The organism is Bittarella massiliensis (ex Durand et al. 2017) (assembly GCF_017566145.1).
In the GTDB taxonomy this organism is placed as follows: Bacteria; Bacillota; Clostridia; order Oscillospirales; family Ruminococcaceae; genus Bittarella; species Bittarella massiliensis_A.
The window spans coordinates 400432-456090 of record NZ_JABFCL010000001.1 but is presented as its reverse complement, the minus strand read 5'-3'; the positions used below and the strand labels follow the sequence as shown (position 1 = coordinate 456090).

Annotated in this window: 59 protein-coding genes and 1 riboswitch (2 of these 60 cut by a window edge); of the genes, 32 read left to right on the top strand and 27 right to left on the bottom strand. The window is 61.6% G+C overall.

Annotated features, from left to right (window positions below; translation table 11 throughout):
* From HJY11_RS02185 to HJY11_RS02160, 6 genes are all read left to right on the top strand, one after another.
* Nucleotides 1-510, top strand: partial view of an amino acid ABC transporter ATP-binding protein gene (locus HJY11_RS02185; RefSeq protein WP_208074427.1) — the 3' portion only. It extends 213 nt beyond the left edge of the window; only the last 510 of its 723 coding nucleotides appear in the window; its start codon lies beyond the left edge, outside the window; its stop codon occupies nt 508-510.
* 70 nt (nt 511-580) lie between these two features.
* Nucleotides 581-690, top strand: a riboswitch (TPP riboswitch).
* A 74-nt stretch (nt 691-764) separates the two neighbouring features.
* Entirely contained in the window at nt 765-1073 is a 309-nt protein-coding gene (locus HJY11_RS02180) for a thiamine-binding protein (RefSeq protein ID WP_208074426.1), read from the top strand.
* Nucleotides 1042-1812 (top strand): ABC transporter permease, encoded by a 771-nt coding sequence (locus tag HJY11_RS02175; RefSeq protein WP_208074425.1) that lies wholly within the window; start codon nt 1042-1044, stop codon nt 1810-1812. The genes HJY11_RS02180 and HJY11_RS02175 overlap by 32 nt, the downstream gene beginning before the upstream one ends.
* A gap of 21 nt (nt 1813-1833) precedes the next feature.
* Entirely contained in the window at nt 1834-2835 is a 1002-nt protein-coding gene (locus tag HJY11_RS02170; protein ID WP_208074424.1) for an ABC transporter substrate-binding protein, read from the top strand.
* A gap of 11 nt (nt 2836-2846) precedes the next feature.
* Nucleotides 2847-3602: an ABC transporter ATP-binding protein gene (locus HJY11_RS02165; protein ID WP_208074423.1), complete on the top strand. Its 756-nt coding sequence runs from the start codon at nt 2847-2849 to the stop codon at nt 3600-3602.
* 251 nt (nt 3603-3853) lie between these two features.
* Entirely contained in the window at nt 3854-5032 is a 1179-nt protein-coding gene (locus HJY11_RS02160) for a metal-dependent hydrolase family protein (protein ID WP_208074422.1), read from the top strand.
* An 82-nt stretch (nt 5033-5114) separates the two neighbouring features.
* On the opposite strand, the gene mgtA is transcribed toward HJY11_RS02160, so the two are convergent.
* A complete protein-coding gene (mgtA, locus tag HJY11_RS02155) occupies nt 5115-7763 on the bottom strand; it encodes a magnesium-translocating P-type ATPase (RefSeq protein WP_208074421.1) in 2649 nt (882 codons plus the stop codon).
* Between the two features lie 496 nt (nt 7764-8259).
* Here mgtA and HJY11_RS02150 point away from each other — a divergent pair, with 496 nt between their 5' ends.
* The gene (locus HJY11_RS02150) at nt 8260-9006 is read left to right on the top strand and encodes a YaaA family protein (RefSeq protein ID WP_208074420.1); all 747 of its coding nucleotides are present in this window, start codon (nt 8260-8262) and stop codon (nt 9004-9006) included.
* Between the two features lie 508 nt (nt 9007-9514).
* On the top strand, nt 9515-10108 hold the full coding sequence (locus HJY11_RS02145) for an RICIN domain-containing protein (RefSeq protein WP_208074419.1): 594 nt from the start codon (nt 9515-9517) through the stop codon (nt 10106-10108).
* Nucleotides 10109-10179: 71 nt separating this feature from the next.
* On the opposite strand, the gene HJY11_RS02140 is transcribed toward HJY11_RS02145, so the two are convergent.
* The gene (locus HJY11_RS02140; protein WP_208074418.1) at nt 10180-10326 is read right to left on the bottom strand and encodes a hypothetical protein; all 147 of its coding nucleotides are present in this window, start codon (nt 10324-10326) and stop codon (nt 10180-10182) included.
* 143 nt (nt 10327-10469) lie between these two features.
* Between HJY11_RS02140 and HJY11_RS02135 the strand changes: the two genes are divergently transcribed.
* Nucleotides 10470-11048 (top strand): rubrerythrin family protein, encoded by a 579-nt coding sequence (locus HJY11_RS02135; protein WP_208074417.1) that lies wholly within the window; start codon nt 10470-10472, stop codon nt 11046-11048.
* Between the two features lie 55 nt (nt 11049-11103).
* Here the strand turns inward: HJY11_RS02135 and HJY11_RS02130 are convergent, their stop codons facing one another.
* Nucleotides 11104-11526 (bottom strand): Hsp20/alpha crystallin family protein, encoded by a 423-nt coding sequence (locus HJY11_RS02130; RefSeq protein ID WP_208074416.1) that lies wholly within the window; start codon nt 11524-11526, stop codon nt 11104-11106.
* A 223-nt stretch (nt 11527-11749) separates the two neighbouring features.
* On the opposite strand from HJY11_RS02130, the gene HJY11_RS02125 reads away from it, so the two are divergent.
* Nucleotides 11750-12205, top strand: coding sequence for a 3D domain-containing protein (locus tag HJY11_RS02125; protein WP_208074415.1), 456 nt, complete (start codon nt 11750-11752; stop codon nt 12203-12205).
* A gap of 62 nt (nt 12206-12267) precedes the next feature.
* A complete protein-coding gene (locus HJY11_RS02120) occupies nt 12268-12615 on the top strand; it encodes an ASCH domain-containing protein (protein WP_208074414.1) in 348 nt (115 codons plus the stop codon).
* A 64-nt stretch (nt 12616-12679) separates the two neighbouring features.
* Here HJY11_RS02120 and HJY11_RS02115 read toward each other — a convergent pair whose 3' ends face one another.
* Together HJY11_RS02115 and HJY11_RS02110 are read right to left on the bottom strand one after the other, a co-directional pair.
* Entirely contained in the window at nt 12680-13072 is a 393-nt protein-coding gene (locus tag HJY11_RS02115) for a pyridoxamine 5'-phosphate oxidase family protein (protein ID WP_208074413.1), read from the bottom strand.
* An 81-nt stretch (nt 13073-13153) separates the two neighbouring features.
* Nucleotides 13154-13366 carry a hypothetical protein gene (locus HJY11_RS02110; protein ID WP_208074412.1) on the bottom strand — a complete coding sequence of 71 codons (213 nt, stop codon included), beginning with the start codon at nt 13364-13366 and terminating at the stop codon, nt 13154-13156.
* Nucleotides 13367-13699: 333 nt separating this feature from the next.
* Here HJY11_RS02110 and HJY11_RS02105 point away from each other — a divergent pair, with 333 nt between their 5' ends.
* On the top strand, nt 13700-14599 hold the full coding sequence (locus HJY11_RS02105; RefSeq protein WP_208074411.1) for an EamA family transporter: 900 nt from the start codon (nt 13700-13702) through the stop codon (nt 14597-14599).
* A gap of 113 nt (nt 14600-14712) precedes the next feature.
* On the opposite strand, the gene HJY11_RS02100 is transcribed toward HJY11_RS02105, so the two are convergent.
* The 4 genes from HJY11_RS02100 to HJY11_RS02085 all read right to left on the bottom strand — a co-directional run bounded on the left by HJY11_RS02100 (nt 14713) and on the right by HJY11_RS02085 (nt 18588).
* Nucleotides 14713-15903: a cation diffusion facilitator family transporter gene (locus tag HJY11_RS02100; protein ID WP_208074410.1), complete on the bottom strand. Its 1191-nt coding sequence runs from the start codon at nt 15901-15903 to the stop codon at nt 14713-14715.
* A 430-nt stretch (nt 15904-16333) separates the two neighbouring features.
* Complete coding sequence (locus HJY11_RS02095) at nt 16334-16585, bottom strand: hypothetical protein (RefSeq protein WP_208074409.1); 252 nt, start codon at nt 16583-16585, stop codon at nt 16334-16336.
* Nucleotides 16586-16817: 232 nt separating this feature from the next.
* Nucleotides 16818-17408: a recombinase family protein gene (locus tag HJY11_RS02090; RefSeq protein ID WP_208074408.1), complete on the bottom strand. Its 591-nt coding sequence runs from the start codon at nt 17406-17408 to the stop codon at nt 16818-16820.
* A 196-nt stretch (nt 17409-17604) separates the two neighbouring features.
* Nucleotides 17605-18588 (bottom strand): nucleoside hydrolase, encoded by a 984-nt coding sequence (locus tag HJY11_RS02085; RefSeq protein ID WP_208074407.1) that lies wholly within the window; start codon nt 18586-18588, stop codon nt 17605-17607.
* Between the two features lie 206 nt (nt 18589-18794).
* On the opposite strand from HJY11_RS02085, the gene HJY11_RS02080 reads away from it, so the two are divergent.
* Both HJY11_RS02080 and HJY11_RS02075 read left to right on the top strand, forming a co-directional pair.
* On the top strand, nt 18795-19499 hold the full coding sequence (locus HJY11_RS02080; protein ID WP_208074406.1) for a peptidoglycan recognition protein family protein: 705 nt from the start codon (nt 18795-18797) through the stop codon (nt 19497-19499).
* Between the two features lie 183 nt (nt 19500-19682).
* On the top strand, nt 19683-21140 hold the full coding sequence (locus HJY11_RS02075) for a nicotinate phosphoribosyltransferase (RefSeq protein ID WP_208074405.1): 1458 nt from the start codon (nt 19683-19685) through the stop codon (nt 21138-21140).
* Between the two features lie 59 nt (nt 21141-21199).
* Here the strand turns inward: HJY11_RS02075 and HJY11_RS15585 are convergent, their stop codons facing one another.
* Nucleotides 21200-23404: a bifunctional diguanylate cyclase/phosphodiesterase gene (locus tag HJY11_RS15585; RefSeq protein WP_208074404.1), complete on the bottom strand. Its 2205-nt coding sequence runs from the start codon at nt 23402-23404 to the stop codon at nt 21200-21202.
* A gap of 212 nt (nt 23405-23616) precedes the next feature.
* On the opposite strand from HJY11_RS15585, the gene HJY11_RS02065 reads away from it, so the two are divergent.
* Nucleotides 23617-25074 carry a GntR family transcriptional regulator gene (locus HJY11_RS02065; protein ID WP_208074403.1) on the top strand — a complete coding sequence of 486 codons (1458 nt, stop codon included), beginning with the start codon at nt 23617-23619 and terminating at the stop codon, nt 25072-25074.
* A 59-nt stretch (nt 25075-25133) separates the two neighbouring features.
* Here HJY11_RS02065 and HJY11_RS02060 read toward each other — a convergent pair whose 3' ends face one another.
* Nucleotides 25134-25682 carry a GNAT family N-acetyltransferase gene (locus tag HJY11_RS02060; protein ID WP_208074402.1) on the bottom strand — a complete coding sequence of 183 codons (549 nt, stop codon included), beginning with the start codon at nt 25680-25682 and terminating at the stop codon, nt 25134-25136.
* 186 nt (nt 25683-25868) lie between these two features.
* The gene (locus tag HJY11_RS02055; RefSeq protein WP_208074401.1) at nt 25869-26114 is read right to left on the bottom strand and encodes a hypothetical protein; all 246 of its coding nucleotides are present in this window, start codon (nt 26112-26114) and stop codon (nt 25869-25871) included.
* A 194-nt stretch (nt 26115-26308) separates the two neighbouring features.
* On the opposite strand from HJY11_RS02055, the gene HJY11_RS02050 reads away from it, so the two are divergent.
* On the top strand, nt 26309-26635 hold the full coding sequence (locus tag HJY11_RS02050) for a helix-turn-helix domain-containing protein (RefSeq protein WP_021659367.1): 327 nt from the start codon (nt 26309-26311) through the stop codon (nt 26633-26635).
* A 357-nt stretch (nt 26636-26992) separates the two neighbouring features.
* Here the strand turns inward: HJY11_RS02050 and upp are convergent, their stop codons facing one another.
* From upp to HJY11_RS02025, 5 genes are all read right to left on the bottom strand, one after another.
* A complete protein-coding gene (gene upp / locus HJY11_RS02045) occupies nt 26993-27625 on the bottom strand; it encodes a uracil phosphoribosyltransferase (RefSeq protein WP_208074400.1) in 633 nt (210 codons plus the stop codon).
* Between the two features lie 135 nt (nt 27626-27760).
* Nucleotides 27761-28201 (bottom strand): ribose 5-phosphate isomerase B, encoded by a 441-nt coding sequence (gene rpiB / locus HJY11_RS02040; RefSeq protein WP_208074399.1) that lies wholly within the window; start codon nt 28199-28201, stop codon nt 27761-27763.
* Nucleotides 28202-28203: 2 nt separating this feature from the next.
* On the bottom strand, nt 28204-28917 hold the full coding sequence (gene tsaB, locus HJY11_RS02035; protein WP_208074398.1) for a tRNA (adenosine(37)-N6)-threonylcarbamoyltransferase complex dimerization subunit type 1 TsaB: 714 nt from the start codon (nt 28915-28917) through the stop codon (nt 28204-28206).
* On the bottom strand, nt 28917-29360 hold the full coding sequence (tsaE, locus tag HJY11_RS02030; RefSeq protein WP_208074397.1) for a tRNA (adenosine(37)-N6)-threonylcarbamoyltransferase complex ATPase subunit type 1 TsaE: 444 nt from the start codon (nt 29358-29360) through the stop codon (nt 28917-28919). Before tsaE ends, tsaB begins: the two co-directional genes overlap by 1 nt.
* Before the next feature lie 15 nt (nt 29361-29375).
* Nucleotides 29376-31043, bottom strand: coding sequence for a formate--tetrahydrofolate ligase (locus HJY11_RS02025; RefSeq protein WP_208074396.1), 1668 nt, complete (start codon nt 31041-31043; stop codon nt 29376-29378).
* A 231-nt stretch (nt 31044-31274) separates the two neighbouring features.
* Between HJY11_RS02025 and HJY11_RS02020 the strand changes: the two genes are divergently transcribed.
* Entirely contained in the window at nt 31275-32387 is a 1113-nt protein-coding gene (locus tag HJY11_RS02020; protein WP_368041527.1) for an FtsW/RodA/SpoVE family cell cycle protein, read from the top strand.
* A gap of 324 nt (nt 32388-32711) precedes the next feature.
* Nucleotides 32712-34418 carry a DEAD/DEAH box helicase gene (locus tag HJY11_RS02015; protein WP_208074394.1) on the top strand — a complete coding sequence of 569 codons (1707 nt, stop codon included), beginning with the start codon at nt 32712-32714 and terminating at the stop codon, nt 34416-34418.
* A gap of 59 nt (nt 34419-34477) precedes the next feature.
* On the opposite strand, the gene HJY11_RS02010 is transcribed toward HJY11_RS02015, so the two are convergent.
* The 4 genes from HJY11_RS02010 to HJY11_RS01995 all read right to left on the bottom strand — a co-directional run bounded on the left by HJY11_RS02010 (nt 34478) and on the right by HJY11_RS01995 (nt 37963).
* Nucleotides 34478-34882 carry a GNAT family N-acetyltransferase gene (locus tag HJY11_RS02010; protein ID WP_208074393.1) on the bottom strand — a complete coding sequence of 135 codons (405 nt, stop codon included), beginning with the start codon at nt 34880-34882 and terminating at the stop codon, nt 34478-34480.
* Nucleotides 34883-34896: 14 nt separating this feature from the next.
* Nucleotides 34897-35448, bottom strand: a complete 552-nt coding sequence (locus tag HJY11_RS02005; protein WP_208074392.1) for a shikimate kinase — start codon at nt 35446-35448, stop codon at nt 34897-34899.
* A 192-nt stretch (nt 35449-35640) separates the two neighbouring features.
* Nucleotides 35641-36921, bottom strand: coding sequence for a metal-dependent hydrolase family protein (locus tag HJY11_RS02000; RefSeq protein WP_208074391.1), 1281 nt, complete (start codon nt 36919-36921; stop codon nt 35641-35643).
* A 46-nt stretch (nt 36922-36967) separates the two neighbouring features.
* Nucleotides 36968-37963, bottom strand: a complete 996-nt coding sequence (locus HJY11_RS01995) for an adenosine deaminase family protein (RefSeq protein WP_208074390.1) — start codon at nt 37961-37963, stop codon at nt 36968-36970.
* Nucleotides 37964-38221: 258 nt separating this feature from the next.
* On the opposite strand from HJY11_RS01995, the gene HJY11_RS01990 reads away from it, so the two are divergent.
* The 5 genes from HJY11_RS01990 to HJY11_RS01970 all read left to right on the top strand — a co-directional run bounded on the left by HJY11_RS01990 (nt 38222) and on the right by HJY11_RS01970 (nt 42441).
* Nucleotides 38222-38659, top strand: coding sequence for a response regulator transcription factor (locus HJY11_RS01990; RefSeq protein WP_208074389.1), 438 nt, complete (start codon nt 38222-38224; stop codon nt 38657-38659).
* Between the two features lie 51 nt (nt 38660-38710).
* A complete protein-coding gene (locus tag HJY11_RS01985) occupies nt 38711-39034 on the top strand; it encodes a sporulation initiation factor Spo0A C-terminal domain-containing protein (protein ID WP_208074388.1) in 324 nt (107 codons plus the stop codon).
* A gap of 399 nt (nt 39035-39433) precedes the next feature.
* Nucleotides 39434-40195: a sporulation initiation factor Spo0A C-terminal domain-containing protein gene (locus HJY11_RS01980; protein ID WP_208074387.1), complete on the top strand. Its 762-nt coding sequence runs from the start codon at nt 39434-39436 to the stop codon at nt 40193-40195.
* Between the two features lie 533 nt (nt 40196-40728).
* Nucleotides 40729-42099, top strand: a complete 1371-nt coding sequence (locus HJY11_RS01975; RefSeq protein WP_208074386.1) for an ATP-binding protein — start codon at nt 40729-40731, stop codon at nt 42097-42099.
* Nucleotides 42100-42231: 132 nt separating this feature from the next.
* Entirely contained in the window at nt 42232-42441 is a 210-nt protein-coding gene (locus tag HJY11_RS01970) for a DUF6514 family protein (RefSeq protein WP_208074385.1), read from the top strand.
* A gap of 209 nt (nt 42442-42650) precedes the next feature.
* On the opposite strand, the gene HJY11_RS01965 is transcribed toward HJY11_RS01970, so the two are convergent.
* Nucleotides 42651-42896: a hypothetical protein gene (locus HJY11_RS01965; RefSeq protein ID WP_044992476.1), complete on the bottom strand. Its 246-nt coding sequence runs from the start codon at nt 42894-42896 to the stop codon at nt 42651-42653.
* Nucleotides 42897-43099: 203 nt separating this feature from the next.
* On the opposite strand from HJY11_RS01965, the gene htpG reads away from it, so the two are divergent.
* Together htpG and HJY11_RS15395 are read left to right on the top strand one after the other, a co-directional pair.
* On the top strand, nt 43100-45007 hold the full coding sequence (gene htpG, locus HJY11_RS01960) for a molecular chaperone HtpG (RefSeq protein ID WP_208074465.1): 1908 nt from the start codon (nt 43100-43102) through the stop codon (nt 45005-45007).
* A gap of 224 nt (nt 45008-45231) precedes the next feature.
* Complete coding sequence (locus HJY11_RS15395; RefSeq protein WP_279570999.1) at nt 45232-45366, top strand: hypothetical protein; 135 nt, start codon at nt 45232-45234, stop codon at nt 45364-45366.
* A 500-nt stretch (nt 45367-45866) separates the two neighbouring features.
* On the opposite strand, the gene HJY11_RS01955 is transcribed toward HJY11_RS15395, so the two are convergent.
* Both HJY11_RS01955 and HJY11_RS01950 read right to left on the bottom strand, forming a co-directional pair.
* Nucleotides 45867-46559, bottom strand: a complete 693-nt coding sequence (locus HJY11_RS01955) for a hypothetical protein (RefSeq protein WP_208074384.1) — start codon at nt 46557-46559, stop codon at nt 45867-45869.
* Between the two features lie 184 nt (nt 46560-46743).
* Nucleotides 46744-47817 (bottom strand): 6-phosphofructokinase, encoded by a 1074-nt coding sequence (locus tag HJY11_RS01950; RefSeq protein ID WP_208074383.1) that lies wholly within the window; start codon nt 47815-47817, stop codon nt 46744-46746.
* Nucleotides 47818-48110: 293 nt separating this feature from the next.
* Here HJY11_RS01950 and HJY11_RS01945 point away from each other — a divergent pair, with 293 nt between their 5' ends.
* Genes HJY11_RS01945 through HJY11_RS01935 form a run of 3 tightly spaced genes read left to right on the top strand, consistent with a single transcriptional unit; the run spans nt 48111 to nt 49870 of the window.
* Nucleotides 48111-48896 (top strand): threonine/serine exporter family protein, encoded by a 786-nt coding sequence (locus HJY11_RS01945; RefSeq protein WP_208074382.1) that lies wholly within the window; start codon nt 48111-48113, stop codon nt 48894-48896.
* Nucleotides 48893-49366, top strand: coding sequence for a threonine/serine exporter family protein (locus HJY11_RS01940; RefSeq protein WP_208074381.1), 474 nt, complete (start codon nt 48893-48895; stop codon nt 49364-49366). The genes HJY11_RS01945 and HJY11_RS01940 overlap by 4 nt, the downstream gene beginning before the upstream one ends.
* Nucleotides 49367-49381: 15 nt before the next feature.
* Nucleotides 49382-49870 (top strand): hypothetical protein, encoded by a 489-nt coding sequence (locus HJY11_RS01935; RefSeq protein WP_208074380.1) that lies wholly within the window; start codon nt 49382-49384, stop codon nt 49868-49870.
* Nucleotides 49871-49967: 97 nt separating this feature from the next.
* Here the strand turns inward: HJY11_RS01935 and sigG are convergent, their stop codons facing one another.
* The 3 genes from sigG to sdaAB form a co-directional block, all read right to left on the bottom strand.
* Complete coding sequence (sigG, locus tag HJY11_RS01930) at nt 49968-50741, bottom strand: RNA polymerase sporulation sigma factor SigG (RefSeq protein ID WP_208074464.1); 774 nt, start codon at nt 50739-50741, stop codon at nt 49968-49970.
* A gap of 234 nt (nt 50742-50975) precedes the next feature.
* Nucleotides 50976-51848 (bottom strand): L-serine ammonia-lyase, iron-sulfur-dependent, subunit alpha, encoded by an 873-nt coding sequence (gene sdaAA / locus HJY11_RS01925; protein ID WP_208074379.1) that lies wholly within the window; start codon nt 51846-51848, stop codon nt 50976-50978.
* A 15-nt stretch (nt 51849-51863) separates the two neighbouring features.
* The gene (gene sdaAB, locus HJY11_RS01920) at nt 51864-52535 is read right to left on the bottom strand and encodes an L-serine ammonia-lyase, iron-sulfur-dependent subunit beta (RefSeq protein WP_208074378.1); all 672 of its coding nucleotides are present in this window, start codon (nt 52533-52535) and stop codon (nt 51864-51866) included.
* A gap of 293 nt (nt 52536-52828) precedes the next feature.
* On the opposite strand from sdaAB, the gene HJY11_RS01915 reads away from it, so the two are divergent.
* The 4 genes from HJY11_RS01915 to HJY11_RS01900 all read left to right on the top strand — a co-directional run.
* On the top strand, nt 52829-53119 hold the full coding sequence (locus HJY11_RS01915; protein WP_208074377.1) for a YlmC/YmxH family sporulation protein: 291 nt from the start codon (nt 52829-52831) through the stop codon (nt 53117-53119).
* A gap of 142 nt (nt 53120-53261) precedes the next feature.
* On the top strand, nt 53262-53987 hold the full coding sequence (gene rpsB / locus HJY11_RS01910; protein ID WP_208074376.1) for a 30S ribosomal protein S2: 726 nt from the start codon (nt 53262-53264) through the stop codon (nt 53985-53987).
* Nucleotides 53988-54098: 111 nt separating this feature from the next.
* A complete protein-coding gene (gene tsf / locus HJY11_RS01905) occupies nt 54099-55007 on the top strand; it encodes a translation elongation factor Ts (protein WP_208074375.1) in 909 nt (302 codons plus the stop codon).
* Between the two features lie 399 nt (nt 55008-55406).
* A protein-coding gene (locus HJY11_RS01900; protein ID WP_208074374.1) for a nucleoside 2-deoxyribosyltransferase crosses the window boundary here: on the top strand, nt 55407-55659 show its 5' end (the start). 860 nt of this gene lie beyond the right edge of the window; only the first 253 of its 1113 coding nucleotides appear in the window; it begins with the start codon at nt 55407-55409; the stop codon falls past the right edge of the window.

Below are 55659 nucleotides of genomic sequence, written 5' to 3'. Positions count from 1 at the left end.
GAGGACAAACTGCGGGAGAAGATGGGGATGGTCTTTCAGCAGTTCAACCTCTTTCCCCACAAGACGGTGCTGCAAAACGTGACCATGGCCCCCATCAAAGTCAAGGGCCAAAAGCCGGCAGCCGCCAGGAAGCGGGGGCTTGAACTGCTGGAGATGGTGGGCCTTTCAGACAAGGCCGACAGCTACCCGAACTCCCTTTCGGGCGGGCAGAAACAGCGGGTGGCCATCGCCCGCGCCCTGGCCATGGACCCGGATGTGATGCTCTTTGACGAGCCCACCTCGGCGCTTGACCCGGAAATGGTGGGGGAGGTGCTGGCGGTGATGAAACAGCTGGCCCAGGAGGGGATGACCATGGTGGTGGTCACCCACGAGATGGGCTTTGCTCGGGAGATGGGGGATCGCATCCTCTTTATGGACGACGGGGTCATTGTGGAACAGGGCAGCCCAGAGGAGCTTTTCGGCAACCCCCAAAACCCCCGCACCATCGACTTTCTCTCCAAGGTCCTTTGAGCGGGGGCAGGCAAAAAAGAAATTGACAAACCCCAAGCGCTGGGGTATGATGAAGTCGCTATCAAAAACAAATAGTCAAACGGGGGGCTGGCGTAAACCGGCTGAGATTGGGCAGTGACCTGCCCTGACCCGCGAACCTGTACGGATAATGCCGGCGTAGGGATTTGTCAGCAAGGGAACAGACTGCCAAGGCTGTACGGGTGCGCGCCCGTGCAGCCTTTTTTGCGCTGCGTCAAAAGAAGGAGGAAGAAAAGATGAGTGAAAAACAGCCGGAGTGCAGCATTGCCATCCAGGTCCTGCCCAAGGTGGAGGGAGAAGAGGTCATCCGCGTGGTGGACGAGGTCATCGCCTACCTGAAATCCAGCGGCCTGCCGGTCTTTGTGGGTCCCTTTGAGACCACGGTGGAGGGCCCCTTCGACCAGTTGATGGAGATGGTCAAGGAGTGCCAGAAAATCTGTATCCGCGCCGGCGCGCCGGGGGTCAGCTCCTACGTGAAGATCGCCTACAATCCGAATGTGGGGGTGTGGTCCATTGACAAAAAGGTCACGAAACATCACCAGTAAACTCTACCCCTTTGTGCTCATCGCCCTGCTGTTGGCCATCTGGAGCGGCATCTCCTACTTCGGCGTTTTACCGGGGTATATGCTGCCCTCCCCCTGGGCGGTGGCGCGGGCCTTTGTCAAGGACTTCGGGCTGTTGATGAACCACGCCCGCATCTCCCTTTGGGAGTCCTTTCTGGGGCTTTTTTGCAGCACCGCCCTGGCCTTTGTGCTGGCGGTGCTGATGGACCGCTTTCTCTTTTTGCACCGCTCGGTCTACCCGCTGCTGGTGCTCACCCAGACAGTCCCCTCCATCGCCATCGCCCCGCTGCTGGTGCTCTGGTTTGGCTACGGGCTCACCCCCAAGGTGCTGCTGATCGTCATCGTCTGCTTTTTTCCCACGGTCATCGGTCTGCTCTCGGGTTTTGCCGCGGTGGACCGGGACGTGATCCGCCTCTTCACCTCCATGGGCGCCTCCAAGTGGCAGATTTTGTGGCAGGTGAAAATCCCCTCGGCGCTGCCCCACTTCTTCTCGGGCTTTCGCATCGCCGCCTCCTACTCCATTGTGGGCGCGGTGGTGGCCGAGTGGCTGGGGGGCGAGGGGGGCCTGGGCGTCTACATGACCCGGGTGCGCAAGTCCTATGCCTTTGACAAGATGTTCGCCGTCATCTTTTTGGTGAGCATCATCAGCCTGCTGCTGCTCAAGCTGGTGGGCTGGGCGGAGAAGAAGGCAATGCCCTACAACCAAAAACAGAAGTCTTGAAAATAGAGGAGAAAAGAAGAGATGAAGATGAAAAAGTGCCTGGCCGTTCTGCTGGCCCTCACCCTGTGCGCCCTGCCCATGAGCGGGTGCAAAAAGGACGATTCCGGCGAGGAGAGCGGTCTGACCGACATCACCGTGGTGCTGGACTGGGTGCCCAACACCAACCACACCGGTATGTATGTGGCCCTGGAAAAGGGGTATTACGAGGAGGCGGGTCTCAAGGTGAGCATCCAGCAGCCCCCCGAGGACGGCGCCCTCTCCCTGCTGGCCGGCGGCAAGGCCCAGTTCGCCGTCAGCGTACAGGAGCAGATTGCCGCCGCCCTCGCTTCAGACAGCCCGCTGCCGGTGACCGCTGTGGCCTCCATCATCGACCACAATACCTCGGGCATCATCTCCCTGAAAGAGACCGGCATCCGCTCCCCCAAAGACCTGGAAGGAAAGCGCTATGCCGCCTGGGACAGCCCTTTTGAAAAGGCCACCCTCACCGACATCATGTCCGCCGACGGGGGGGACTACGACAAGGTGAAGATGATCCCCAACAGCGCCACCGACCTGATCACCGCCCTGAACACCGACATCGACGCCGCCTGGATCTTTTATGCCTGGGACGGGGTCGCCTGCAAGGTCAAGGGGATGGACTTTGACTACATGAACATGAGGGATTTAAACCCCGCCTTTGACGAGTACACCCCCCTCCTGGCCTCCAGCAACGCCTTTTTGCAGGAGCACCCCGACCAGGCCAGGGCCTTTTTGGCCGCCACCGCCAAGGGGTACCAGTACGCCATGGAAAACCCGGAGGACGCGGCCAAAATCCTGGTCAAGCACGCCCCCGAGATCGACGAGGAGATCGCCATCGAGAGTCAGAAGTGGTTGGCTGACCAGTACCAGGGAGACAAGCCCCACTGGGGCACCTTTGATCCGGAGCGCTGGGCGCGCTTCTTTGCGTGGATGGAGGAGAAGGGCCTGGTGGACAGGGACATCCGCACCGAGGGCTTTACCAACGACTACCTGCCCGCCCAGTGAGGGGAAGCGCCATGTCTTTTTTTAAAGCCGAAAAAATCACCAAGTCCTATGACGGGCGCACCATCATCCGCGACATCGACCTGCGGGTGGAGGAGGGGGAGATCGTCTGCCTGCTGGGGGTCAGCGGGATCGGCAAGACCACCCTCTTCAACGTCCTCTCCGGGCTGGAGCCGGCCGACAGCGGCCGGGTGACCCTGGACGGGGCCGACATCACCGGCCGCACCGGGGTGGTCAGCTACATGCAGCAAAAGGACCTGCTCCTCCCCTTTCAGACGGTGCTGCAAAACGTCTGCGTCCCCCTGCGGCTGCAGGGCGTGGGCCGGAAGGAAGCCCGGGAGCGAGTGCGCCCCTACTTTGCGCAGTTTGGCCTGGCGGGATGCGAGAACCAATACCCCAACCAGCTTTCAGGGGGGATGCGGCAGCGGGCCGCCTTTCTGCGCGCCTACCTCTTTTCCAGCAAGATGATGCTGTTGGACGAGCCCTTTGGCGCCCTGGACGCCATCACCAAGTCGCAGATTCACAGCTGGTATTTGCAGGTGATGGAGGCCGTTCGCTCCTCCACCCTCTTCATCACCCACGACATTGACGAGGCGATCCTCCTCTCTGACCGCATCTATATCCTCACCGGCGCTCCCGGGGAGATTGGGCTGGAGCTGCCGGTGCACTGCAGCGGTAGGCGGGACGCCGACTTTCCCCTCACCGACGAGTTTCGGGAGACCAAGCTGCGCATCCTCCACTTCATCCGCCAGTCGGTGGAAGGGGAATAGGGATCGCCTTTTCCACACCAAATCCACGTCCAGCAGCCCGCCGTCCAGGCGGGCTGTTTTGGGTTTGCCCTGTGCGCCGCCCTTCGCTCTTTTTTGCGGGCGCTTATCCCTGCGATGGGGCGCTTTCTGAAGTGCGCGCCCTTCATCGGCTGCGGGAAAGCGAAAATTTCATCGCTTTCCACCTTTAAAATCAGCCGGAAATGGAGTATAATAGGCCCATCTCAAAAGAAAAAAGAAGGAGGGCTTTGCAAGTGAAACAGACCTTTATCACCGGCGGCAACATTGTGGATGTGGAGGCCGGAACGGTTCTCACCGGCAGCAGTATTTTGGTGGAGGACGGGCTCATCAAAGAGGTGGGCGCATCCCTACAGCCCCCCGAGGGAGCAGAGGTGATCGACCTCAAAGGCGCCACCGTCCTGCCGGGGCTCTTCAACTGCCACACCCATATGAACCTGGCGCCGGTGGCCAACCCCACCTACACCGAGACCGACGCCCAGGTCACCATGTTCTCCCTGGAGCAGCTGAAGATGCACATCCAGTCGGGGGTCACCTTCATCCGGGATGTGGGCGGCATCCACTACATCGATGTGGACATCCGCGACGAGGCCAAGGCCGGCAAAATCCTCGCCCCGGACATGCAGGTCTCGGGCAAGTGCATCTGTATGACCGGCGGACACGGCTGGTCCATGGGGCGGGAGGCAGATGGACCCGATGACTGCCGCAAGGCCGCCAGAGAGCAGCTCAAGGCGGGGGCCGACTGGGTCAAGGTGATGGCCACCGGCGGCGTCATGACCAAAGGGGTGGAGCCGGGTTCCCCCCAGCTGGGCGAGGATGAGCTGCGGGCCGCCATTGAGGAGGCCCACAAGGTGGGGGCCAAGACCTGCACCCACGCCCAGGGGATGACCGGCATCAAAAACGCCCTGCGGGCGGGGGTCGACTCCATCGAGCACGGCTTTTTTATGGACGACTGGTGCTTTGACTACATGAAGGAGCACGGCGTCTACTACGTGCCCACCCTGGCGGCGGTGCACTGGATCGTGGTCAAGGGCACCGAGGCGGGGATTGCCGACTACGTGGTGCGCAAGGCCGAAAATGCGGTGGAGGCCCACCTGGACACCTTCCGCCGCGCCCACGAGGCCGGGGTCAAGATCGCCCTGGGCACCGACGCGGGTACCCCCTTCAACAGCCATGACATGACCGCTTACGAGATGGTGTTGATGGTGAAGGCGGGCATGACCCCCATGGAGGCCATCCGCACCGGCACCATCAATGCTGCCGAACTCTGCTCGGTGGAGGACAGCCTGGGCAGCATCGCCCCGGGCAAAAAGGCCCATCTGGCGGTCTTTGCCGAGAACCCGGTGGAAAACATCGAAGCCGCCCTCAACTGCGTGATGACCATCAAAAACGGCGAGGTCGTCTACCGGGCGTAGAACGTTTTTGCCAAGAGCGCGAAAAGGCCTGGAAAACCATTTGGTTTTCCAGGCCTTTTTTGGTCTGTTTTATCTGCCGGGCCTACAGCCATTCGCCCCAGCGCTTGATATAGAGCCGCTTGACCAGCTGGGAGGCCGCGCAGTAGCCGCCCAGAAGCAGGGCCAGACAGGGGAGGAAGGCCAGGGGCAGGGGGCGCAGGTCGATGGCCGCAGCCGCCGGCCCAAATCCCAAAAAGAGAGCCACGGCCCCCACCACCCCGGTGGAGAGGGCCAAGGGCAGGGCGGCCCTGCTCTGCAAAAAGGGGATGCGGGCGGTGCGGATCATGTGCACCACCGCGATCTGCGACAGGGTGCCAAAGACAAAGCAGCCGCACTGAAAGAGGGGGGCCAGCCCCGCCGTATTCGCCCCCAGCCAGAACCAGAGCAGCAGGTAGAGGCCGATGTCAAACAGCGAACTGAGAGGCCCCATGATCAGCATAAAGCGCTGGATGGTGCCGGTCTCCCAGCGGCGGGGGGAGCGGAGGTAGGAGGTGTCCACCCGGTCAAAGGGGATGCCCAGCTGGGCGAAGTCGCAGAGGAGGTTTTGGATGAGAATGTGCACCGGCAACAGGGGGAGGAAGGGGAGAAAGAGGCTGGCCACCATCACCGAGATCATGTTGCCGAAGTTGCCGCTGGCGGCCATCTTGATGTATTTGACGATGTTGCCGAAGGTGCGCCGCCCCTCCAGCACCCCCTCTTCCAAGACCATCAAATCCTTTTTCAGCAGGATGATGTCGGCGGTCTCTTTGGCGATGTCCACGGCGCTGTCCACCGAGATGCCCACGTCGGCCTGGCGCATGGCCGGGGCGTCGTTGATGCCGTCGCCCATGTAGCCCACCGTGTGCCCGGCGCGCTGAAAGGCCTCCACCACCCGGCTTTTTTGCAGAGGGGAGAGTTTAGAGAAGAGCTGGCAGCGCCCCACGGCCTCGTCCAGGGCGCTGTCGTCCATCTCCTCCACCTGGGCGCCGGTGAGCCGGTGGCCGGTGTCGATCCCCACCTTGCTGCAGACCTTGACGGCCACCCCCTCGCTGTCCCCGGTGAGAACCACCGTGCGCACCCCGTGTTGGCGCAGGGCGGCGACAGCCGCCCGGCTGCTCTCCTTGGGCGGGTCGAGAAAGCCGATGAAGCCCAGCAGCACCATTTCCTCCTCGTCGGCCACCGAGAAGGTTTCGGCCGGGGGGAGTTCATTTTTCTGGGCGACGGCAATCATCCGCAACCCCTCGGCGCTGTGGGCGGCGCAGACGGCGAGGGCCGTCTCTCGCACCGCGGGGGCCAGGGGGAGGATCGCCCCGTCCAGCTCGGCAAAGGCGCAGATCGAGAGCACCTCCTCCACCGCCCCTTTGGTGATGAGCTGCCGCTTGCCGCTGCCATCAGACAGCACCACGCTCATCCGCCGGCGGCTGAAGTCAAAGGGGATTTCATCCACCCGGGTGTAGCCCTCCAGCAGCGGGGAGAGGCCGTTTTCCCCGGCGCGGCCGATGATGGCCAGATCGATGAGGTTTTTGAGCCCGGTCTGAAAGGCGCTGTTGAGGTAGGCGTGGCGGAGGATGCGCAGGTCATCCCCGCCCCGCACGTCCATGTATTTTTCCAGTACGATCCGGTCCTCGGTGAGGGTGCCGGTCTTGTCGGTGCAGAGCACATCCATCTCGCCGAAGGTCTGAATCGAGCTGAGGGTCTTGACGATGGTCTGGTGCTTGGACATGGCCACCGCCCCTTTGGCCAGGGTAGAGGTCATGATCATGGGCAGCATTTCGGGGGTGAGGCCCACGGCAATGGTGACGGCGAAAAGAAGGGCGCTGCCCCAATCCCCCTTGGTGAAGCCGTTGATCAGAAAGATCACCGGCACCATCGCCAACATGAAGCGGATGAGCAGCCGGCTGACCCCGTCCACCCCCCGCTCAAAGCTGTTTTTGGCCCGGTCGCCCGACAGGCTCTGGGCCATGGAGCCGAAATAGGTGTCGTTCCCGGTGGCCAACACCAGGGCGGTGGCGCTGCCGCTGATCATGTTGGAACCCATAAAGCCCAGGTCTCCCAGGTCGGTGAGGGCCCTCTCTTCGCCCCCGGACAGCTGGGCAAACTTCTCCACTGGGGCCGATTCCCCGGTGAGGGCCGCCTGGGAGAGAAAGGCGTCCTTGGCGGCGAGAAAACGGACATCCCCAGGGATGATGTCCCCCGCCGAAAGGCGGACTATATCCCCCGGCACCACCTGGTCGATGGGGATGGAGCGGGTCTCGCCCTCCCGCACCACCTCGACTTGGTTGGAGATCATCGACTGCAGGGCGGCCGCAGCCTTGCCCGAGCGCTCGCCCTGCACAAAGGAGACCAGACCCGACAGCCCCACCAGAGCCAGCACAATGACGACGGTGGTGATATCGCCGCTCCTTGAGATGAGCACGTCGGTGACAAAGGTGATGGCCGCCACCAACAGCAAAACCAGGTTAAAGGGGTTGACAAAGGCCTGCCCCAGCCGGTAGAGAAGGCCGTGGCGCGCCTCGCTGCGAATGCGGTTGGGGCCGCGCTCCTCCAATCTCTCGGCGGCGGAAGTGGCCGAGAGACCGCGGGGGCTGCTGCCCTGCAATGCGAGGGCTTCCTCCCCGGTGCAGCGGGCGTAGGGGCGCAGCAGCTCCTCGCTGGCCCGGCGTTTTTGGACGGCGCGGTTGGAACCGGCGCCGCTGTGTTTTTGCAGAAACATCTTGTATCATCCTCTCCATCTCAGTGTTGCCAAAAATGTAGAGTTGGATGAACAGGGCCGAACGAAACGGTTTCTTTTTTTGCCGCCCGGGTGACAGATCGCGCGCCTCCTCACCGGAAATGGGAGGGGAGAGGCCGCACAGCGGCACACAGGGCGATTTGCCCCGGAGGGCAGTCGGGTTCGGCCGATTTGTCCCTCCACCTTCGAACGCGCATTCTCTCTCACCTCCTGGCGTGCACAGTATATGGGGGCGCCTGTCTCTGCGCCCCCTTTTGGTCCTCCCATTATACGGCCTCCGGGGGGCGGAAAACAAGGGCCAATTGCCACGAAGGCAGAGGCTTAAAAAGGGGAATTTTGGGTATTTCGGGTAGGGAGGATGAGGTGTTTGCCGCCTTGACCGCCGAGCGGGAGAGCAGATGAAGTCCTGTTTTGGACTGGCGTGCGCCCCCGATCTGTGGTACACTGAAAAGAAATTTGGAGAGAGGAGGGGAGAGCGATGCGGGCTTTTTTATCCCCAGCCAAGCAGATGCGCCCCTACAACCGCCCAGATGCGCCCCTGCGCTCCCCCCGCTTTGCCGCCGACGCCGCTCAACTGGCGGAGCATTTGCGCCAGTTGGCCCCCTGGCAGCTGGAGAGCTTGATGAAAATCAGCCCCAAGCTGGGGCTGCAGGCATTTTCCCTCTACCAGGAGTTTGGGGTGGAGCGGCCCCTGGCCCCCGCCCTCTTTGCCTATGTGGGGCTGCAGTACAGGTACCTGGCCCCCGAGGATTTTACGGGTGAAGAACTGGCCTTTGCCGATGCCTGCTTGCGCATCGGCAGCGGCCTCTACGGCCTGCTGGCCCCCTGCGACGGGGTGGCCCCCTACCGGCTGGAGATGGGCTGCAAGCTGCCGGTAGGAGCGAGCCGCGACCTCTATGCCCACTGGGGCGACCGGTTGGCAAAGGCCCTCTTTGAGGGGGGTGAGCCGGTGCTCAACCTGGCGTCTGGAGAATATGCCCGCGCCATAGCCCCCCACCTGGGTGGCAGGGAGGAGTGGATCACCTGCCGGTTTTTGGTGCGCCGGGGGCGGGAGCTCAAATGCCTCCCCACCGAGGCGAAGATGGCCCGGGGGAGGATGGCGCGATACCTGGTCAAACACCGGCTGACAGACCCGCGCGCCGTCCGGGATTTCTGTGAGGACGGCTACCAGTTTCTGCCCCAGCTGTCGGGGGAGAGAACCTACACCTTTGCCAAGGGGCTGTAAAACAGGGCTGGATCCACGCGGAACCAGCCCTGTTTTCGGGGGCTCTCCTTGCCGGAGGAGGCACTCTCCCCGAAGAAGCGGGTGCATGGGGCTGCCCTGGGCTATGTTGCGGCTCCCGGCGCCCCTTTCTTGACGGTTTGGGAGAACTGGTTTTGACACCCCTTCTGCGGTGTACCTTTTTGGCGCCAGGTCAAGAAAGCAGAGAAGCTTTGAGAAAAATTGTGCATCTGTCCAATTGCGTGGGAACAGGTATAGAGTTTTTGGGGAAGAGGTGGAGAAAGACCTCCTTTATCGACGGACTTCGCCCCCCTTTGCGGCCGGAAAACAGGGGGCAAATGGGGGAAAAACCGCTTTGCAAAGCGAAAAATTTGCCTTTTTTTCAAAAAATGGTATACTGATTACACGATATTACCGGCAGTCTTGCCTTTATACATAGTATTGTTCTGTCGACGATTCCTGCCGCCGGTTTATAAATGAGACGACTATTTGGAGAGAAGGAGCCAACACCATGCCAGCAAAAGAGACAAGTTTGAAACTGACCGCCACCAAGGTCTACACCATTACCGCCAAAGACAGCGCCAAAGCGATCGAGGCCGCCGGCGAGGGCCGCGAGGCCATCTACCTGGCCGAGGTGGGCACCGCCAAAGAGCAGCAGTGGCAGTTTAAAAAAGAGGGGCGCTTTTACAAGATCATCAACAAGGGCACCGGCAAGTGCCTGGATGTGGAGATGGGCGGCACCGACAACGGCACCCGCCTGCACCAGTGGGAGTTCGCCGGCGGCGACAACCAGCTCTGGTTTTTAGAGGAGATCGGCGAGAACCTGGTGCGCATCAAGTCCAAGCAGACTGGCAAGTGCATCGACATTGTCGACATGGCCAAGTGCGACGGCGCCCAGCTGCAGATTTGGGACGACGTGGGCGGCGACAACCAGGCCTGGCTCATCACCGATGTGACCCCCGCTAAAAAGACGGTGACCCGCACCTCCAAGACCGCCTCTAAGACGGCGGCCAAAAAGCCCGCCGCCAAGAAGGCGCCGGCCAAGAAACCGGCTGCCAAAAAAACCGCCGCCAAAAAGGCGGCTCCCAAAACCGAAGAGAAGTAGCGCTTTTCACACCGCGACAAAAGGCGGGGAGGCCCATTGGGCCTCCCCGCTTTTTTGTGCAGTGAACCCGCCTAGCGGTCCATCAGTTTTTCCGCGTACTGGCGCAGTTCCTCCTGCGAGGAAAACTCGATCCCCGTCTGCTTGATGGTCTCCTGAATCAGTTTGGGCAGTCCGGCAAAGTAGCTGTCCTCGCTCAAGTGTGCGGTGAATTCGTTCATCTCCCAATCCTCCTTGTCAAATGGCGCTGTACTGCTAGTCTGCGCCGCCAGCCGTCGGGTTATTCCGGCGGCCACTCTCTTTGTGCATACCCCCGCAAAAAATTCCCATACTCAAAGCAGCAAAACGAGAGGGGGCTTCTTTTTTGAGGCTACAGGGCAGCAAGACAAAAGAACTTTTGATGCGCGCCTTTGCCGGCGAGTGTCAGGCGCGCACCCGTTACCTGATGGCGGCCGGCAGAGCCGAGAGTGAGGGCTGGCTGCCCGTCTGCCGGGCTTTTCATCAAACGGCCAAAGAGGAGGAGGCCCACGCCTGCGCCTTCTACCGGCTGCTGGGCCCACTGGCGGGCAGCCAGATCGAGATCATTGCCGCCTACCCGGTGCACAGCGGCGACCTGGGCGCCTCTCTGCGGGACGCGCAGGAGGACGAGTACCGGGAGTGGGAGCTCTATGCCGCCCTCTCCCAGATTGCCCGGGACGAGGGATTTTTGCAGGCGGCAGCCCTCTTCCTGGCGGTTTCCTCGGTGGAGAAGACCCACGGCGATCGCTTTGGGCAGCTGGCCGCCCAGGCCGAGGGGGGGACCCTCCTGCGGGCGAGGGAGGCGCGCGGTTGGCGCTGCCAGCGCTGTGGCTTTCCCGTCTACGGTTGCGCCCCGCCCCAAACCTGTCCTCTCTGCGGCGGCGGACAGAGGGGCTTTGCACGGTCCGGCGGGGGAGAGGGCTGAGCGGGCGCGCGAGAAAAAGGGGCCGCGCCCTGTGGTGCGGCCCCTTGCGGGAACACTAGCGAATTTCGATCTGGTGGGACGGGGGTGTGATGGTGGGCTCTTTGGGCAGGGTGACGGTCAGCACCCCGTGCTTGTACTCGGCGTCAATGCTGTCGGCCTGGATGCCGGCGACGCTGAAGCTTCTGGTGTAAGAGCCGCTTCTGCGCTCTTTTCGCAGATAGTTGCCGTGGCGGTCCTCTTTGGACTCGTCGTGTTGGGCGGTGATGGTCAAGGTGTCGCCCTTGAGGTCCACCTTGATGTCGTTTTTCTCAAACCCCGGCAGGTCGGCTTTTAAAATATACCTGTCCGGTTTTTCGATGATGTCGGTGCGAAATTGGGAAAAGTCGCTGCCGAAATCGCCAAACAGCTGTTTTTCCAATTTGTCCAGCTCGTGGAACGGGTTGTTGCGGATGGTCCCAAAAGGCATGAGTTCAAACATTGTCAATTCCTCCATTTCTCGTTTTGCTGTGAACGGGTTTTCGGACTCCATTTTAGGGGTCACATTCGGTTGTGTCCCATTGGAAATCCCCTCTTTCTCTTCCTTACAACTGCAGTATACTGCGGGTTTGTGACAAATCAAGGGATGAAATATGAACAATTTTAAAATGATTAGCAATCTAATAAATGGATTGCTAAAATGCAAAAAGGCAGGTGGACGCGCTGTGAAACGACGGTTTGTAGCGCTGTTGTTCTGCGCTTTCTCCCCCTTCCTCCTCACCGGTGGCAATGGGGTGGTGGGGGCACTGACCGCCCGCCCCTGCGCGGCTGTCTCCGCCCATCTCCCTGCGGCAGGGGAGAGGGACTTTGCCGTCCCCTTTGCGGCGGAGGAGCTGGGGGAATTTGCCCTCTGTGCCTACTGTACCGAGCGCTATGCGCACATCTGCGGCGGCTCGGACACCACCCGCAGCGGCGACCCGGTCTGCGCGGGGGTGACAGTGGCGGTGGATCCCGAGGTCATCCCTCTGGGCTCCACCCTCTATATTGAGGGGATCGGCTTTCGCAAGGCGCAGGACACCGGCAGCGCCATTCGCGGCCAGACCATCGACCTGGCGGTGGAGCGGCACGGCGAAGCCCTCTCGTTTGGGGTGCAGCACCGCCGGGTCTGGTTGGTGCAGTGACCCTCTTTTCAAAGCCTGCCGGTTGTGGTATGCTTTGAAAAAAGAGAAGAGGGGGACGCGCGATGCGCCGTCAACTGGACATCAACCCCAAGGCGTTTGGAAATATTTTAAACGGTTCAAAGGAGTTTGAATTGCGGCTGTACGACCGGGAGACCTGGGATTTGCAGCTGGGGGACGAGATTGTGTTCACCGACTTTGCCGAGCGCAGCCGCCGGCTGGTGGTGCGGGTGGAGGGGCTGTTGCGCTATCCCACCTTTCGCGCCCTCTTTTCCGATCTGGACTACGGCCGCTGCGGCCCGGCGGACAGTCTGGAGAAGAAGATGGCGGGCATTTACCAGTACTACACCCCCGTGCAGGAAGAGGCGGCCGGGGTGGTGGCCATCAAGATGCGGCTGTTGGAGAAGCTGTAAGGGGACAAAAGCAAAAAAGCAGAGCGCCCGGCGGGGCGGCTCTGCTTTTTTTATCTGTGGCAAATTACAGCAGTTTGGCGGGCTCCCCCTCCTCGGGGTAGAGCAGGGCGGTCAGCCCGTCCAGATAAAAGACCACGTACTCGGGGTTTTCGGGGGTGCCGTAGATGGCGTCCAGGGCGGGGTCGGCGGCAAACATGGCCTCTTTGGCGGCCTTGTCATCTACAAAGACGGCCTTTCCGCACAGGCGCAGCCACTCCTCCCCCTTGAGGGCGCAGATTTCGCATTTGGGATTGGCCGCCAGCTGGCGGTACACGGCCTTGGTGTTTTCGGTGCAGAAAAACAGCTTCCCCTCAAACTCCATCACCGAGCCGAAGGGCCGCACCCGGGGCTGGCCGCCCTCATCGGTGGCCAGAAAGAAAGCGCCGGCATCTTGCAGAAAAGAGACAATTTCACGCATGGAAAGACCTCCCCAATTTTGTGTTGGCAATCTCTGCCACACCCCCATGGTACACGGTTTGGACGGTTTTTGCAAGGGGCCTTAAAAGCCGGTTTTTCCCTCGGCGATCTGCTGGACAAAGGCGGCCATCTCCTGCTTGGAGCCAATTTGGTGGGTGCGCTCGACGATCTGGCGCTTGGCCGCCTCCGGCAGGGAACCGAAGCGCTCCATGGCGGGAAAGTTGCGGGCCAGGGCCATCCCCAGCCCCTCCGGCAGCTCGGCGAGGGGGTCGGTATTTCTCTTGATTTCAGACATTTGCAAAACGCCTCCTTTTGATTTGGGAGGAGTATGGGCTCTGACCGGTCTTTTTATACCCTGTCTTGACGGGGCGCGCCCCGCCGTGATACAATAAACCGCTTTGTGTGAAAGCAGATCATCAGGCGGGCCCGCGGGCCGCGCAGAAAGGACAATGCACTGTGAAACCCGTTTCGTTTTGCCCCCACGTGGGCTGCTGGGACAGCATTGCCCACCGCTTTCCCCGCAGGCCGCCCCCGCGGGGAGCCGCCGCGCTGCGGTGAGCGACCGCCCCTTTCGCAGCGACCGGCCGTTTTGTCGGCGGCAAATTGTGCAAAAGGATGATTGGATACAATGACTTGGTTTTGGTTTTCTATGTTGGCGCTGCTCGGGTGGAGCGGTTCCGACCTCTTTAGCAAAATGGGTTCCAAGCCCTCTGACAAGTACAGCCACTGGAAGATGGTGATGGCCGTGGGGCTGGTGATGGGCGTCCACGCCATCTACCTCCTCGCCACCGGCACCCCCTTTTCGCCGCGGGACATCATCACCTACCTGCCCGCCAGCTTCCTCTACATTCTGGCCATGATCTTTGGCTATGTGGGGCTGCGCTACATCGAGCTGTCCATCTCCAGCCCCATCTGCAACTCCTCCGGGGCGGTGGCGGCCCTCCTCTGCTTTGTCTTTTTAAAGCAGACCATGAACGGCATTCAGTTTTTCGCCGTCTTTCTCATCTGCTTGGCGGTCTTCCTGCTGAGCCTGCTCGAAAAGCGGCGGGACGACCAACTGCGGCGGGAAGCGGCCCTCTCGCCGGACAAGAAGTACACCCGCAGCATCGTCGCCGTCCTCTTCCCCATCCTCTACTGCATCATCGACGGTTTGGGCACCTTTGCCGACGCCCTGCTGCTGGACACCGTGATCGCCGAGGAGCAGGCCAACATGGCCTATGAGTTCACCTTCCTCTTCCTGGCGATCTGCGCTTTCGTCTACGTGGTGATCGTCAAAAAGCAGAAGCTAGTGGTCTGGGACGAGAAGCCCAAGATGGCCGCCGCCCTCTGCGAGACGGTGGGGCAGTACTTCTACGTCTTCGCCATCGGCGCCAACCCCATCATCGCCGCGCCGGTCATCAGCAGCTACTGCCTGCTCAGCGTGGTCTGGAGCCGGCTTTTCCTCAAGGAAAAGCTCACGGCCAAACACTACGCCCTCATCGCCATGGCAGGGGTGGGGATGGCGATCCTCGGCTTTTTTGACGCCTGATCGACTGCACCTTCCAGAGGCCTCCAAAATGGAGGTATAGCAAGTCAAAAGCACTCGGCGGGATTTTTTCCCGCCGGGTGCTTTTTCTCGGCCAGAGGGCTGTTTTTTGGCGTTTACTCGCGGCGCTCGCCGTAGTCCACCTGGTAGCCCCGATCCACCGTGATGACGGCGTTGTAGCGGGGATCGATTTCCCGCAACTGCGCCTCGATCTGGGTGCAGAGATCGTGGTTTTTCACCGGGCAGTCCACCGGCACCATCACGTCGAAGATCAGGTTGCTGTGGGTCTCGCCCAGCACCGCGCGAAAGTCGTGGATGCTCAAGTCGGGCCGGACGCGCTGCACGCACTCCAGAACCGTCTGCCGCAGGGTGTTGACGGTGTCGTTGTTGGTGACGATGGGGTCCATGTGAATGACCATCTGAATTCCCATCTCCTGGGCCAGGTCCTTTTCGATGTTGTCGATGAGATCGTGGCTCTGCAGGATGTCGGCGGAACTGTCCACCTCGGCGTGGAGGGAGGCAAAGGTCCGGCCTGGGCCGTAGTTGTGCACCATCAGGTCGTGGATGCCCAGCACCTGCGGGTGGGAGAGGACCTTGCGGGAGATCTCACTCACCAGGGCGCTGTCGGGGGCCTGTCCCAGCAGGGGCCCCAGGGTGTCCTTGGCCACCCCGTACCCGGAGAAGAGGATGAAGGCCGCCACCGCCAGCCCCATGTATCCGTCCAGGTTCAGGGGGGTCAGCAGGGAGACCACCGACGCCGCCAACACCGCCGAGGTGGCGACCACATCGTTGAGGCTGTCCTGCGCGGTGGCGAGGATGGTGGTGGAGGAGATGGCTTTGCCGATGCGCCGGTTAAAAGACCACAGCCATACCTTGCAGGCGATGGAGCCGGCCAGCACCGCCAGCGTCACCGCCGAGGTCTCCACCGGGGCGGGGTGGAGGACTTTATCCAGCGAGGTGCGCCCCAGCTCAAAGCCCAGCAGCAGGATCAAAAAGGCAATGATGAGCCCGGCCACATACTCGGTGCGCCCATGGCCGAAGGGGTGGTCTCGGTCCGCCGGTTTTTCAGAAATTTTAAAGCCCAGCAGGCTGATGATGGAGCTGCCCGCATCGGAGAGGTTGTTCACCGCGTCGGCCACAATGGAGACACTTCCCGCCAGGGTGCCCACCGCCAATTTGGCGGCGAAGAGCAAAACATTGGCAGCGATGCCCACCGCGCCGGAGAGGGTGCCGTAGCGGGCTCGAACCCGGGTATCCCCCACCTGTTCGCAGTCCCGCACAAAGGCCTTGACCAGCAGAGAGGCCATATCACCGCCCCCTTTCTAAAAAATTGCCGCAGAAAAGCCGGGGGATGGGTCCCAGGCTCCCTTGGCGCGCTTTGGTGCCGGTGATAAAAATGCCCATTTATTTTACCGCATCCGGCGGCAGAAAACAAGCTTCTCTCGGGGGCATCTGCCTCCCGCCTCGGTTGAAGCGAAAAGGGAAGGTGGGCGCGGCCTGCACCAGAAGGGGTGGAGAGGGCTCTCGATCTTGGCTCTACCGGGTTTCGGGGCGGCCGGTGGCGGATCCAGCCATCCGTCGCCGCGCCATAACCGCAGCGGCAGGAGGGGAGAAGAAGGGGCCCAAATGGGAAGAGCAGCCCCTTCAGCAGGCGCTTCTGTCCGATGGCGGAGGGATCATCCCCATTAAAAAAGCCCCGGACGACCCTCGTCCGGGAACTTTTGCGCGGGCCAATAGTCACTGTGTCTGGAGGGGGGGAGAGGGGGGCTGTTGGAGAAAGGCCCTGGCCTGTTCCGGATCGTCAAACGGCTCTGCGCCCCCCTCCGAAAGGTAGAGAACGGCGTCGTTCCACTCCTGCAGGGGGTGGGCAGAGGCGGGTATCCGCGCGACAGCATCCGGCAGAAGTGTTCGCAGGTCTGCCCGGTGCAGGTCGGACAGATAGGTGCAGTGAAGGCTGTCCGCCAGCTCTTCCAACAGGTCTTTCGGCAAAGTCGTCCCCTCCCTCTGCTGCTCGATATAGCAGACTTTACCTTTCGCGCCACAACCGGCCACACCTGCCCATAATGCGGTAAAATGTTCCTCAAAAGGAACCTAAAAAATACCAACTTTTACAGGAAAACATGTCTTTTGAAGCGCCTTTTGCACATCTTCCATTATACCGACAGCGAAAGAAATTGTCTACCATTTCTTTTTATAAAAATTTCCAACTGTTTGTTTCTCTTCAGTGTTCCCGGGTCCAGCGCAGAAAGGTGTCCTGCGAGACGCCGAGACGCTTGGCCGCCTCGCGGGAACTGATGGCGCCGCCCTGCCACTGCCGCTTGAGCAGAGGGAAATCGGGGGGGATGGGTTTTCGCGGCCGGCCGAAGGCGACCCCCTTTCGCTTGGCCGCGTCGATCCCCTCCCGCTGCCGCTGGCGGATGTTCTCCCGCTCGGTCTGGGCCACATAGGAGAGGATCTGCAGTACCAGGTCAGAGATAAAGACGCCGGTGAGGTCCCGGTCGCCCTGCCGGGTGTTGAGCAGGGGCATATCCAGCACGGCGATGTCCACCTGTTTTCGCTTGGTGATCTCCCGCCACTGCTGAATGATCTCGTCGTAATTGCGCCCCAGCCGGTCGATGGACTTGATCACCAGGAGATCGCCGGGCTTGAGGCGGCGCATCAGCCGCTGGTAGCTGGGGCGATTAAAGTCCTTGCCGCTCTGTTTATCGGTGTAGATGTGGGTCTTCGGCACGCCGAATTCCTGCATGGCGATCAGCTGCCGGTCTTCGTTTTGGTCGCGGGAGGAGACCCGCACATAGGCGAATGTATTCATTTTTATTACCTCCTAGTAGATAGTCTTCCTTAAGCATCATACAGGAGATAGAGGCGGTACAAACCCCTTTTTTCGACAAGTTTCACGACTTGTGAAAACCGCAAAGGCTTTTCCACCGCCCCGCAATAAAAGGAAAATTTTAGGTTAAAAAAACACCTCTCCGCACTGTCGGAGAGGTGTTTTTTAACGAGAGGTGTTATTTGGGCGAGCGCTCCATGGCGCGCATCACCAGGGAGACAAATTTCTCCCGGTCGGCGTTCAGGGCGATCGCACAGTTCTTGCGGGCCTTTTTGTCGCGGGTGTTCACGTCGCAGATGGTCATGCCGTCGGCAAAACCGCCGGAGAAATCCACATCCACATAGAGCTGACGCACGTCTTTGAGGACGGTGGGGTCGATGACCGCGGCCACGGCCAGGGCGTCGTGAATGGGGCCCCAGTCGTCCTGCTCCATGGGCTGAAAGACCCGGTAGCCCTTGATGCGGTAGCGGGCAAATTCCGAGGTGGCCTTGGAGGCGCGGGTGTTCATGGCGTCGAGCTGGTCGCACTCGCCCAGGGAGATGCAGGCGCGGTGGGTGGCGTCCAGGGGGACCAGGGTGATCTTGGCGCCGCAGTCCAGCACGATCTTGGCGGCCTCAGGGTCGATCCAGATGTTGAACTCGGCGGCGGGGGTGATGTTGCCGTACTCGTAGGCGCCGCCCATGATGACGATCTCCCCGATCTTTTCCACGATTTCGGGCTGAATGCGGATGGCGGCGGCAATGTTGGTCAGCGGGCCCACCGGGATCAGGGTGATGTCCCCATCCGAGGCCATCAGGGTGTCCACCAGCCAGCTGACGGCGTTTTGCCGCTGGGGCTGAATGGTGGCGGCGGGCAGGTAGTCCAGGTAGTCGCTGTGGACATTCTCCTCCGGATCCTCCTGGCCGGTGAAGGGCATGTGGGGTCGACGGCCGGGGGTCAGGGAACTGACCAAAGGCAGGTGGCATCCCTTGAAGACCGGCACGTCGCTGCCCAGGTATTCCACCACCCGCAGGGTGTTTTCGGTGGTCATCTCGATGCAGCGGTTGCCGTTGACGGTACAGATGCCCAGCACCTCCAACTCGGGGGAGAGCAGGGCGGTCATGATGGCAACGGCGTCATCGCTGCCGGTGTCCACGTCTAAGATCACTTTCTTCTTATCCATTGGCTCGATTCCTCCAGTAGTGGGGGTGGCCGGCGCGCGGCCCCCCGCTCTTTTGCTATCAGTGTAGCGCCAAATGCGCCGTTTGCCAAGGACAGATGTCTCCCAAAAAAAGGAAGCCCCCGGAGGGCGGACGGAAAGAAAGTCGTCAAGAATTTTTGGGGGAGATGGTGTATACTCTAGTAAATGAGAGCAATGTGAGAGGAAGTGTGAAATTGCCCCCATCTGCCATTCGGCGAAGGCCGCCGACCAAAAAAATTTCTCGCCCCCGTCCCCGCCCCCGGGGGCGGGACAGGCATCTCCCCCTGCGCCCGCTCCTCTTCGGGCTTCTGGCTGTGCTGTTGGGGGGACTTCTGATTCTCTCCCGCTGCCGGTACCGGCAGCCGGTGGAGCCCTCCCGTGCCCAGACCATCGCCGGCATCCCGGTGACCGAGGAGTTTATCCCCGAAGGGAATGCCGGCCGCCCGGGCATCAAGCGGGAGATCAAGTGGGTGGTCATCCACGAGACGGCCAATCACGCAGAGGGGGCGGACGCCCAGCGCCACAGCGAGTACATACAGAAAAAATCGGTGGAGAGCACCCTCTCCTGGCACTACACGGTGGACGACCACCAGATCTACCACCACCTGCCCGACGACGAGGTGGGCTGGCACGCCGGCGACAAGCTGACCGCCGGCGGGGGGAATCAGTGCGGCATCGGGGTGGAGATCTGCGTCAATGACGACGGCGACTACGCCCAGGCGGTGGACAACGCCGCCAAGCTGACCGCCTACCTGCTGGACTACTATGGGCTGGGGATCGAAAATATCAAGCAGCACCACGACTTTATGGAGAAAAACTGCCCCCAGATCATGCGGGATACCAGCGGCTGGGATGCCTTTTTGCAGAGGGTGGAGGACTGCCGGGCAGGATGACAACCCCCGCCCTCTGTGCTATAATAAAGAGAAAAGCGGCCGTGCATTTGCAAGGTGGAAAGAGCTTCTGTGCAATCTGCCAAGGGCGGCCACTTGTTCCCCCAATGGGGGAGGGATCGAAAATATGAAACTGGCTGCCGGGGGCGGATAAACCGGGCGGCCCAAAAAGGAGAGGACCGCAAAATGGGTCTGGATCTGCAAAACGAGCGCAACTTGACCATGCTCACCGATTTCTACGAACTGACCATGTCCAACGGCTATCTGGAGAGCGGGATGGACGACAAGATCGGCGTCTTTGATATGTTCTTCCGCAAAATCCCCGACGGTGGGGGCTACGCCATCTTTGCCGGACTGGAGCAGTTGGTGGAGTACATGAACAACCTCCGCTTCACCCAGGAGGACGTGGACTACCTGCGGGGCAAGCACATCTTTAGCGAGGCGTTCCTCGACTATCTGCTGCACTTTCGCTTCACCTGCGATGTCTGGGCCGCCAAGGAGGGGGAGCCGGTCTTCCCCGGCGAGCCGGTGGTCATTGTGCGGGGCCCGGTGATCCAGGCCCAGCTGGTGGAGACCATGGTTTTATTGACCGTTAACCACCAGTCGCTGCTGGCCACCAAGGCCAACCGGGTGGTGCGGGCCGCCGCCGGCCGGCCGGTGATGGAGTTTGGCTCCCGCCGCGCCCAGAGCTATGACGGCGCCATTTTGGGGGCGCGAGCCGCCTATATCGGCGGCTGCGCCGCCACCGCCTGCACCATTGCCGACCGGGACTACCACATCCCCGCCACCGGCACCATGGCCCACAGCTGGGTGCAGATGTTTGACTCGGAGTACGAGGCGTTTCGGACCTATGCCGAGATCTACCCCGACAGCTGCACCCTGCTGGTGGACACCTACAACGTCATCAAGTCGGGCATCCCCAACGCCATCAAGGTCTTTAACGAGGTGGTCATCCCCCGGGGCTACCGGCCGGCGGGCATCCGCATCGATTCGGGCGACATCGCTTACCTCTCGAAAAAGGCCCGCAAAATGCTCGACGAGGCCGGGCTCACCGACTGCAAGATCGTGGCCAGCAACTCGCTGGACGAGTACATCATTCGCGACCTGATCACCCAGGGGGCCAAGGTGGACTCCTTTGGGGTGGGGGAGAACCTCATCACCAGCAAATCCGACCCGGTCTTCGGCGGGGTCTACAAGCTGGTCGCCATCCAGGAAGGGGACCACTACATTCCCAAAATCAAGATTTCCGAGACGGTGGAGAAGATCACCAACCCCGGTTTCAAACAGGTCTGGCGCTTTTTCGACAAGGATACCCATCAAGCCATCGCCGACTATGTGACCGAGTTCGGCGAGGAGGTGGACACCTCAAAGCCCATCACCATCTTCGACCCCAACGCCACCTGGAAAAAGCAGACCCTCGAAAACGTCTATGCGGTGCCGGTGTTGGAGCAGGTCTTTGCCGGGGGCCGGTCCCTCTACACCCCCCTCTCCCTGCAGCAGCTGCAAAACTACTGCTTGGAACAGGTGGATCACCTCTGGGAAGAGGTCAAGCGGTTTGAAAATCCCCACCGCTACTATGTCGATCTCTCCCCCCGCCTGTGGCAGATGAAGCGCGATCTGCTGGAGAAGGTCAACACCTTCTGACAAGGGGGCATTTAACCGATGAAAAGAGCCCGCTGGAGCAACTCTCCGGCGGGCTCTTTTCAGTTGTCGGAGGGGGGCAAAAGCGCCTCAAAGGCGGCAGTCGGCAGGGGTGGGGCGTAGAGGTAGCCCTGGATCAAGTCACAACCAGCCTCCCAGAGGAAGGCCGCTTGTCCCTCTTCCTCGATCCCCTCGGCCACCGATTCGATGTTCAGCGTCTTGGCCAGCGAGAGGATGGAGCGGATCACTGCCTGGGAGCGGGGAGAGTCCAGGCTGCCGACGAAGAACTGCCGGTCCAGTTTGAGGGTGTCCACCGGCAGGTCCTTGAGCAGCCCCAGGGAGGAGTAGCCCGCTCCAAAGTCGTCCAGCGAGCAGCGCATTCCCAACTGGTGGATGTGCCCGATCAGATCCCGCGCCTCGCCGATCTCCCGGGTGGTGAAGAGGACATTTTCGGTCAGCTCCAGTTCGAGGCAGCGGGCGTCGGCGCCGGTGCGCTGCAGAATATTGCGGTAATTGTCCAAAAAGCGGGCGGTCTTCATGTGCTGGCGGGAGACATTGACCGATACCGGCACCTCCGCCAACCCCTGCTCCGCCCACCTTTTGAGCAGCAGGCAGACCTTTTCAAAAACCAGCAGGTCCAGCTGGCGGATCAGTCCGGTGCGCTCGCAGAGGGGGATGAATTCACCTGGGGGGATCAGCCCGCGCCTCGGATGGACCCAGCGCACCAGGGCCTCGGCTCCGGCCACCTCTGGGCGGCCGTCCCTCTGCCGGTATTTGGGCTGCAAGTAGATGCAGAACTCTTCCCTGGCAAAGGCCTGCTCCAGCTCCTTCAGGCGCTCGATCTCCTCCTGTTGGCGGGCGGCAAACGGGGCGTCAAAGAGAGCGGCGCTGCTGGGATATTCTGCGACAACCGTTTTGCGGGCCAGATTGGCCCTGCGCTCGGCAGCGCTCAAATCGGGGGCGGCGGGATCGACAGAACAGCCGCCCTGACTCACCCGAAGAAAGCCCATGGCGGTGTTGATCGCCCGCAATTGGGCAGAAAAGTCCTCCATCCTGGCTGCCAACTGGTCTTGAGGGCTGCGCACCAGCAGATAAAAGGTATCCCCCTCACCGCGGGCCGCCAACTCCCCTTCGCCCAGCTGCTGCAAAAGGGTGTGATACACCTGGGCGAGGAGGGCGTCGCCAACCTTCTCGCCCTTGACCTCGTTGATCAGGCGAAAGTCCTTTAGGTTCAGGGCGACCACCGCCCATCCCCCCGCCGGCTTCTGGCGGATCAGCCGTTCTCCTTCCCAGAGGAAGTAGGCGTTGTTGTGCCCGCCGGTAACCGGGTCCGAAAAGACGACCTGTCTCATTTGAGCCTGGGTTTGGTGCTGGAAGACCACCCCTGCCGCCCCCAACAGGGCCAGCAGAACGGCCACCCCCACGGCAAAGCCGACGGCCTGCCTGGCGTGGAGCTCCACCTCTGCGGCGATGAGGTCGCGGGGGATAAGGGTGGCCACGTATATCCCATAGTCGCCAATGGGCCGGTAATCCAGCAAAACTTCCTTTCCATCGCCGGTGGGGAAGACAATGCTGCCCGCCTGGCTCTGCTGTAGGTCCTGCCGCATCTTCTGGGCCCACACCTCCGAGCCGGAGTAGTCGGTGGCGGCAATGAGTACGGAAAAGGGCCGTTGGGTGGGGGAGACGAGAATGGTCCCGCTGCTGTCGAGGATGCAGGTGCTCCCCTGCCCGTTAAAACAGCCGTTGTCGATGATGGCGCGCATCTTCGCGTCCGATTTGACGCCGGCCAACACCCCGCTGCCCTGCCCGTCGGCGAGGGGGATCAGGTAGAGAAAGCCGTCTTTTTCTGGAAGGGGGCAGAAGACGCGCGTGCCGTTGAGGGCGCTCTGAAAGGCGGGCAATTCGCCCAAATTGACGGGAAAGGCGTCGGAAAAGGGGGTTCCGCCCTCCGGGCCGACCACCGCCAATTCATCAAAGTTCGTTAGAGCAGCGCGGTTGTGCAGCGCATTTGGGGCGATGGCCCCCGAAGCCAGGTCCTCGGCAACGAGGGCGAGCTGGTTCATGGCGCCGTCTACGCGGGAGCGGATGAGCTGGGCAGATTGGCTGGATACATCTTCCAGGTACTGCTGGGTGCGACGGTCCACGGCCTGGCGCAGCGCCACCGCGTTCCAAACGGCGACCACCCCGATCCCCACCAAAAGGGCGGCCGCCGCGATCAGTGCCCACCGACGAACCTTTGGCGAGAGCTGTTTTTTCCGTCTCTGCACAGCGCTTATCCTCCTGATTACAAAATGACAACGCAACTTTGACAAATAGAAAAAAGCTTAACCTTTCTGTGTACGTACACAGAAAGAAAATCGCTTTTACCATTATAGCAAATGCGGGGTATAAAACAAGGTCATATTTGTATACGTATCCATATAGCTATGGCTTTCTTTGTGCTATACTAAAGGGGTATATTGAGGAGGGGGGAAGGGGTATGTTGGAGAAAACGACGCTGTTTTCCTATCTGCACGGGGTGCTTGTAGAGGAGATCGAGACCGGCCATATTGGCCACGGGGAGTCGCTGCCATCGGCGAAAAAGCTCTGTGAGCGCTACCGAGTGGGCATTCGCACGGTGCGGGACGTGTTGGCCGCTCTGCGCGAAGAGGGGTACATTAGAACCGAGGAGCGCCGCTGTGCGGTGGTGATTTACAGAGAGGATGTCAGCCGGGAAAACCAGCGAGCCATTCGCGCTCTGCTGGAGCGGCGCTCCTCGGTGATGGAGATGTACCAGACGCTGGCTGCCCTGACCCCGCCCATCTTTTCCTTTGGGGCGCGCTGCTGTGGCGAGCGGGCGCTGCGGCAGCTGCGGAACAGTTACCAAAAGGCGAGCGGCAATTCCCCCGAGGGGAACTGGCAGGCCTCCTCCGCAGTGCTGCACCAACTCCTTTGTCACTGTGGCAGCCCCCTTCTGAACGAGCTCTATTCCAGTATGGAACTCTATACCAAAGTGCCGGTCTTTGAGGGGTATCCGAACCCCTATTTGGAGGCAGTTCGCCACAACCCTGCCGGTTTTTCCACCGTTTTTGCGGTTTTGGTAGAGGGGTTGCCAGACCAGGTGGACCGGTGCTTTGCCCAGATGTACCGGGAGATTGGCGACCAGGTGGGGCGGTATCTGCGGGATTTGGCTGCCGATTACCCCCAGGTGAAGGAGGACCCCGCCCGCTTCTTTCGCTGGGATGCGGAGAAAGGGCGGGTTTGCACCTACACCGAGATCGGGCGGGACCTGCTGGAGAGCATCCGCACAGGAACCTATGCTGACGGTGACTTTTTGCCCCCCGCTGCGGTTTTGGCAGAGCGCTATCGGGTCTCCCTCTCCACCATCCGTCAGGCGCTGGAGATGCTGCGACAGCTGGGGTTGGTGGAGGTGTACAACGGCCGGGGTACCCAGATCACCCTGGAGAGAATGCGGCTGAGCGAGGAGAGCGTCTCCCAGGCGGGAAACCGACGGGACACCCTCCTCTATCTGCAGGGGATGCAGTTCATGGTGCTGGTGCTGCCCCGGGTGGCTCATCTGGCCTTTTCCCACATGGAGAGGGGGGTGGCCCAGCAGGTGGTAAAGGCGGCAAAAGGGGGAGGGGATGACCCCCTCACTCCTTTGATCGCCGCTGTCATCAAGGCCATCCCCCTGGCGTCCTTGAGGCAGATTGTGGAACAGATCAACCGGCTGCTCCAGCGGGGAGCCTTTTTGCTCTACCTGCAGGGGCGGCGGGCGCAACACAATATACGGGCTGTCTTTCACCTCTGCGCCGAGGCGGCAAACGCCCTGCAGGCGGGAGAGGAAGCGTTGTTTGCCCAGAAGCTGACAGACTGTTACCGTTTGATCCTCGAACGGGCGCGGCAGCGGTTCATCGAGGCGGGCCTTCCGGGCGCCGCCGAGATCGCTCTGCCCTAAAATAGTGGAAAAAAGAGAGGCGGCGTTGGCCACCTCTCTTTTTTCATTTGGATTGCCGCTCACAGCTGCAAGATCATCAGCCTTTCGGCACAAAAGCTGCCGTCGCGAAAGCGGAAGGACCGCTCCCGCACCCCGTAGTTTTGAAAGCCAAAGCGCCTGTAAAGGGCGGCCGCCCGCCGATTTTCAGCCACTACTTCCAGCTCGATCTGCAGATAGCCGGCGGCGCGGGCGGCCTCGATGACGACCGGCAACAGTGCGGAGCCGATGCCCTGTCCCCAAAACGCCTCTTTGACCGAGATGCCGAATTCCGCCCGGTGGCGGTACTTGTCCAGTCGGGCGACGGGGGAAAGGCCGGCATTGGCGGCCAGTTGGCCGCCCACAAAGGCAGCCGCCATCAGGGCGAGGGGGTCCTCTGCCTGCCGCCGCAAAAGGGCGGCCTCCTCCGCGGCGGTTTGGGCGATCTCATCGGGGTAGCGGGCCATGAAATCGGTCTCTGCCGACGTTTGTCGAAGATGGGCCAACACGGCTTCGGCGTCCTCTGCCAGGGGGAAGCGCAACAGGCACTCCCGACCGTCTTTTAGGTGGATTGTCTGCGGGGCGATGAGCACGCTTTTCTACCTCCTTAAAAGATGGACGTCGAGCCAAAGGCCAATGGTGAGGACTAGCTGCCGTTCCCGCGTGCGGTTGGCGGAAAAATGCCGAGGGGACGGTACCTCCTCTCGAAGGTATCGCTTTTGCCCACAAAAAAGACGCCCCTGCGAGCGACCGTCGACAGGCAGGGGGCCTTTGATTGGTCAGCGGCGGGGTGGTTGGCAGAGAGAGGCCGCCAGTCGATCTTTGACGGCTGCCACGCTGGGGCAGGGGTCATCCGCTCCCATCAGGTAGGCAAGGGCGTCGTTCCACTCGTCAAGGGGATAGCGGTCATCCGGAATTTGCAGCAGGTAGGGAATGACCTGTTGTCTGGTGGTGCCTCGACGCAGTTCAGACAGGTAGGTGCCGCAAAACTCCGCAGCGGTGTCCAAAAGACCCAACGACGCCATTTACCAACGCCTCCTTCAAGATGTTTTTCCAAAACAGGGACAATTACCCTGTAAAAATTTGCGATTTTATCCACTCTAAAAAGTATATACCATTATTAAATCACAAGTTTTAGTAATTGTAAAGAGTATCTCTTTTCCAATTGGGTTAACAACTCGCCGCCATTTCGATACCCTGTTAAAGAAGGAGTGATAAGGTGGAGAAGGTAGATTACGCCGGCCTTGGCCGGCGCATCCGCTATTTTAGAAAGCGGCGGGGACTGACTCAGGAGGAGCTGGCCAACCTGGTGGAGTTGACCCAGAAACACATCAGCAATATCGAGTGCGCCCATTCCATCCCCACACTTCAGACCTTTGTCAAGATCAGCAACTGCCTACAGGTACCGCCGGACCTGCTGTTGGGCGATTCTTTGGCCTTTTCTTACCCCGGCCGGGCGGAGGAGGTGGCCTCCCTGATCCGGAGCTGTTCCCGCCGCCAGTTGGCGGAGGTGGAACAATACATCTTCTACATCCTCCAAAAATGACAGGGCAAGAAAAAAACCTCTCTGACCCGCGGCCGGGCTGGAGAGGGTTTTTTGTATGTCGATCGCCATCGGCCGGGTGGTTGGCAGAGGCAACCGGCACAGAGACAGTGGGCGTTGGCATGTCCCAACTGGCAAAGAAGTCCCGCCGGCAAAGAGGAGATTCATCTCCAGAGTGTGGTTTTGCTTGTCACGGCTGTCAGAGAGGCGGACGGCGCCCCGGTCGGGGAGAACTGCCCGCTCCTCCCCCTTGCGCGATTTTTAGCGGTAGGGCAGCGGGGGAACATCCCCCAAAAAGAGGGAAAGAGAGGGCCCCTTTTTGCCGTGACAAAGGGACCCTCTCTTTTCGCCGGGGAATATTTACTTGGTGCCGAAAATCCGGTCGCCGGCGTCGCCGAGGCCGGGGACAATGTAGCTGTTCTCGTTGAGGCGCTCATCCAGGGCGCCCACGTAGATCTCCACGTCGGGGTGGGCTTCCTGCAAAGCGGCAAGCCCCTCCGGCGCGGCGATGACGCACATGAACTTGACCGAGCGGGGGCCGTATTTCTTCACCAGGTGGATGGCGTCAATGGCCGAGCCGCCGGTGGCCAGCATCGGGTCGAGGACGATCACGTCCCGCTCGCCGATGTCGGTGGGCATCTTGCAGTAGTACTCCACCGGCTTGAGGGTCTCGGGGTCGCGGTAGAGGCCCACGTGGCCGATCTTGGCCGAGGGGACGAGGTTGAGGATGCCGTCCACCATCCCCAGGCCGGCCCGGAGGATGGGGACAAAGGCAATTTTCCGCCCGGCGATGATGTGGGCCTTGGCGGTGGCGATGGGGGTCTCGATCTCCACGGCCTTCAGGGGCAGGTCGCGGGTGGCCTCGTAACACATGAGCATGGCGATCTCGCTGATGAGCTCGCGAAACTCCTTGGTGCTGGTGTTCTTGTCCCGCAGCAGGGAAATCTTGTGCTGGATCAGGGGGTGATCCATGATGAATGGTTCTTTTGCCATTTGAAAGATCCTCCTTGTATTTGTCTCAAAGGCGGCTTTGCGGGGGCTGCCCGGCCGCCGGATGTGCGTTGGTGCAAAGGGAGGGTGGGAAAGGGGGGCTGTCGGCAGCCTCCGCCTTCCCACCCCCTTGGGAATTTATTGCTTTTTCTTGTCCAGCTCGGTGAGCATGTCGATCCGGCGCTGGTGGCGGCCGCCCTCAAAGGCGGTGTCGAGAAACACGTCGACCAGCTCACAGGCCAGGCCGGAGGAAATGACCCGTCCCCCCATGCACAGCACGTTGGCGTTGTTGTGCATGCGGGTGTACTTGGCGCTGTAATAGTCGGAGCAGCAGGCCGCCCGGATACCGGGGGTCTTGTTGGCGGCAATGGAGATGCCGATACCGGTGCCGCAAAACAGCAGTCCCATCTCGCACTCGCCGGAGGTGATGTGGGCGCAGGTCTCGCTGGCGATCACCGGGTAATCCACGCTCTCCCCGTTGCAGCCGCAGTCGATGTACTCGATGCCGCGCTCGTCCAAATGCTTTTTGACTTCTTCTTTCAGGTCGTATCCGCCGTGATCGCAACCGATGGCTAACATATTCACATTCCTCCGTTTAGTCTCTGCCGCTCCTGCCGCTCGCGCTGGGCCTGGGAGAGGCGTATGTAGTGCAGGGCCAGCGCCGCCCCGTCCCCTGCCCGCAGCCGGTTTTCCGGTGCGGCGGCACAGGCGGCCACAGCGCTTCCCCTGGTGGAAAGCAGGTGGGGGGGCGCCAGGCGCACCCGCGCGTTTCCATTGTAAATAGTATAGCACATCCGCCCGCCGTCTCCAAGTAGGAAAATGGGCATTTTTTCGTCGCTGCAAAACCGCAGCGCCTCCTCGGCGGCCACCGCTTCGTCCTCGCTCACCCGCTTTATCGCGCCGCTTCCATCGGCGAGGAAGGTGGCGGTGTAGACCTGGTTTCGCCGGGCGTCCATGCAGGGGACCAGATAGCCGCGCTCGTGGGCCAGGTTGTAGGCGGTCGCCTCCAGGGTGGAGATCCCCACGCAGGGCAGCCCGGCCCCGGCGCAGAGGCCCTTGATGGCCGCCGCGCCGATGCGCAGCCCGGTGAAGCTGCCCGGCCCGTGGGTCACCGCCAGCAGATCGACGGAGTGCAAGTCGATTTTAGCCGCCTGGAGCATCCCGTCGATCATGGGCAGCAGGGTCTCGCTGTGGGTCAGTTTGGTGTTGACAAAGCTCTCGGCCAGGATAATCCCCTCCTCCACCACTGCGCAGGAGGCGGATTTGGCCGAACAGTCCAGCCCCAAAATCCGCATCAGTTTCCCCTCCTCTTGTCAATTTGCAGGTTTTCCACCGTGATCCGGCGGCAGTCCTCACCCTCCGGTTCGATGGTCACGGTGATGGCCTCCGGGGGGAGGATGGCCTCCACATTCTCGCTCCACTCCACCGCCAGGATGCTGTCCCCCCGCTCCAGGTAGTCAAAGAAGCCGGTGGTCTCCACGTCGTCGATGTCCAACACCCGGTACATGTCAAAGTGGTAGAGGTTGACCGGCCCCCGGTACTCGTTGACGATGGCGAAGGTGGGGGAGCTGATCTCCCCGTGCACCCCCAGCCCGGCGGCCAGCCCCCGGGTAAAGGCGGTCTTGCCCGCCCCCATCCCGCCCCGGTAGGCCACCACGTCCCCCGGGCGGAGGTGGGCGGCCAGCCGGGCGGCAAAGGCCTCGGTCTCGGCCACGCTGTGGGAAAGGTAGGATGTCATTGGCACGTTCCCCCTTTAAAACAGGCCGGTGATCCGGCCGTCCTCGTCAATGTCGATCTGGCAGGCGGCGGGCCGCGGCGGCAGCCCGGGCATGGTCATAATGTCCCCCGCCAAAGCCACCAGGAACCCCGCCCCCGAGGAGAGGCGCACCTCTTTGACCTGCAGGGTAAAGCCCTGGGGCCGCCCCAGCTTTTTGGGGTCGTCCGAGAGGGAGTACTGGGTCTTGGCGATGCAGACGGGCAGGTCGTCCCGCCCCAGCTGCTCGATCTGGCGCATCTGCTGCCGGGCGGCGGAGGTGTACTCCACCCCGGCGGCGCCGTAGATTTCCCGGGCGATGGCGCCGATCTTCTCCTCAATGGGGAGGGAGGTGTCGTAGAGGGGGGCAAACTGCCCCGGCTCCTCGCAGGCCCGGCAGACCAGCTGTGCCAGCTCCACCCCGCCCGCGCCGCCCCGGGAAAAGACGTCCGACAGGGCGTAGGGGACCTCCATCTCCTCGAGGCAGCGGGTCACCTCGGCCACCTCGCTGTCAAAGTCGCCGGCAAAGTGGTTGATGGCCGCCACCACCGGCACCCCGTATTTGCGCATGTTTTCCAGGTGGGCCTGCAGGTTGGGCAGCCCTGCCCGCACCGCACCCGGATTTTCCAGGGCCAGATCGCCCTTTTTCACCCCGCCGTTGTACTTGAGGGCCCGCACCGTGGCCACCACCACGATGGCGCTGGGGGCCAGGCCCGCGGCCCGGCACTTGATGTCCAAAAACTTCTCGGCCCCCAGGTCAGAGCCAAAGCCCGCCTCGGTGATGCAGTAATCCCCCAGTTTGAGGGCCAGACGGGTGGCCCGAACCGAGTTGCAGCCGTGGGCGATGTTGGCAAAGGGCCCCCCGTGGAGGATGGCGGGGCTGCCCTCCAGCGTCTGCACCAGGTTGGGGTTGACGGCGTCTTTGAGCAGGCAGGTCACCGCGCCGCTGATCTCCAAATCCCGCACGTACACCGGCCGCCGGTCGTAGGTGTAGCCCACCAGAATCCGGCCGATGCGCTCCTTCAGGTCCTTCAGGTCGTCGGCCAGGCAGAGGATGGCCATGATCTCGCTGGCTACCGAGATGAGAAACCCGTCCTGCCGGGGCACCCCTGACAGGGGGCCGCCCAGTCCCACCACGATGTTTCGCAGGGCGCGGTCGTTCATGTCCATGGCCCGTTTGAAGGTGACGCGCCGGGGGTCGATCCCCAGGGGGTTGCCCTGTTGGATGTGGTTGTCCACCGCCGCACAGATCAGGTTGTTGGCTGCGGTGATGGCGTGCATGTCGCCGGTGAAATGGAGGTTGATGTCCTCCATCGGCACCACCTGGGCGTAGCCGCCACCGGCGGCCCCGCCCTTCACCCCGAACACCGGCCCCAGGGAGGGCTCCCGCAGGGCGATGACGCAGTTTTTGCCCAACTTCTGCATGGCTTCGCCCAACCCAACGGTGGTGGTGGTCTTGCCCTCCCCCGCAGGGGTGGGGTTGATGGCAGTCACCAGCACCAGTTTGCCGTCGGGCCGGTCGTCCAGCCGGTCGATCAGGGGTTGGCCCAACTTGGCCTTGTAGTGGCCGTAGGGCTCCAGCTCCTCCTCTTTGATGCCCAGTTCCCCGGCCAGCCGGACAATGGGTTTCATCTCGCATTCCAAGGCGATCTCGATGTCGCTTTTCACAGTGTGTTTCCCCCTTTTCACCCGCCCGGCTCCCACCGACAGGGCGGCAAATCTTCATAAAGTATACCACAATTCCGCCTTGAATAAAACGGCGCAGTAGTATACAATATATCAAACAGCGGCCACGGCTTGGCCGCCCTCTTTTTGTCGCCCTCTGCAGGGGCGATCCCATCGCCCCTGCTTACCGTTTTTTATTATAAGGAACAACAAAGGAGCCCTGCTTTGAAAAAAGTGATTCGCTCGGTTCACCAGTACATCAAGGACACCGACAAGATTCTCTGGCTGCTCTGCATTGCCTGCAGCGCCATGTCCATCATCACCCTCTGCTCGCAGATGTTTTACGGTTTTATCACCAGCAAGGTGGTCATCACCCAATCCCTGGCCACCGGCATCGGCGTCGTCATGGCCATCATCATCTCCAAGATGGACTACCACATCGGCGCCACCTTTTGGAAGTGGCACGTCGTCCTCTGCGTGGGGCTGGTGCTGGCTACCTTCCTCTTCGGCATCCAAAACCCCGGCGCCGACGACAAGGCCTGGCTGCCTCTGCCCTTTGGCATGACCCTGCAGCCCACCGAACTGCTCAAACTCTCCTTCATCTTCACCTTCGGCATGCATCTGGAGTCGGTGGGGGAGAACATCAACCAGTACAAAAATATCCTCCTGCTCTGCCTGCACGGCATGGTCCCGGTGGGTCTGGTGGTGTTGCAGGGGGACGACGGCACCGCCCTCTCCTTTGTGGTGATCTTTTTGGCCATGCTCTTTTCCGCCGGCATCTCCTGGCGGTATGTGGCCGCCGGCTTCGTGGCCGCGGGGGTGGGCATCCCCATCCTCTGGAACTTCGTCATGAGCGAGAACCAGAAACAGCGCTTTCTCATCCTGGCCGACCTCTCGGCCGACGCAAAGAACATCGGCTACCAGCAGTCCCAGGGGCTCATCGCCATCGGCACCGGGCAGACTTTCGGCACCGGGCTCTTCTCCAGCGTCGTCCCGCGGGAGGTGCCCTATGCCCGCAACGACTTTATCTTCTCCTACATCGGGCAGACCCTGGGCTTTGTCGGCTGTCTGATCGTGATCGCGGTGCTGCTGGCAGTCACCGGCAAGGTGCTGGCCACCGCCGGCCGCAGCGCCGACCGGCTGGGCTACTTTCTCTGCGTGGGGGTTTTTGCCATCCTTCTCTTTCAAATTCTCGCCAACATCGGCATGTGCCTGGGCATCATGCCGGTCATCGGCCTCACCCTGCCGTTTCTCTCGGCCGGCGGCACCTCGGTCATCATGCTCTACATGGCCATCGGGCTGGTGCTCAGCGTTTACATGAACAACAAACAGGAGATCTTCTCCTAGCCGACAGGGTTCGACGGTATTTGTACAAGCTGTCAAATTTTCAAAGAAAAGTTTTGACAAATCGCCCAAAGCTGTGCTATGCTTGTAACAGCAATCAACCACGTTCGTACCGAAAAAGGGATGTGAGCGGGGGCCGCTACGGCCCCCTTCGCAGAGCGCCGACACGGGCCGTGTCGGCGCTCTTTTTGTGGGCATTTGGCGGCTTTGCCGCCGCGCTGCCGGGTGGGGATGTGGTGCAGACCAAGTGGGCGGCGGGCCTTTTTGTGGCCCCGCCCCAGACCGGCGGCCGGGGAACTGCCCCGCCCGCCAGCAGAAAGGAACCACATGAACGAAATCCCCTTTGACCAACTGGGCCTCACCCCCGAACTCCTCCGCGTCGTGGAGGAGATGGGCTTCACCACCGCCACCGACATTCAGAGCGGCACCATCCCCCTCATCCGCGAGGGGAGGGACGTCATCGGCCGCTCCCAGACCGGCACCGGCAAGACCGCTGCCTTTGCCATCCCCGCCATCGAGATGATTGAAAAGCTAGACAGCCGCCACCAGGTGCAGGTGCTGCTGCTTTGCCCCACCCGCGAACTGGCCATGCAGGCCGCCGAGGAGGTGCAGAAACTCTCCAAATACCGCAGCGGGGTCAAGACGGTGGCCGTCTACGGCGGCGCGCCCATCGACCGGCAGATCGCCCGTCTGGGCCAGGGCGCCAACTTCGTCATCGGCACCCCCGGCCGGGTGATGGACCACATCCGCCGCAAGACCCTCAAGCTCGACGCCCTCAAGCTGGTGATCCTCGACGAGGCCGACGAGATGCTCAACATGGGCTTTCGGGAGGATATCGAGACCATCCTCTCCTTTGCGCCGGAGGAGCGCCAGACCGTCCTCTTCTCGGCCACCATGCCCCCGGCCATCCTCGCCATCACCAAGCAGTACCAGCGGGAGCCCGAGATGGTGCAGATCAACCGCCAGCAGGTGACCATCGACGCCATCGAGCAGGCCTCTTTCGAGGTGCCCATGGGCCGCAAGATGGACGCCCTCAACCTGGTTTTGCGGGCCTATGCCCCCAAGTCGGCCATCGTCTTTTGCAACACCAAGAGCATGGTCGACGAGCTCACCTCCTACCTGAACGACCACGGCTTCTCCGCCGCCGGCCTGCACGGCGACATGAAGCAGAGCCAGCGCACCCAGGTGATGGACGGCTTCAAGCGCCGCAAGACCGCCCTCCTGGTGGCCACCGACGTGGCCGCCCGCGGCATCGACGTGGACGACCTGGACATGGTGCTCAACTACGACATCCCCCAAAACAGCGAGTACTACGTCCACCGCATCGGCCGCACCGGCCGCGCCGGAAAAGAGGGCAGGGCCTTTACCCTGGTCTCGGGCCGCAAACAGGTCTGGCAGCTGCGGGACATCGCCCGCCAGACCCGCTCCACCATCGAGCCCCGCCCCATCCCCACCCCGGAGGAGATCGCCGAGACCCGCCGCGCCCGCGCCTTTGAGAAGATGTTGCAAAAACTGCGCGCCGCCGAGGTCTACCGCTACGCCGACATGGCCCAGGAGCTCTGCGACGAGGGCTTCTCCATGGACCAGGTGGCGGCCATGGCCCTGGAAATGCTCTTCGGCAAGGAAAAACACCTCATCCCCCAGATGGTCAAAACCCCCGTGCGGGGCGAGCGGCTGCCCCGGGGCGCGGGGGTGCGCATCGGCCTGAGCATCGGCCGGGAACAGCACATCGCCCCCAACTTCATCGTCGGCGCCATCGCCGAGCGCACCGACATCACCGGCCGCGAGATCGGCAAGATCGAGATCTACGACCGCAAGACGGTGGTGGAGCTGCCCGCCGACAAGGCCGAGGAGGCCATCCGCGCCATCGACGGAACCAAGATCGCCGGGCGGATCGTCAAGGCCTTCCCATACACCCCGAAGGAGGGCGAATTCGCCGCCCCCCGCCCCCGCGGACCCCGCCCCTACCGGGCCGACAAGGACCGCCCCCGCCGCCCCGGCCGCTTCCCCAAGCCGGGCAAAAAATCCTTTTAAATCAAATGAACAAGGGGCCGGATGCAACTGGTGCATCCGGCCCCTTTTTGGGTTGCGCCCTATATGGTTTTGACAAAGAGAATTTCCAGCGCCTCGCCCGGCAGCAAAAGGGCGCCGGCGTCGGTGTATCCGCGGCGGCGGTAGAAGTGCTGCGCCCCCTCGCTCGAGAGGGTAGAGGTCAGCACCAGCGGGTGCCCCGCCCCCTTCATCTGCTCCTCCCAGCGGGCGAGCAGCACCTGTCCGACCCCGCGGCCCCGGCACCCCTCCAGCACAAACAGCATGTTCAAAAAGGGGGTGTTGTCCCAAAAGAGGTTCCACCGCAGCCAGCCGGCGATCTCGCCGCCCTCCTGGGCGACCATCACCCGCCCCAAAGCCAGCAGCGCCTCCAGCTCTCCCGGCTCAATGTGCCGGTCGCGGGCGGAGAGAAAGGCCAAATCGTCCTTCCCAGCCGTCCTGATTTCCATCTGCGTTCCTCCCTTTAAAGCCCCAGGGCCAGGCGGTATTCCTTCACCACCAGGGCGGCGTTCCCCGCCACTGGGGCGGTGCCGTCGGTGCGCAAAACCGGGCAGGGCAGAGTGGCCGCCCACGCCTCGTGTACCCGCAGACAGGGGGAGCCGTCGCTGTCGTAGCGGGCCAGGTTATCGAGAAAGCGCTGGTGCTCTTCAAACATGTCGCCCCCGGGCAGGATGCGCTGACCAAAGAGGGCCAGTTCCCGCCGGTGGGCCCGCTCCGCCCGCACGGCGGCCGGGGCGGTGTTGAGCACCGCCAGGTCAAACAGGGGTACAAAGGGCTGGTTGTAGCTGTCCATCGAGCCCGAGATCAAAAAGTGGGGGTGTTTGGAGAGATCGCCCATCAGCAAGGCAATTCGCTCCTCCCGCGGGCGGGTGCGGGTGAAGGGGACCTCGGTGTCCCACCGCCAGAGGTAGTCGTCCAGATCAAAGTGCGCAAACCCCAGCTGGGCGGCCACCGCCCGGCCCAGGGTGGTGGTCCCCGAACCGGGGGAGCCGAATACAATAATGCCCCTTGCCATCGGCCTCTCCTCCTCATTTCCGGGCCGCCGGTGGGCAGCCGGTGCTTTCAGTATGGCACATCCCCCGCCCCGGCCACTGCCCGGCCGGATAGGGGAGGCGCGTTCATGCAATCTGTGGCAAGCGACTCTCCGCCGCACCGGGAGGGGCCAGCTTGAAAGCCCGCGCCCCTCCCACCACAGGCCGCGAAAGGGTCAGATGAATTTGTCCAACTCCGCCTCCACCTGGGGCATCTTCTTCACCTTGGGGGCGCGGATCGGCTTGCCCCGGGCGATCACCATCGCCACCTCCCGCAGGGCGGTCAAATCCTCCAGCGGGTTTTTCGCGGTGACGATCATGTCGGCGCACTTGCCCGGCTCCAGGGTGCCCAGCCGGTCCCCCAACCCCGCCAGCTCGGCGTTTTTCTTGGTGGCGGTGGAGAGGGCAAAGGCCTTGGACACCCCGCAGTACTTGTGAAAGTAGTTGACCTCCCGCCACATGTCGTAGTGGGTGATGTAGGGGCAGCCGGTGTCGGTGCCCAGCCCCACCGGGATACCGGCTTTTAAGCAGGCGCGGGCGCACTCCACGATCCCCTCAAAGACCACTGCACCGTTGTACTGCTCCATCTCCGACACCCCGCTCACCGCCCGGTCGAAGAGGGCGTAGGGCAGCGCGGGGGAGAGGGTCGCGATCTGACAGGCCCCCCGCTCCTTGAAGAGGGCGAGGATCGCCTCGTCCGGCTTGGCCCCGTGCTCAATGGTGTCCACCCCGTTTTCCAGGGCCACCCGCACCCCCTCGGGGCTCTCCACGTGGGCGGCTACCTTCAGGCCGTGGCGGTGGGCCTCGTCGCAGGCGGCTTTCACGCAGTCCGGCGGCATCTTCAGTTCCCCCGGCTCCCCCTTCTTCTTGGCGTCCAGTACCCCGCCGGTAATCATCAGCTTGATGATGTCCGGCTTTTCGGCGGCGATCTTGGCCACGTAGTCCCGCGCCTCGCCGGCGCTGTGGGCCTCGTAGGCCAGCGACCCGGCCATGTGGCCCCCCGGCACCGATACGGCCGTGTTGGCCGCCAGGATGCGGGGCCCCACGATCTCCCCTGCGTCGATGCGGTCGCGGATGGCGCTGTCGCAGTTTAGCACCCCGCCCATGGTGCGAATGGTGGTCACCCCGCTCATGAGCTGGGTGCGGGCATAGCCCTCGCACATCTTGCGCAGCACCGATTTCATCAGGGCGTTGCTGGTCATCAGCTTCACCATCTTCGCGTTGTCCTGCTGCTTCTTTTTGGGCTTGCCGTTTGCAGGCAGGTGCACGTGCATGTTGATGAGCCCCGGCATCAGGTACCGCCCCGCCAGGTCGATCACCTCATACCCGGCCAGATCGCCCCCCTCCGGCTCGATGGCGGCGATCTGTTCGCCCTCGGTCTTGACCACCAGCCCCGCCCGGGGCTCCATCTCCTCGCTGCCGCCCAGCAGGACACCGCCTGTGTACGCGTATTTCATCTGCCTGTGCTCCTCTCTCCTCTGGGGCGGGCCTTCGCGGTCGCCCCTAGTCCTCCAAACAGGCCCGCAGCCGGGCCACCAGTTTCGCCTTTTCCTCCGGCGGAAGGAAAGCCGCCTCGGCGCTGTTGATGTTCATCAAGATCAAGTCCCGGTCGCAAAAGCCCATCCGGCGGCAGTACTCGTACTCCCGCTCCAAACTGGTCCCCAGCACCGTCAAGTTGTCGGTGTTCACCGTCACCTTCACCCCCTGGTCGTAGAGCACCTTCAGCGGGTGTTGTTCGTCCTCGGGCAGGTCGTAGGAGATGATGCTGCTCACCGGGCACATCTCCAGTGTCACCCCGCGGGCCTTGACGATCTCCGCCAGGTCGGGCCGCTGGGCCACCTGGTAGCCGTGGCCAATGCGGGGGGTGCCAAAGGGCAGGCACTGGGGCACCTCAAATTCCGAGTGGCAGGTGGCCGGCACCCCCAGCTCCCGCGCCAGGTCAAAGACCTCGGCGTAGTCGGCCAGGTGCTCCTCATACCCCGCCAGGTCGACCCCCACCACCTTGCTGCCCGCAGCGATAAAGGCGGCCGCCAGCCGCACCGTCTCCAGGTTTTCCGCCCGGTTGACCGCCGCCGGCTCCAATTTTCCCATGGTGCACAGCAGAATGCCCACCGCGATCTCCGGGCAGGCGGCCTCCCCGTCGGCCACCCCCTGCAACACCGCCTCAATGGCGTCGCGCTGGGTCAACCCCTTTTCCAGGTGCAGCTGGGGGGCAAAGCGCAGTTCGGCGTAGCAGACCCCCTCGCCCGCCAGCCGGGCAATCAGGTCGGCCGTCACCTGGCGCAGGGCAGGGGCGGTCTGCATCACCGCCAGGGGCAGGTCAAACTCCTTAAAATCGGTGCCGTTGTCCCCGGGCTGAATCACCATCCGCCGGGTGACCTCTTCCAGGGTCAACTCCCCCTCGGGCAGTCCCTGGTCCTTGGCCAGCTGCCAGGCGGTGGCCGGTGGGACCGAGCCATCGATGTGCAGGTGCAGTTCGATTTTGGGAAAGGTTTTCAATTCGTCGTCCTCCTTGCGCGGGCGGAGCCCGCCGATTGGTCTGTCTTGGGTTAATGCTACCCCCCTTGGCTGGTTTTGTCAACGCGCCTTTCTAAACAGAAATGGCATATATTTCCGCTGTTTTTGACAAGTTTTTCATAAATTGCTAAACTGACAGCGTAGTTTTCATTCTCTCATACCGCAAAGAAGCCGCAAACCCGCCTGGCGACTCGCTTGCGGAGGGGACAGAAGAGATGTGAGATTGGGGGAAACAGGACAATGGACGACAAGATCAGCCTTCTCATTGTAGAGGACGAACCCGCAGAGCAGGCGGCTTTTGCGGCGTGTTTGCAAAACGAGCGCCAGATCGAACTGGTGGGGATCACCGGCAGTGAGACAGAGGCGTTGGCCCTGGTGAACAGCCACCGGCCCGATGTAGTGGTTCTCGACTTGGAGCTGCAGGAGGGCGACGGCCTAAACCTGACGCCCGCTCTCACCGATCCGAGCCGCCCCTATTCCCCCTACGTCCTGGTGACCACCCGGACGGAAAACCGCCATACCCTCGATATGCTGCGGGACGCCGGGGTCGGTTTTATTTACGACAAGAACATTGACCGCTACGGCCCCGACCAGGTGCTGCGCGGCGTCAAGCGGATGGGCGGCTTCCTCAAGGGACGCCGCCTGGGCTGCGCGGGCGAGCCTGGCGCCGCCGCATAGGCCGCGGGGAAACTGCGCCAAAAGCGGCTGCTGGAGGAGCTCAGCTGCGAGTTGGAGGACTTGGGCCTTCGCCGGGGGCAAAAGCGCTGCCGCTGCCTGGTGTGGGCGGTCTACTGCCAGTTGGAGAGCGAGGAGCCCCTCTCCCTCACCAAGGAGCTCTATCCGATGGTGGCGAAGGAATTGCGCTGCAACCCGGAGAATGTGGAGCGCAACATCCGCTCCGCCATCCACAAGGTGTGGGATGTGCGCAACCGCAGCCTCGACCTGGTGTACGAGCGCTTTCCCCGGCTGGTCAGGGAAAACGGCGACCTCCCCACCAACGGCGAGCTGATCGAGGCCTTTGTGGTGCGGATGCGGCGCAAACACGCGCGGTAAAAGAAAGAGCCGTTTGGTTGAGAAAAAAGATTTCCTTTGCCATCTACCGGGTGTCTATCCCCCCCGCTTTGTGGGGGTATGATAGACGCAAACAGTGGCGGGGAGAGGCCGCATGCTGCCTGTTGTCCCCCGGTTGAAGGGCGAAGGCAGCGCCCCCTTTTGCGGGGTGTTTGGCCCGTCTGACAATCCATATAAATACGCAGGGCCGCCAGGGAAAATGCCCGGCATATACCCCGTATACTGGCTGGGTACCGCGGATAGGGGAGCGGTATCCAGTTCACCGCCCCTAGAGGTCGGCAAAGGGGGAACGGGCCGCCGAACCCATTGAGGTGCACCGGTTACACCCCGCCCCGCAGGGCGCTGTCAAGAGAGGAAAAGGAGAAACGGAGAGAGGAAACGATGGAAAAAAGGACAAGGCTTATGATCGTGGAGGACGAGATCGACCTGGTGGGGGTCACCGCCAGCGCGGCCGAGGCCCTCAAGCTAAACGACCGCTACCGGCCCGACGTGGTGCTTTTGGACCTGGAATTGGACGAGGGCAGCGGGTTGGACCTGGCCCCTGCCCTTGCCGCGCCGGAGCGGCCCCACAATCCCTATGTCATGGTGACCACCAAGGTCACCGACAAGAGCACCCAGGCCTATCTGCGCAACTATGTCGGTTTCATCTACGAGAAGCGGCTGCAAAACTATGGCCCTGAGCAGGTGATCGGCACGGTCAAGCGCATGGGCCGCTTTTTGCGCGGCCAGCGGCTGCGGCGGGGCGGCAGCCTGCCGGCCCTTTCCACCCCGGGGAAAGAGGAGCCGCTGGAGGAGCGGCTGCTCGACGAAATCTTTCGCGAGTTGGAGTGTATGGGGCTTCGCCGTGGGCTGATGGCTGCCCGGTGCACAGCCTGGGCCACCCTCTTTCACTACAAGTACACGGGGGAAGGCAAACAGCTCTTCACCAAAGACCTCTACCCAGAAGTGGGCAGGCAGGTGGGCTGTACGTGGCGCAGTGTGGAGCGCAATATCCGCAATGCTGTCAAAATTGCCTGGATGCCCGTCAACTACGAGCAGACCAGCGCCCGTTTTTCCCACCTGGTAAAGGCCAGCGGCGCCATTCCGACAAATGCCCAGTTTTTGGATGCCTTTGTCGCCCGGCTGCGGGAACGCCACCGATAGTTCCATTTGGGGAGATTGGGAAAAAGAGCAGAAAAGCGCCTCTTTTAGGCGCGGTTGAACAGGCACAAGGGGCTGCGGAGAGAACCGTCTCTCTCCACAGCCCCTTGTGTTTTTTTTGTAAAAACACTCGTTTCAGGTGATAAAAGCGCAGCTGTCGGCAGAGAATTGTTCGACAAAAAACGAATTGATATATAGTTAACGAAAAATTTACAATCAAGCCATTTCTCATTTTTTATTTGTTCAAGTTTCGTCACGAATCGACATTTAGCGACAGAAACCATCGACCAATATCGAAGCCGATTCCCTTCCAACCGTGATAGATTGCACGTGGAGAGTCTCCAAGAGACAACGGAAGAAGGGAGGGCGTGACTGTGAGCTTTTGGGAAGCGTTCCTGGACTGGATCAAAGGATGGCACTAATAGGCGGTGTGAGTGGGGAAAAGGGGATGAGTCAATCCCCTTTTTCTCATGGGTTTTCGCTATGATAGGCATGATGATGTCCTTTATACAATTTTAAAAAAGGAGAGTAAAGTCATGCTGAAATTTATTCTAGCAATTAAATTTGCCACTATTTTTGCACAGACAAACCTGTTGTACTACGAACTTGAAAAGATACCTATAACTAGGCGGAGAAAGATTGTTGAGACCATCATCATTTCTCTAGTATCCACAGCGGCGATTGCACTGATTGGAGATTTTGCTCTATCACCTCTAGTTGGCTTAGCATTTGTCGTACTAATCAGTATTTATCATTCTCGTACAAAGCATCAAACAATTATTACTTCAATTTATTGTATCTTTTCATTATATGCAATTGGAGTAGTTGCCAGTGGCTTGTCGGGTGATATAGTTATGATTGCCCTTTATTTTATCCAGTCAGGATATTATAGAGATTTTGTAACGGTTTGTGCAATTGTCCCTCGCTTGGTTACTTTTGTTATTGTGGTACGGCTATGTTTCCCTAAAACGCCCAAAAGTGTAGTCACAAAGCGCTTCTCAAAGCGCTTCAACGCAATCTCTTCAGGAATTTGTATTACAATCTTTTCGATGATTGCTGTTGTGAAAATGGATCACACCATTTTGGCAGAGTATGCGGAAGGCTTTATTTTAGGATATGCTATTCTTGTCGTAGCGATTATGACAGTTAAGGTGGCAGAGGCAAGGGAAGACGAGCTCAACAAAGAGCTGGAGCGCCGCGAAGCTGTGCACAGGGATCATCAAGAGAAGGAGATTCTCCCGGCTGTCAGCGCAAGCCTTGTCAAAATGAGAATGGCGCTGCACGAGTACAACGCCGAACTCGCCGACAGCTTTGCACCCGATGAGGCCGAGATCCTGCAACTGGCCGGCGAGCGGGCCGAGGAGATCCGCGACCGGATCATCAACGGTTATCGGCCGCCGGAGACCGGCAGTTCCACCCTCAACAACACCCTGCAAAAGCACGCGGCGATGGCGGCCAAAGCGCATGTCTTTTACCGGGTCGTCGTCTTTACGGAGATCGAGCCCCTGCTTCGGTTTATGAAGTTGCGCGAAGTGGTCCGCCTGGTGGGCGATCTCTCGAGAAATGCCATCCGCGCGGCGGGCGCCGCCGCCAACGGACACGGCGCGGTAGAGGTCTATCTCGGTTACAATGAGTGCGGCGATTACGAGATATCCATCTACGACAACGGCCCCGATTTTCCGCCGCACATCTTGGCTGCCCTGGGAGAGTACGGCAACACCACCAAGGGCAAAGACCACGGATTTGGTCTGGCGGATACGATCAAGCTTCTCGGCGACTACGGCGGAGACTTCCGCGTAGAGAAGCTGGAAGACGACCTGGAGTTCACCAAGTGTGTTCGGGTCACCTTCCCCAAAAAGCGGTTTCAAAAAAAGAGCAGGGGTGGAGCGGCTCTGACAACCAAGTAGGCGCGTCTCGCCACCCGGGCGCACCTCGGCCCAGCAGCCCGCCTGCCGGCAGTAGCCGGGCGGCCATTGACAACAGGGCAAGGGGAGAGTAGACACCCCGCCCTACAAAAACAAAGAGGAAGTGCAAACAATATGAAGATCTACACGGTAAACCAGACGGAAATTTGTATAGAGGGCATCACCCGCACCACCTACGGCTTGACAGGGCAAACAGTGGAAATTCGCGATATTTCCCCTGAGCGCCAAAGGGTCGAGGCGTTGGCAGAGCAGTGCAACCGCCTGGACGTGAGCGAGTGTCACCTGTGTGACATCGTGGAAGATTTCTATGGTTTGCCCCTTTGATTGAGGGGCTTTTTTACTGCAAAAAGTCCCGAAAAGACACAAAAAGCGGAGAGGTGCCCGCCGGGTCCTCTCCCCACCGCCCAGCCCTGCGGCGGGGGAGGGGGGCGCAGGCCCGCCTGTTTCCCCCCGTCTGCCGGGGCTGTTTGACCCGTAAAGAAAAAGAGGCCCGGAAAGGGGGGCACTCCCCTTCCCGGGCCTTTTGCTCTCTGTTATCGCACAAACCAGCGGTTGCCGCAGTTTTGGCAAACGGCTTCGGTGTGTACCGTGTTTTTGACCTTTTGGTTGGTCACCGCGGGGATGATGAGGATCAGCCCAAAGGTGCAGATGGCCAGCAAAATCCAGAAAAACCAGCCAATGCACCCCCGGTTTTTAATGGTGGTGTGGTTGACGGCCTGCACGGTGACATGCTCGCTCCCACAGCGGGGACAGTACACGATGGCTCCCTCCTTCTTCATCGTCCTCCCGGCGGCCCTGCGCTCTCGACCGGGTGCCTTCACCCTAGCACAGTGCCGGAAAAAATGCAAGGGCGGCGGCCGCCTTTTGCCCCCTTCGCGGAAATGTTCACAATTTGTACATTGATTTGCCGGCAGTTGTGCGCTATCCTGTTTTTAGCACTCGGTAAGAAGGAGTGCTAATTTTGCGAGAGGTGATTGAGACCATGGCAAAAAAACAGTTTAAGGCCGAGTCCAAGCGGCTCCTCGACTTGATGATTCACTCCATCTACTCCAACCGGGAGATCTTTTTGCGGGAACTTGTCTCCAACGCGTCCGACGCCATTGACAAGCTGTGCTACCGCAGCCTGACCGACGAGGGGGTCGGTCTCTCCCGGGGGGATTTTGAAATTCGCATCACCCCTGACAAGGAGGGGCGCACCCTCACCGTGTCCGACAACGGCATCGGCATGGACAAAAAGTCCCTGGAAGAAAATCTGGGCACCATTGCCCGCAGCGGCTCGCTGCAGTTCAAGCAGGACATTGCCGGGCAGGAAGGGGCCGACGACACCGACATCATTGGCCAGTTCGGCGTGGGCTTCTACTCGGCCTTTATCGTCAGCGACAAGGTCACCGTCATCTCCCGCGCCTACGGCGAGGAGACCGGCTACAAGTGGCAGTCCTCCGGGGCCGATGGCTACACCATTGTCGAGTGCGAGCGCTCCGCCCCCGGCACCGATGTCATCATGCACCTGAAACCCGACACCGAGGACGAGCAGTTCGGCGAGTTTTTGGAGGAGTACCGCCTGCGCCAACTGGTGAAGAAGTACTCCGACTACATCCGCTGGCCCATTAAGATGCTCTGCCACAAGACCCGCCCGGTAGAGAGGCCCGAGGGGGAGGAGGCCGACGGCCAGGCCCCCGCCTACGAGAGCTACGAGGAGGACGAGACCCTCAACAGCATGGTCCCCATCTGGCACAAGCCCAAGAGCGAGGTCGGCGACGAGGAGTATGCGAGCTTTTACAAGGAGAAGTTCGGCGACTACCAGGACCCGCTCAAGAGCATCCGCGTCAGTGCCGAGGGGCTGCAAGCCTCTTACGAGGCGCTGCTCTTCATCCCCGCCCGCACCCCCTACAACTACTATTCGGCCGACTATGAGAAGGGGTTGCAGCTCTATTCCAGCGGGGTGCTGATCATGGAGAAGTGCGCCGATTTGCTGCCCGAGCACTTCCGCTTTGTGCAGGGGGTGGTGGACAGCCAGGACATCTCGCTGAACATTTCCCGGGAAATGCTGCAACAGGACCGCCAGGTGCGCACCATCGCCCAGAGCTTGGAGAAGAAGATCAAGCGGGAATTGGCCAAGCTGATGGAGGAGGACCGGGAGAAGTACGAGGCATTCTTCGCCCAATTCGGCCTGCAACTCAAATACGGGGTGGCGAGTGAGTACGGCGCCCATAAGGACCTGCTGTCCGATCTGCTGCTGTTTTACTCCTCCACCGAGGGCAAGCCGGTCACCCTCAAGGAGTACGTCTCCCGAATGAAGGAGGGGCAGGAGCACATTTACTACGCCTGCGCCGACTCGGTGGAGAAGGCCGCCAACCTGCCCCAGACCGAGTACGTGCGGAACAAGGGGTGGGAGGTGCTCTACCTCACCGACGAGGTGGACGAGTTTGTGATGCAGATCCTCCACGAGCAGGACGGGCACGAGCTCAAGAGCGTCGGCGACGCCGACACCGCCAGCGAGGAGGAGAAGAAGGCCGCCGAGGAGGAGACCAAGGCCCACGGCGAGCTGCTGGACTTCCTCAAAGAGGCGCTCAAGGACAAGGTCAGCGACGTGCGCATCTCCCCCACACTGGGCAGCCACCCGGTGACCCTCGCCAGCGAGGGCGGCGTCACTTTGGAGATGGAGAAGTACTTCGCCCAGACGCGGATGGAGGACGCCCCCAAGGCCCAGCGGGTGCTGGAACTGGGGACCAGCCACCCGGTTTTTGCCAAGCTGGAGGCGGCCTACAAAGACGACCGGGAGCGCGCCGAGAAGTTGGCGCTGCTGCTCTACGAGCAGGCCTCCCTCATCGCCGGGTTCCCGGTGGAAAACCCCACCGCCTACACTGATCTGGTCTGCGAACTGCTGTAATAGCGAATAAAAAGGCGAGAGCCAATTGGCTGGACAGCGCCCCACAGGGCCTGCCCGGCCAATTGTTTTCTCGCCGTCTTTGTGCTGGCATAGGCGCAGAGAGAAGCAAAGAAGTGCGAGGTCTGTGGGGCGTTTGTGTGGTGCATTGTGTGCTTTTGAGGGCAAACTGGACTGCAAAGGGCGGGAAGAACGACAGCCGGCTCTTTCCCCAGGCGGCCCGCACGGTGATGAGGGAAGGTTTTGGGCGGGACGCCGTCCGCTCCCCGGCGACAATGGAGGGGACTTGCGCGGTGCAGCTGGTCAACGCCTGCTGCGAGAACGGGGCCTTTTGTGCGATCTCCCGTGCCCCTCTCCGGTAAGGTGCACCAGATGAAAAGAAGCCCCGCGGTCGCCGTTTGCGGCGAGTGGTTTGTCACCTGCGGCAGGACTGGCCGCCCGGCTGCGCCGTGCCTTTGCGAACTGGTATCAAAGCGTACATGTGGCCGAGGGTGGCCCGACACCTGTATCCTGCGTATCCAACTGGATAGGGGGGGATGAGCCGGGGGCCTGCCTTGACATTGACTTTACAACCGCTCGGGCGGCCCGAGAGAGGGGCGGGCAAGAGGGTAAAGCATATGCCCCCTGACGGCCTACCTCATCGATCGATACGGGGTTTGCCGGTGGATTTGTGCAGGGGAAAAGAACTGCCAAAGAGAGGGCGGGAGGGAACCGAGTGCAGCTTCGGTCCCCTCCCGCCCTTTTGCGGTTTTGCCCTATCTTCTGCGGCCCCCCATGCCGACGGCGCCCAACACGGTGACGCCGATGCCGCACAGGGCGGTGCAGATGCCCAGCACAAAGGCCACCACTGAAAGCCCTTTTCTCATGCCTTTTCACCCCCTTGACCGGCTCCCCGACGGGGGGCCAGGTTGTATTGATAAAAGGTGTCGAAGGCCCCCATCAAGGGGCCGGAACGGCGGGTGTCGCGGCGCAGGTACCAGTGGGCCAACACCCCCACAAAGAGCAGGGTGCCGGCCATGCAGACGATCATGTCCTGCATGGTGTCGCCCACCCCGGTGCGAAAAACCAGTTGCGGGTCGGAGCCGTCGATACAGCTGACGGTGTACTCGCCGATCTCCCACAGGCCCGCCACTGCCATGCTCACGGCAAAGACGAAGAGACAGCACAGCGGCCCGTCCCTCCGGTCGATCTCCCGCCCGGGCTTGAAAAAGTAAAAGCAGCAAAGGGCGAGAAAGGCGGCGAACACCCCCGACAGGGTGTGCATGGCCTTGTCGTAGTAGGGGATGTTGTAGTGGGTGATGGTGATGCCGATGGTGTGGGCCAAAAAGATGAAGAGATAGACCCAGAAATTGAGCTGGTGGCAGGGTTTGAGCCGAAAGATGCGAAAGATGAGGGTGGGCAGCAGGAGCAGCGGCAGCCCCAGCAGCGATTTTTGAAAGAGGTAATGGTCCCCGTCGCGCAGCAGATAGGTAAAGGCAAACCCCAGGTGCAGCGCCACGATCACCGCCACAAAGATGCGGTTGACGAGGGCGAAGGTCTGTTCGCGTTTGAGCAAGAGATCCCAACCTTTTTGCGTGAATTTGTGCCGCTGGGCGGCAGTATTTCCCATTTAGTATAGCAGGGAAAGGGGGAAAATCCAGCGGGATTTTGTAAATTTTCCCGGCGGGAACAGGCGCGGCGGCCCCGAGAAACGGGCGGGGGAACCTGTCAGCTCACCCCGCCCGTTTGGATCTTCCGATCTAGTCGCCGAAGCTGATGCCCAAAGCCCTGGCGGCGGCGATCTCCTCGCAGTCCACCGGCACGCTCTTGAGTTTGCCGGCCACCTCGCTCAAGGGGACCGGCACCACCTTGCCGTCTTGCAGCCCCACCATGTTGCCGTACTTCTTTTCGATGATCAGCCGGCCCGCCGCCGCGCCGAAGCGGGTCGAGAGCACCTTGTCGTAGGCGCAGGGGCTGCCGCCGCGCTGAAAGTGGCCGGGGATGGTGACCCGGATCTCCTGCCCGGTGCGCTCTTCCAGCTCCCGCGCCAGCCGGTAGGAGACGGAGGGGTCGCTCATCTGGGCGCGGGCGGCCTTGAACTCCTTCTTCGAGAGCTTGGCCTCCTCCTTGGAGAGGGCGCCCTCAGCCACCGCGAGGATGGAGAAGCGCTTGCCCGCCTGGCCCCGCCGCTCAATGACCTTGGCAATCTTGTCCACGCTGTAGGGAATTTCGGGCAGCAAGATCACGTCTGCCCCGCCGGCGATCCCCGCGTAGAGGGTCAGCCAGCCCACCTTGTGGCCCATGACCTCGACGATAAAGACCCGCCCGTGGGAGGTGGCGGTGGTGTGGATGCAGTCGAGCACGTTGGTGGCGATCTCCATGGCGCTGTGAAAGCCGAAGGTCATCTCGGTGCCCCAGAGGTCGTTGTCGATGGTCTTGGGCAGGGTGACCACGTTGAGCCCCTCCTCCGAGAGGAGGTTGGCGCTCTTGTGGGTGCCGTTGCCGCCCAGGATGACCAGGCAGTCCAGCTTCATTTTTTTATAGGTCTCTTTCATGCGGGCGACCTTGTCCACGTCGTTTTCCACCACCCGCATCCGCTTGAAGGGCTGGCGGGAGGTGCCGAGGATGGTGCCCCCCTGCACCAAAATGCCCGAGAAATCGGAGGGTTTCATCAGGTGGTAGTCGCCCTCGATCAGGCCGCGGTAGCCATCGCGAATGCCGTAGATCTCCACCTCTTGTCCGTACTCCTCATACAGGGTTTTGGCGACCCCGCGCAGGGCGGCGTTGAGGCCCTGACAGTCCCCGCCAGAGGTGAGCATACCGATTCGTTTCACGTTCCTTGCCCCTTTCCGTCCGCCCGGCTCTCCCGGCCTGCCGGGCGCAGTTTGATATAGGTTTAGTATAGGGCAATCTTTTCCAAAAGGCAACGAAAATACCCGGTTGCGGCCGGTCAAAAAGGGGCTTTGTGGGATTTTCACAAAATCGGGCGGGGCACTTTGTCGCCGTTTTCCACAGAGGAGGTGGAGGCGGCGGGGAAGGGAGGCGGTATTTTTCTTGCCTGTGCGCGGAAAATATGGTATAACCAGTGTTCAGATGGTGCGCGCAGGCGCGACAAGGGGGAGAGAGGATGCAGTTGACCGAGGGGGAGATGCCCCAGTTCACAGAACTGCTGCTGGACATATCCGGCGGACTGCTGGCCTATGGGGCTGAGGTCTACCGGGTGGAGGAATCGCTTCAGTACATCGGCGCGGCCTACGGCCTGACAGAGGTCGACGTGTTTGCCATCCCCTCCCACGTCATCCTCACCCTGCGGCTGGCAAACGGCAGCGCCCACACCCAGAGCAAGCGGATTTTTGACCGGGCCACCGATCTGGACAAGGTGGACCGGCTTGGCGACCTCTGCCGCCGCATCTGCCGCGACCGGCCCGGCTGCGCCGAGATCCGGCGGGAACTGGACGCGCTGCGCGCCCGCCCCACCTACCCCCTGTTCTGGCAGGTGATCAGCCACGGGATGGCGGCCTGCGCCTTCGCCCTCTTCTTCGGCGGTTCGCCCTGGGACGCGGCCTGCGCCTTCCTCGTGGGGGCGCCGCTGAAACTCCTGGTTGAGGGGATGCGGCGGCTGCGCAGCAACGCCTTTTTCAGCAGCCTGGTCTGCGCCCTGTTCGGGGCGGCCTCGGCCCACCTGCTGGCCCTGGCCTTTCCCGCACTGCACCCGGACGCCGTCATCATCGGGTTGTTGATGACCCTGGTGCCGGGGGTCGTGTTCACCAACGCCATGCGCGATTTTATGGCTGGCGACTGCATCGCCGGGATGATCAAGCTGACCGAAGCCATCCTCATCGGGGCGGGGATCGCGGTGGGGGTCTCGGTCTCGCTGGCCGTGTTGCGGCCTCTGTTGGGGGTGGTGGCGTGAACGGGAGCTACCTGCAGTGCCTATACGTGTTCATCGCCTGTTTGGGCTTTGGGGTGATCTTCAACCTGCGGGGGAAAAAGCTCTTTTTTGCGGCCCTGGGGGCGACTTTGAGCTGGTTTGTCTACCTGCTGTGCACCGGGGCGGGGATGGACGACACCCTCTGCTACTTTGTGGCCACGGTGGCCATCGCCCTCTATTCCGAGGGGATGGCGCGGCTGCACAAGTCGCCGGTGACCATCTATCTGGTGGTCTCCTTCCTCCCCCTGGTGCCGGGCAGCAAAATCTACTACACCATGGAGTACGGGATGGCGGGGGACACCGCCCGCTTTTTGCAGACCGGGCTGGAGACCTGCAAGATCGCCGGGGCCATTGTGGCGGGCATCGCCCTGGTCTCCTCGGTGGCGCGGTTGACCACCTCGTTTTGGCGGGGATGGCGGCGGAGGCAGGGCCGGTCGGCCCCGTCCCGCTAGAGAGGGGGAGAGCGGGTGCAGCAGCTGATCTACCGGGTGCCCCGGCGGGGGGCGAGGTCCCCAAAAGCCGCCCCCAAACGGCGGGTGGGGCCTGCTTTTATCGCCCTTTCGGCCCTCTATGCCGCGGTTCTCTGGCTGCTCTTTTGCGCCGGGGAGGGGGCTTTTTGCCGCTGGATGGAAGGGATGGCCGCCACCTGGGGGGAGGAGTCGGCCCTGGGCGGGCTGTTGTTCGGGGGGCCGGCGGTGTTGGGGGCGTTGGCCCTGGGGGGATACCTCCTCTTTTCCCTGTTGGTGTTGGCGGGGCATCCCCGCGCCCACCGCTGGTTACAGGGGATGGGGGCGGCGTTCTGCCTGCTGGGGGGATGCGCCCTTTCGCCCCTGGGAGCAGGCGGCTGGCGGGCCCTCTTTCTCCCGCTGGCACAGAGCGGGGCGATCCTCTGCTTTCTGGGCAGCTATGCCCACATTGCCCGCAAGAAGAGCCGCCGCGCCGCCCGGGGCCGCTGACAGGAGCGGATATGGGACCGGATATAAACCGGATATAAAACAGAACAAAGGGGCGGGGAAGCCAATTGCTTTCCCGCCCCTTTTCGCACTGTGGTCCCTATAGTTCCCTTTTGATCTTTTCCAGAGCAGCCTTTTCCAGGCGGGAGATCTGCGCCTGGGAGATGCCGATCTCCTCGGCCACCTCCATCTGGGTTTTGCCCCCCAAAAACCGCAGCGAGATGATCTTTTTCTCCCGCTCGCTCAAAGCCTGAATGGCCGTGCGCATCGAAATTTCGCTCTGCCAGTCGGTGGCGTCGCTGGTATCGCCCACCTGGTCGATGACGAAGAGCATGTCCCCCCCGTCTTGATACATGGGCTCGTAGAGGGAGACCGGGTCGACAATGGCCTCCAGGGCGATGACCACGTCGCTGACCTCCATCCCCAGGGCGGCCGCCAACTCGGTGGTGGTGGGCTCCCGCCGGTTTTCCGCGATAAAGGCCTCCTTGGCCTTCATGGCCTTGTAGGCCACATCCCGCAGGGAGCGGGAGACCCGAATGGGGTTGTTGTCCCGCAGGTAGCGGCGGATCTCGCCGATGATCATCGGCACCGCATAGGTGGAAAAGCGCACCTGATGGCCGGTGTCGAAATTGTCGATGGCCTTGATGAGGCCGATGCAGCCCACCTGGAAGAGATCGTCCAGATTCTCCCCCCGGCTGGCAAAGCGCTTGATGACGCTGAGCACCAACCGCAGGTTGCCCGAGATCAGCTGTTCCCGGGCCGACCGAGAGCCGCTCTCCCGATAGCGCCGAATCAGCTCTTGGTTTTCCGCCTCCTTGAGGACTTTTAACTGCGCGGTGTTGACCCCGCAGATTTCCACTTTGCCACTGTACAAAATGCCCACACGCCCTTTTCTCTTTACGTACAGTGACAGTATGGGCCCCCGGCGCAGAGCCCATGCGCGGGGATGGCTGGGAAAGGTTGACAGGGGGGGCGATCTGCTTCTCTTTTTTTACATAAAAGGGAAAGTAAAGGAAAAGCCGAAAAGGAGTTTGAAACCGATTGGGCGGGCAGAGAGAAGACCGCCCCCGGGGATGTTCCCCGGGGGCGGTTTTCTCTCTTCTCTTCTCTATTCTCCGAACACCTGCTTTTTGTAGCGCAGGCCGGTGGGGGTGGTGGCCACCCCGCCCTTGGCGGTCTCCCGCAGGGCTTCGGGGAGCATCCGCCCCACCTTGTACATGGCGCTGACCACCTCGTCAAAGGGGATCATGGAGCGAATCCCCGCCATCACTAAGTCGGCCGCGAGGATGGCGCCCGCCACCCCCGAGGCGTTGCGCTTGGCGCAGGGGATCTCCACCAGGCCGGCCACCGGGTCGCAGACCAGGCCCATCACGTTTTTCAGGGCGATGGCCGCCGCGTCCAGGCACTGCTGGGGGCTGCCGCCCTGCATCTCGGCGAGGGCGGCGGCTGCCATGGCCGAGGCGGAGCCGCACTCGGCCTGGCAGCCCCCTTCGGCCCCTGAGACGGTGGCGTTTTTGGAGATGATCATCCCGATATAGGCGGCGGTGGCAAAGCTCTCCAGCAGGGCCTCCTCACTTATATCCAGCGTCTCGGCGGCGGCGAAGAGGGCGCCGGGGACGATGCCGCAGCTGCCGGCGGTGGGGCAGGCCACAATGGGCCCCATGGAGGTGTTGACCTCAAAGCAGGAGAGGGCGTAACACATGGCCCGGGCCACCGTGTCCCCGCTCAAGGGGGAGCCCTCGCCGCTGTAGCGGTAGAGGCGGCTGGCGTCCCCCCCGGTGAGCCCGCTGACCGAGGACACTGGGTTGTGCAGGGTGGAGTGGCAGGCGGAGTACATGACGTTGCGCCGCTTTTTCAGCCGCTTAAAGACCTCCTCCCGGCTGCACTCGCTCACCTGCATCTCGTGGCTGACGGCCACGTCACAGATGCGCAGGCCATTTTTCTGGCAGTGTTCGGCCAACTCAAAGCCGTATTTGAACATCGCTCGCGCCCTCCCTTAAAAACTCTTGATGGCCAGCACATCCACCATCTTGTCGATGGTGCGGATGCGCTGGATGCTGTCTTCATCCACCGGGCTGTCCACCTCGATGATGGCGGTGGCCAGCTTGCCCTTCTGGCTGCGGGAGAGGTTGATGGAGACGATGTTGATCCCCGCGTCGGAGATGGCCGAGACCACGTTTTTGATGACCCCCACCTTGTCCTGGTGTTTGGTGACGATGGCCGCGTACTCGCCCGAGATGCTGGTGGCAAAGCCGCCGATGTCCACGATGCGCACTTCGCCGCCGCCCACCGAGCAGCCGGTGAGACTGTGTTCCACCCCCTGGTCGTCGGTGAGGACCACCTTGACGGTGTTGGGGTGCACCTCGCCCAGGTCGGTGGGGACAAATTCCACCGCGATCCCCCGGCTCTCGCAGATGTCCAGGGCGTTTTTGATGTCGGGGTCGTAGGTCTGCATCCCCAGGATGCCGGCGGCCAGGGCCCGGTCGGAGCCGTGGCCTTTGTAGGTCTGGGCAAAGGAGCCGTGCAGGTAGAACACCGCCTTGCGGATGTGCTGGCAGAGCATGCCGGCGGCCCGGCCGATGCGCAGGGCCCCCGCCGTGTGCGAGCTGGAGGGGCCGATCATCACCGGCCCCAGCACGTCAAAGAGACTGGAGGAGGAAGAACTCATGGAGATACCGCCTTTCTCATGTCTGGCAGGCCGGTTTGCCCGCCGCAAAAAAAGGGGCGCACGCCGCCCCCCGGAAACCACCTTTATTATGGGGCAAAGGGCGCGGAAAAGTCAATTGCCCACCCGCCAAAAACAGCCCCCAAAAACTGTTCATAGCGCGCGGACAACCCCGGATGCTGTCTTTTTTGCAAAAAGGGGACGGGCTTTGTCGAATAGAGCGGGTGCCGGGGGGCATACACTGTGGGGAGAGGCCGCGCACCGGGACTCGAGCGCGGGGGAGGAGGAGACCGGCGATGGTGAGCAGTTTTTACGATCTGCGAGACAAGGACGTGGTCAACATCAAAGACGGGGTCAAACTGGGCGAGGTGTGCGATCTGGAGTTTGACGGCGAGAGCGCCCGGATCACCGCCATCGTCCTCTTCGGCAAGCTGAAGTTCTTCGGGCTGTTGGGCCGGGAACCCGACATCGTGGTCAAGTGGGAGGAGATTCAGACCATCGGCAGGGACACCGTGCTGGTGGACTACCTGGAAAAGCCCGAAATCCGCAAGAAAAAAGGGGCCCTTCTGGACAAATTTTTTGGCTAGACGGGCTTGCCACCTGCCGGAGGGTATGCTATAATATCTCGGTAAAACACACGCTGGGCCTGTGCGGAAGGTTGCGGGGAATTCCCCGTGAGACCGCGCCATAAACCCAGCGGAGGAAACAAAACCTAGGAGGAAAGAAATCATGGCAGTAGTATCTATGAAACAGCTTTTGGAGGCCGGCGTTCACTTCGGCCACCAGACCAGAAGATGGAACCCCAAAATGGCGCCCTACATCTTCACCGAGAGAAACGGCATCTACATCATCGATCTGCAGAAGACCGTCAAAAAGCTCGACGAGGCCTACAACTTTGTCCGCAGCGTCGCCGAAGAGGGCAAATCCGTCCTGTTTGTCGGCACCAAGAAGCAGGCCCAGGAGTCTGTGAAGGACGAGGCCACCCGCGCGGGCTGCCACTACGTCAACGCCCGTTGGCTGGGCGGCATGCTGACCAACTTCCGCACCATCCGCAAGCGCATCGACCGGCTGTATCAGCTGAACAAGATGAAAGAGGACGGCACCTTTGACCTGCTGCCCAAGAAAGAGGTCACCAAGCTCAACCTCGAGATCGAGAAGCTGGAGAAATTCCTGGGCGGCGTCAAGACCATGGACCGGCTGCCCGGCGCCCTGTTCATCGTCGATCCCCGCAAGGAGAAGATCGCCGTGGCCGAGGCCAAGAAGCTGCACATCCCCATTGTCGCCATCGTCGACACCAACTGTGATCCCGACGACATCGACTACATCATCCCCGGCAACGACGACGCCATCCGCGCGGTGAAGCTGATTTCCGGCGCCATGGCCAACGCCTACCTGGAAGGCCGTCAGGGCGAGCAGATGGAAGAGGCCGCCGAGGCCGAGGAAGCCGCTGAGTAATCAGCCCCCATACGCCGAAAAATGCCCGCGCAGGTTGCACGGGCATTTGTGCGATATATCCGCCCCCGCAAAATATGTATTTTAAATCACTGGCATATAGGAGGAAGTACAATGGCATTTACTGCAAAAGACGTAAAAGAGCTGCGCGAGAAGACCGGCTGCGGCATGATGGACTGCAAGAAGGCCCTTACCGAGGCCGACGGCGACATGGAGAAGGCCGTCGAGCTGCTGCGCGAAAAGGGCCTGGCCGCCGCCGCCAAGAAATCCAGCCGGGTCGCCGCCGACGGACTGGTCTACGCCTATGTCGACGAGGCCGCCAAGGTGGGCGCCTTAGTCGAGGTCAACAGCGAGACCGACTTTGTGGCCAAGAACGCCGACTTCAAGGACTTCGTGGACACCTGCGCCAAGACCGTCATCAAAGAGAACCCCGCCGACGTGGCCGCCCTGCTGGCCTGTAAGGCCGCCGGCAGCGAGGACACCGTCGAGGCCCTGCTGCGGGACAAGATCCTCACCATCGGCGAGAACCTGATCGTCCGCCGCTTCGCCCGCTTCGAGGGCGAGGTCGTCACCTACATCCACGGCGGCGGCACCCACGGCGTCATGGTGCTCTTCGACACCGACCTGGCCGGGAAAGAGGGCTTTGCCGCCTACGGCAAGGACGTGGCCATGCAGATCGCCGCGGCCAACCCCACCTATGTCTCCAAGGACGAGGTCCCCTCCGACGAGATCGAGAAGGAGAAGGAGATTCTGCGCGCCCAGGCCCTCAACGAGGGCAAGCCCGAGGCCATCGTCGACAAGATGGTCAACGGCCGCATCAACAAGTACTACAAAGAGGTCTGCCTGCTGGAGCAGCCCTTTGTCAAGGACCAGGACCTGACCGTCGCCAAGTACACCGCCCAGGTGGCAAAAGAGCTGGGCGGCAACATCTCCATTGTCAAGTTCGCCCGCTTTGAAAAGGGCGAGGGCATCGAGAAGAGAGAGGACGATCTGGCTGCCGAAGTCGCCAAGATGGTGAAATAGGCGAGATCGACCGTTTGAAGAGGGCCCGGGGCAAATCTGCCCCGGGCCCTCTTTGCGCCTTGTGCCGCCGGCGGGGAAGGGGAATTTCGGCAGAGACGGCATCCGCCCCACAGGGAGCGAAAACGGAGGGCGCGACTGCCTCCAGGGAGCGGCGCGGGCCGGCTGCGGAAGGGTCCGCCTTTCCAAAACGCCCCGGCCGCCGAAGGGGGATAGGGCAGGCCTCCCTGCAACCGTTTGCCGTAAAAATTTCGCCCGGTTTTTTGTGCGACGCGACAAGGGCTTTTGTATTGACAAGCCCCGCCCTTTGCTTTACTCTGAAAATAAGTGAAAATGTCCCAGAAGCCCTTTGCCCATTGCGGTGGAATTTGGTTCCGCCGCTCTTTTTAAGGAGGAAAAAATATGCATCAGTACAGCCAATATCCCGACGAGAGCCTCTACATCGCCGGCCCCGAGTGCTTCTACACCGGCGGCTCCAACTCCCTGGCGGCCATGCGCAAAGAGTCCGAGTTCTACGGCTTCCAGGTGGCCCTGCCCAACGACAAAAAGCTCGACTGGTCGGACACCGAGCCCCGCGACAACGCCCGCTCCATCTTCCAAAACTGCGCCGACAGCATGGCTGTCTCCACCGCCATCCTCGCTGACCTGGAGTCCT

Coding starts and splice junctions, on each gene's coding strand:
- HJY11_RS02180 (WP_208074426.1), top strand. CDS start 765: ATGAGTGAAAAACAGCCGGAGTGCAGCATTGCCATCCAGGTCCTGCCC.
- HJY11_RS02170 (WP_208074424.1), top strand. CDS start 1,834: ATGAAGATGAAAAAGTGCCTGGCCGTTCTGCTGGCCCTCACCCTGTGC.
- HJY11_RS02165 (WP_208074423.1), top strand. CDS start 2,847: ATGTCTTTTTTTAAAGCCGAAAAAATCACCAAGTCCTATGACGGGCGC.
- mgtA (WP_208074421.1), bottom strand. CDS start 7,763: ATGTTTCTGCAAAAACACAGCGGCGCCGGTTCCAACCGCGCCGTCCAA.
- HJY11_RS02150 (WP_208074420.1), top strand. CDS start 8,260: ATGCGGGCTTTTTTATCCCCAGCCAAGCAGATGCGCCCCTACAACCGC.
- HJY11_RS02145 (WP_208074419.1), top strand. CDS start 9,515: ATGCCAGCAAAAGAGACAAGTTTGAAACTGACCGCCACCAAGGTCTAC.
- HJY11_RS02140 (WP_208074418.1), bottom strand. CDS start 10,326: ATGAACGAATTCACCGCACACTTGAGCGAGGACAGCTACTTTGCCGGA.
- HJY11_RS02130 (WP_208074416.1), bottom strand. CDS start 11,526: ATGTTTGAACTCATGCCTTTTGGGACCATCCGCAACAACCCGTTCCAC.
- HJY11_RS02120 (WP_208074414.1), top strand. CDS start 12,268: ATGCGCCGTCAACTGGACATCAACCCCAAGGCGTTTGGAAATATTTTA.
- HJY11_RS02115 (WP_208074413.1), bottom strand. CDS start 13,072: ATGCGTGAAATTGTCTCTTTTCTGCAAGATGCCGGCGCTTTCTTTCTG.
- HJY11_RS02110 (WP_208074412.1), bottom strand. CDS start 13,366: ATGTCTGAAATCAAGAGAAATACCGACCCCCTCGCCGAGCTGCCGGAG.
- HJY11_RS02105 (WP_208074411.1), top strand. CDS start 13,700: ATGACTTGGTTTTGGTTTTCTATGTTGGCGCTGCTCGGGTGGAGCGGT.
- HJY11_RS02100 (WP_208074410.1), bottom strand. CDS start 15,903: ATGGCCTCTCTGCTGGTCAAGGCCTTTGTGCGGGACTGCGAACAGGTG.
- HJY11_RS02090 (WP_208074408.1), bottom strand. CDS start 17,408: ATGAATACATTCGCCTATGTGCGGGTCTCCTCCCGCGACCAAAACGAA.
- HJY11_RS02085 (WP_208074407.1), bottom strand. CDS start 18,588: ATGGATAAGAAGAAAGTGATCTTAGACGTGGACACCGGCAGCGATGAC.
- HJY11_RS02075 (WP_208074405.1), top strand. CDS start 19,683: ATGGGTCTGGATCTGCAAAACGAGCGCAACTTGACCATGCTCACCGAT.
- HJY11_RS02065 (WP_208074403.1), top strand. CDS start 23,617: ATGTTGGAGAAAACGACGCTGTTTTCCTATCTGCACGGGGTGCTTGTA.
- HJY11_RS02055 (WP_208074401.1), bottom strand. CDS start 26,114: ATGGCGTCGTTGGGTCTTTTGGACACCGCTGCGGAGTTTTGCGGCACC.
- upp (WP_208074400.1), bottom strand. CDS start 27,625: ATGGCAAAAGAACCATTCATCATGGATCACCCCCTGATCCAGCACAAG.
- rpiB (WP_208074399.1), bottom strand. CDS start 28,201: ATGTTAGCCATCGGTTGCGATCACGGCGGATACGACCTGAAAGAAGAA.
- tsaB (WP_208074398.1), bottom strand. CDS start 28,917: ATGCGGATTTTGGGGCTGGACTGTTCGGCCAAATCCGCCTCCTGCGCA.
- tsaE (WP_208074397.1), bottom strand. CDS start 29,360: ATGACATCCTACCTTTCCCACAGCGTGGCCGAGACCGAGGCCTTTGCC.
- HJY11_RS02015 (WP_208074394.1), top strand. CDS start 32,712: ATGAACGAAATCCCCTTTGACCAACTGGGCCTCACCCCCGAACTCCTC.
- HJY11_RS02010 (WP_208074393.1), bottom strand. CDS start 34,882: ATGGAAATCAGGACGGCTGGGAAGGACGATTTGGCCTTTCTCTCCGCC.
- HJY11_RS02005 (WP_208074392.1), bottom strand. CDS start 35,448: ATGGCAAGGGGCATTATTGTATTCGGCTCCCCCGGTTCGGGGACCACC.
- HJY11_RS02000 (WP_208074391.1), bottom strand. CDS start 36,921: ATGAAATACGCGTACACAGGCGGTGTCCTGCTGGGCGGCAGCGAGGAG.
- HJY11_RS01990 (WP_208074389.1), top strand. CDS start 38,222: ATGGACGACAAGATCAGCCTTCTCATTGTAGAGGACGAACCCGCAGAG.
- HJY11_RS01980 (WP_208074387.1), top strand. CDS start 39,434: ATGGAAAAAAGGACAAGGCTTATGATCGTGGAGGACGAGATCGACCTG.
- HJY11_RS01975 (WP_208074386.1), top strand. CDS start 40,729: ATGCTGAAATTTATTCTAGCAATTAAATTTGCCACTATTTTTGCACAG.
- HJY11_RS01970 (WP_208074385.1), top strand. CDS start 42,232: ATGAAGATCTACACGGTAAACCAGACGGAAATTTGTATAGAGGGCATC.
- HJY11_RS01965 (WP_044992476.1), bottom strand. CDS start 42,896: ATGAAGAAGGAGGGAGCCATCGTGTACTGTCCCCGCTGTGGGAGCGAG.
- htpG (WP_208074465.1), top strand. CDS start 43,100: ATGGCAAAAAAACAGTTTAAGGCCGAGTCCAAGCGGCTCCTCGACTTG.
- HJY11_RS01945 (WP_208074382.1), top strand. CDS start 48,111: ATGCAGTTGACCGAGGGGGAGATGCCCCAGTTCACAGAACTGCTGCTG.
- sdaAA (WP_208074379.1), bottom strand. CDS start 51,848: ATGTTCAAATACGGCTTTGAGTTGGCCGAACACTGCCAGAAAAATGGC.
- sdaAB (WP_208074378.1), bottom strand. CDS start 52,535: ATGAGTTCTTCCTCCTCCAGTCTCTTTGACGTGCTGGGGCCGGTGATG.
- HJY11_RS01915 (WP_208074377.1), top strand. CDS start 52,829: ATGGTGAGCAGTTTTTACGATCTGCGAGACAAGGACGTGGTCAACATC.
- rpsB (WP_208074376.1), top strand. CDS start 53,262: ATGGCAGTAGTATCTATGAAACAGCTTTTGGAGGCCGGCGTTCACTTC.
- tsf (WP_208074375.1), top strand. CDS start 54,099: ATGGCATTTACTGCAAAAGACGTAAAAGAGCTGCGCGAGAAGACCGGC.